Origin of the sequence: Pseudoflavonifractor capillosus (assembly GCF_016902575.1) — a bacterium.
Taxonomy (GTDB): Bacteria; Bacillota; Clostridia; order Oscillospirales; family Oscillospiraceae; genus Enterenecus; species Enterenecus capillosus_A.
In genome coordinates, this window is sequence record NZ_JACSNZ010000007.1 from 1 (window position 1) to 57,671 (window position 57,671).

The window sequence follows — 57,671 nt, forward strand, 5'->3', positions numbered from 1 at the left end:
CCCCACGCCCTCCTGGCAGAGTGGGAGTTCTGCCCAACTGGAAGCTGCTGTTTCCCCTGAGCCGGAACAGACCCCTGCACCGGACATCAGCCCCACGCCTCCAGCCACTTCCCAACCGGAATTGACACCCTCCCCCGCTCCCACTGCCTCCACCCAGCCTTCCATTCCACACCAGCCCACCACACCCTCAAACACCACACAGGTGGTACTGGTGGTGGCAGGCATTTTAGTATGTGCCGGGCTGGGCATCTGGGTCGCTTGGAAACGCTCATAACACTTCAAAATCTATACCGCCCCGGATTTGTCCGGGGCGGTATCTTTTGCTCTTATGGGTGGCAGCTCCCCTGGAATCGGTAGCCCTTACGCCGCACGGTCTGAATGTAGTGCATCCCAGGACACAGCTGCTCCAGCTTTTGACGCACCCGGGCCATACACACCTGTATGTTGTGCAGCCCCTGGTTGATGGGAGTTTTCCACACGCCGTTATATAATTGCTCATAGGAGAACACTTGATTGGGATTTTGGGCCAAAAAGGCCAACAAATCAAACTCCAAGGTGGTCAATGCCGCAGTCTGCGCCCCGTACCGCACCTCCCGCAGATCCAGGTCAATTTCCAGGCGGTCAAAACGGAGAACACGGTTGGGCTGCACCCGGTTATGGCCTTCAATCCGCAAACGCAGACGCAGCTCCAGCTCCACCAGGGAGTAGGGCTTGACCATGTAGTCATCTCCCCCCGCCATCAGCCCCTGTACCCGCTGGTCGGCCTTGTCATAGGCGGAGAGAAAGATGATGGGGACTTGACTGACCTCTCGCAGGCGACGACACACAGCAATGCCGTCCAGCCCCGGCATATCCACATCCAAAACCACCCCGTCCAGGGCCGCCGTGGTGGCTATTGCCAGGGCATCACTGCCATTGTCTGCCCGATACACCTGGTATCCCTTCCGTGTCAAAAATGCCTGGTTTGTGGTTTGGATATGGGGATCATCGTCCACCAGCAGCACCCGATACGGCATACACACCACCTCTTTTGCTCTATCTCTCTTGTATCATATCACAATTCTCGTCTCTCCAAAATCACAATCTTGTCACAATTTTCTAAATCACTGGAGAGCACGGGGTTCCCTGCGCTATGATACAGGTGTCAGGAGCCCTCCCACAGCATTTCAGGTGGGACATATGCTTCAACACACATGTGGTCTGAGGAAGAAAAAGGAGGATTTTTTATGAGACGACACCCCATATCATACCGATGTTTGGCTGTATTTTTGTCTCTGACGCTGGTCCTTGGCTTGCTGCCCACCACTGCCTTTGCCGCAGGACAGCCAGTGGCCAAAATTGGAGATGTCGGATATACAACCTTGGAGGCGGCAGTCAGTGATGCCCAACCTGGAGCATCCATTGTTCTGGTTGCGGATGACGACTCCCAACAGCAGATTACCATTGACAAAAATCTGTCCATTGAGCTGGACGGTCACAATTTGCCCAGTACAGCATTTCAAATCACCGCCGGCACGGTGAACATCGGCGATCAAAAAGGCACCGGCATTATCAATGGCGATCACTATGCCGGCTTTATCGCATCAGAAATCAACCGCTGCTCCAGCAGCATCTATATTACCGGCACCGCACAGGTGACTTTGAACAACCTGCGGGTAGAACAATGCGCAGAGCGTGATCTGGACAAAGCCATTTTTCTTGGGGGTTCAGCCTCCTTGACCATCAACGGCGGCAGCTATACCGGCCCACGGGAAGCGGGAGTAGATGCCATTTTTTATCATAATGACGAGACGACCTCCAGCCTCACCATCAACGACGGTTACTTTGACGCCAACTGCGGCCTCTCTGTCAATCAAACTCCAGGCTCAGGTGGAGGCACCCTGGTGATTCGAAAGGCCACCTTTGTGGGCAATGGAACGGCGTTTTGGATTCAATACGGCGGAGGTGCAGTTTCTGACGAGTCGAAGGCTCAGCAGTTTCTGGCGTCCAGTACTGGCAGTTACATTGTGGGCACATTCAATAAAGCCAACATCGTCATCGGCAGCGACCTGTTCGTCTCTGATGGATTCGACGGTGTAGAGTACGGCAACACAGATCAAAGCGCCCCCGCCCAGCTGACCCCCACTGAGAATGACCCCGTTGCCATGCTGCCCCAGATCCTGGGTGGCGATGATAGCGAATACACCTATGTCTGGAGCAAAGACGGCTCCGTCATCGAGGGCGCCACCGGCCCCAGCTACAACATCGACAACTATGACCCCGCCACTGATGACGGTATCTACTCCGTCACCGTCTCCCAGGGGGACAAAACCATAACTCTTTACTGGCAGGTGGGAACCCCCGCTCCTGAGCCTGTCTCCTATGACCTCTGGGTGGATGGCACCCAGGTCACCAGCGGGAATGCAGGGGATGTACTCAGTGATGGCACGGTGTCCTATGACTCCGCTTCCAACACCCTCACCCTGGACGGCGCAAATTTGACAAGCACCCACACTGGGAACCGTGTCGCCGCCGCCATTTTCGCCAATGACTCCATGGGCACGCTGAACATCCATGTCACTGGTGAGAACACCATCGATGTAACACAATTTGGGACAATAACGGCAGGTGTTTACGGCTTTCAAGATATTGTCTTTGAGGGCGACGGAAGCCTAAATGTAAAGGCAACGAGCCTTGGCAGCGAGGGTAACGCCGTTTATGCCCATACCGGCGATGTCACCATCAACAGCGGAACCTATACCTTTGAAGGAGACGGCACTGGTTGTTATGGCATCTTTGCCGGCTCCAATTCTGGCACCGTTTATGTAAAAGGCGGCGCACTGACCACCAGTGCAGGTGCAACCGGCTCCAATGGCGTTGCCATCGGCGGAACCCTGGATTTCAGCCAACATACGGGCTGTGAGATCAAAGCAAGCCTCAATGCCAGCGGAACGCCGGAGGTCACATATGACCCCACCCAACAAAACACCTACCACCTGTACAAATATATCGCCGTCAAACCCACAGTTGTGGTCACGCCGGAATATGACGAAAACGGCTTTCAGACCAACGGAGACGGCTACCAGCCCGCCCAACTGGTGGACGGCGTATATCAAATTGAAAACGCCGGCCAACTGTTCTGGTTTGCCCAGCAAGTCAAGGCAAGCGGAGAGGGTACGGAAATGAACGCCCAGCTGGTCAATAACATCATCATTCCAGCAGGCAGAACCTGGACCCCTATGTCCGTAGCCAAGGCATCCACTTCCGGCGTGCCGTATACCGGCACCTTTGACGGAGCAAGTCACACCATCAGCGGCCTTCAAACAATCAATCAGCACGGGGGCCTATTCAAGTCGCTGGCAGAAACCAGCGTCGTCAAAGATCTTGGCATCATCAACAGCAGCTTCACCGGCAGCTCTTCAGACTACGTCGGCTCCATCGCTGCAACCAACTACGGAACCATCCAGAACTGCTACAACACCTGTCCTGTTACCGGTCAGCTGATGTTTGTGGGCGGTATCGTGGGTGAAAACAAAGGTACCATCGAAAACTGCTATAACACCGGAGCAATCACCGTCAACGGTCAGGGCGAAGGCGGTGGCGGAATCTGCGGCACGGCCCGGGAAAATGCCGTCATTGAAAACTGCTACAACACCGGCTCCGTCTCCGGCCGTTGGGGCGTGAGCGGCATCTGTGGTTATTTCACGGCCGATACCATTCGGATCACAAATTGTCACAACACCGGAAGCCTTTCCATCATCAACAATGGCTACCCAGAGACCGTCCACGGCATCGCCTATGCCAAACCCAGCACACTGTATCAATCCGCTGTGGAGAACTGCTACTATGTTGCTGATGAGGCAAACGAAAACGGCGGCAAAACCCAGGCGCAATTCGCCTCCGGTGAGGTGACCTGGCTGCTTAACCATGAAACCAGCACAGGCGCATGGGGGCAAACCCTTGGAACAGACCAGATCCCGATTTTAGACGGTGCTGCGGTCTATGCCGGGTACGAGTTCTGCTACTCCGATAGCATCTCTTACAGCAACGATTCCACCACAGTCCACACCGAAAAGCCCGACCATGACTTTACGGTGTTGAAATACGATGCAACTTCCCATTGGTATGCCTGTGCCAACCCAGGATGTACGGAAACCAGTGGGACACAAGCCCATACAGGGGGCACGGCCACCTATTTCAACAAAGCAGTCTGCGATATCTGCCACCAGGCCTATGGCGCACTTTTGACAGATAGCACCCCTCCCACCGGAGAGATCACCATTGGCACAAACAAATTCAATCAATTTCTCAACACCATCACCTTTGGTCTGTTTTTCAACGAGAGCCAAACGGTGGAAATCACAGCTGAGGATGACAGTTACACCCATGCCGGTTACACGCAAGACGATGCGGTGACCGTTGCCTATTACCTACACACCGGCGATCATGCGCTGACTCTCGATGAACTGGAGGACGTTACATTTACCCCCTACTCCGAGACATTTTCCATAAGCCCGGATCAAAGCTATGTGGTATATGCCAAATTCACGGATCACGCCGGAAATGTGACCTACGTCAATTCCAACGGTATCGTTCTGGATGCCACTGCTCCCGCCATCACCGGCGTGACCGACGGCATTTACTACACCACCCAAAGTGCCGCTGTGGCAGATGCCAACCTCAAAGCTGTCACCGTCAACAGTGAAGCTGATGACGAGTCCGTGACCCTGACCGGCAATGTGGACCAGACCTACACCATCATGGCCGCTGACCAGGCCGGCAACACCACCACCGTAACCGTCATCATGAAGCCCATTTCCAGCCTTTCGCAGCCTGTGGAAAACCTCACCACAGAGAACGTGACCTCTTCCAACCAGCCGACGCTGGAAGCGGTGAAGGACTCTGTGGCAGATGTGGATATCAGCCATGCCACCGACGCAGAAAAAGCCGCCTTGGACCAAATTACCCAGCAATGTGATACCCTGCTGGACAAGGTAGACCAGGTGGCACAGGACATGAACAGCGTCACCGATGCCGTCAATGCGCTGGACCCCGACACCATTACCTCCGCTGACAAAGACACCGTGGAGCAGCTGCAATCCCAGCTGGAAAACCTGGTAACCAGCGGCAACCTCACCGAAGAGGAAAAGGGCAAACTGCAAGAGACAGAAGAAATCCTCACTGCTGTGCAAGATCAGCTGGCGCAATCCCAGGAAGCCGCCACCACAGAAAACCTTGAGAAGGCGGAGGGGATTGCCCCTGATGTTGTGACGCTGGAAGACAAAGACGACCTGACCTCCGCCAAAGAGGATTTGGAACACGCCCTGGAGAACTTTGGCGGAAACTACACCCAGGAAGAAACCGACGCATTGAAAGAAAAATTGGATCAGATCAACCAGGCACTGGATCGCATCGAGCAGGTGGAAGCTGTGCAGTCTGCCATTGCCGCCCTGCCGGACAGCGCAGAGCCGGACGACATGGACCTACAAGAAAACATCCAGGCAGCCAAGGACTTGTATGATGCCCTGACAGGCCACCAAAAGTCGTTGGTATCTGAAGGTCTGAAAAGCAAGCTGGAACGGTTGCAGAGCGACGTTCTGGACTATCGGATCATTCAAGGCAATGGCAGCCAGTGGACTCGTGGTACGGATGACACCATCATCATGACTGCCAACGGGCCTGTGGAAAAGTTCATTGGCCTCCAGGTGGACGGGAAAGATGTGGCCTCCCAGTGCTACACAGTAGTTTCGGGCAGCACCATCGTTACCCTCAAGCCCCAGTACCTCAACACCCTGTCCATAGGCAAGCACACCCTTACGGTCAAATATACCGATGGTCAGGCCCAGGGCATGTTCGAGATTTTGGAGCAAACCACTTCCCCGGAGACCGGAGATCACAGCCAAGTGACCCTTTGGGTGGCTTGTTTGCTGGCGGCAGCCTTTGGACTGGCCGGAATCATGGGGTACACCGAAAAGAAAAAGCATATCCAATGATTTGATGCAACGCAGGGCGCATGGTCTTTGTCTGCTGCCCTAACGAGCGTTTCGTCTAGGACGGAGTATTCTGGAATCGGGTATGCACCCAACGGGGGAGACAGATTGTGCTGTCTCCCCCCTTTTTTTTACTGTGTCATCCACGGTTCCCTTTACTTTTTTACTTGTGTACTTTCCCATTACCGTCTATAAGAAAGAAGCATACGTCAAGTCCGCTCATACCGATTTTCCCCGTCTGGCAGGAGCACCACCACCAGGTATATCCAGCATGAAGCTGCCGGGTATTCCAATAAGTCTGTTTGCAATCCGCATTCTTATCGTGCAAATTTAGAAAGACTGGTGTATAATAAGGGAAAACAGGCAGCTTCTGGCAAGGAGGTGCGCAATGAAAGGCTATCTATCCATTCGAGAAACTGCGAAAAAATGGGGCGTGTCGGAGCGCCGCATCCATCAATATTGTGCCCAGGGGCGCATCCCCGGTGCAGAGCGGTTTGGTGGCTCCTGGGCCATCCCGGAACATGCCAAGAAACCCGCAGACCCCAGAAGGGGAAGCAAACAGGTCCCTTCCCCAGAGCCGAAAAAGAACGGATCGCAGCAGTTTCCCGGCCTGATGCCCCTGATGAACACACCGTTTGAGCCAGGACACTGCATGGAGAGCATTCAACGTATGAAAGCCGGCCCTCAAAAGGACATCGCCTGGGCAGAGTATCACTATTTCAGCGGACAGGCGGAAAAGGCCATGCAGGAGACAGAACGGTATCTGGCCACAGAGGATCCGGCCATCCGGCTTTCGGCCTGCTGGATCTTTGCCTATTCCTGCCTGACCATAGGTCGGATCGACCACGCCCGAAACGCTTTGAACGGAATCAAACGAACACTGGCTGGTGGTGGGCAAAGCGCCCCGCCGATGCGTGCCATGGAAGCCTTTGTGGCGTTTGCAGCAGCGGTGCTGCTGCATCTGCCTTTGCCGGAGGAAATGCCGCCTGCGGGGGAATTTTTGCCGCTGCTGCCGTCGGGACTGCGGGCCTTTGCGCTGTATGTGCAGGCCCACTATCTCTACCTGAAAGGGGAATACGGGCAAAGCGCAGGGATGGTGGAGGCCACCCTTGCCATGGGCGCCGAAGCCTACCCCATCCCCGCCATCTACCTCCACCTGGTGGCGGTGATGGACTACATGAGCATGAAACAGACCCAGCAGGCACAAGCCCATCTGCTGACTGCTTGGGAACTGGCCCGTCCCGATGACTTGATTGAAGGATTCGGAGAACACCATGGCCTGTTGGGCGGTATGCTGGAGGCCGTCATCAAGCCCAACTGGCCGGAGGACTTCAAGCGAATCATTGACATCACTTACCGCTTCTCTTCCGGCTGGCGTAGAGTACACAACCCCATCACGGGTCACGATGTGGCAGACGATTTGACCACCACGGAGTTTGCCATCGCTATGCTGGCCGCCCGGGGCTGGACCAACCTGGAAATCTCAAAACACCTGAATATATCCACAAACACGGTAAAAAGTCACCTGTCTGAGGCAATGAAAAAGCTGAGGGTGGAAAACCGACGAGACCTGAAACAGTATATGCTGCACTAGCTGCACCAGAGGGGATGCCCGGGGCTTCGGCCCCGGGCATCCCCCATTTCAGGGGGCAAAACGGGTAATAGGCACAGATATATATATTTGTTACAATAAAGGCGTAACATTCCGGGAAAATCCACAGATTTCCCCACAGACAGTTCCAAAAGGGAGAGACTTTCAGGCCCAATCAGACAGGTCTAGACCATGAAGTAAGGAGGAATCGGTATGAAAAAACGAATCTTAAGTCTGCTGTGTGCATTTGTGCTTCTCATTGGACTTCTGCCCTCGCAGGCGCTGGCCTATGTGGGGGCGATCCGTACCACGGAAGAAGAAAGCGCCGCAGTCACAACCAGCCGGATCACCTACGGCGGTGTGCAGTATCTGGTACTGCAAAACGACTATATCACCTTTGCCGTGCAGACCACCGGCAGCGGCTCTGTGCTGCGCAGTTACACCGTACCCACGGCACAGCTAAACAGCAACAACGACATTTTTCGCTTCCCGGCAGAGACCAACCGGTTCTATCTGGGCAGTCAAGAAGGTTTCCAAAACGCCGGGCAGCTGCAAATCAAGAGCATTTCCGGCCAAGTGGAGAACCTGGAGGGTGAAAATCGGAAAATGCTCTATGTGTCCCTTACCTTCACTGATTCTCGCTTGGACGCCGTCATGAACTTCTGGCTGGACCGAGTGAACAAAGGCACAGACACCGGGACTTCTGACATCCAACCGGCCATTTACAAAGACCTGAGTGAAGCGGGAAATCACTGGTCAGTGGTCTCTTCCACTTCCTTCCGCATGACCAGTATCGATACTTCTGTTCAGGCTGTGGGCTACCCCCATCACGTCAAGGAGTATCCCCTGGCCTCTATGGGACACCGAAATGTGTCGGCAACAGCCCCTCTGATGCTGAGTGTAGCGGAGGAAATGTGGGGGGATGATCCTTGGCTGACTCACCAGCAGACGAATTTTTACCCACAGAATATTACGGCTGGACTGGGATATTCCCCAACATACAACCGGGTGGAGTACGAGGTTCCTGTGGAAGGAGTAACTTGGACGAGGACAAAGGCGATATCTACCTATTACACAGAGGTCTACACGAACAACTATCTGGCAGCAAATCCCTTTGTGGGGCTTTCTTCCTTTAACAATGACGCTCTAGACGCAGCCAACAGCCACGGTGTAGAGGGGCATCACTGGTTTCTGCCGGACTATGTTTCCAGTGATGGGAGAACCGTGACCACCTACTCCCCCGGCGAACGCCTTTGGAATGTGGATTTCCAGCACGTTCAAAACGTGTACTCCCTCTGGGGATTCCGGGACCTCTACGCCAAGGGTGACGCAGAGGCCCCCACCCAGCCGGACAAGGTGGAAGTGGAGCTCAACGCCGACAAGCTGGCCATACTACGTTCCAGTACCGGCGCACTGACGGTTCAACCCTATGACAGCGATCAGGGGTTGTCCGCAGTCAAAGCCTTGTACCCCAACTATACCCACGTTGCCACCCTGCGTGGCAACTATAAAACCACCAGCAAGGTTGATTACAACAGCAATCCCTTTGCAGGGCTATTTAACTGGGGAAACGGTTATACCGGTGGAAACACAACCTATACGTATGAATTTACGGACGGAGCGGCGGCGCTGTCTCCCACCGTGACAGCCACCTGGGGCGACGGCGGCTCCTTCTCCATCACATCCGACGGCAAGATCACCCACAGCGGACTGAGCCTCAGCGCTCCCACCTTCAAGTTCTATGCCCCCAAAAACGGCGGTGGGCTGACGCTGGGCTTCGACGCCAACGGCGTGACCATGGATTTTGAACCGGAGAAAAATGGCGCCATCTTTGCCCTGGACATCCCCCATGCCACCAGCCTGGTGGAAATGGGCTATGCAGACATGGACGGCAACCTGCGCTTCACCGGCACGATGGCCATTTCCACCCTCTTTGACGGCGCCGCCTTTGACATGGAGGAGCTGGGCTATGGGCTGAAAAACGGCAGCTTCACCGTAAACGGTGTGCGGGCCACCGGCAGCTTTGACACCGCCAAGCTGATTGGGCTGGATTTGGCAGAGGTGGAAGGCTCCATCAACACCTTTTCCGGTGAGGAAAGCTACGGATTTGATGTCAGTCTGGACCTGTTCTCCCTGGTGAAGGCCAAGGCAGAACTGGAACTCAAGCGTTTGAAGTCCAACGGCGCACTCATCCCCGACGACCTGTATCTCTATGTGGGCGGCAGCGCATTGCCGGTGCTGACCGTGGTGCCCACCATCCCCGTGGCGCAGATCACCGGCGGCGGCCTGGGATTCTACAATCTGGCAGACACCATCAACGGCAACTACTATGCCATTCCTCCCATCACCCTTCGGGGCACTGTGAAAGGCAAATACGTGCAGCTGTTCACCGGTACCACCGATACGGTGATTGGCCCCGGCGCCTTTGAGTTTACCGCCTCCGACATCAAAATTGCAGGCATGGAAAGTCTGCGCATCATTGAGGAAGCCGGGTTGGGGCTGTACATTGGGGGCCAGCGGGTCAACTATAACGGCACGGAATATTCCGGCATGAGATTCGCCGGTAAAGCGAATCTGGAGGCCGGACTGCCATCGGTGAGCGAGAATTGGCTCAAACTGGATGCTGGCGTGGCCGTGGGCCTGTTCGGCGGCTTAAACAATGCGAATACCCAGCTCTATGTCCAGGCCAGCGGCAACAGCCACATCAACGCAGAGCTTCAATTCCCCGATGATTGGGCCATCATCGGCGGTATGAATTTGCTGGGTGCAGGCGTGGACATCGTGGTGGGCGGCCAGACGGTCATTCCCGTCAGCGGCAGCATTGGCAACGGCTTCAGCGGCGCATTCAACAACATGAAGCTGTATCTGGGCGCCATGGGCCAGGCCTCCCTGCTGGGCTGCAACGCCCGGGTCTGGGTGATCCTGCCCAAGAGCGCAGCGACGGGGGACTGGTGGGACTTCACCTTTAAGGTTTGGAAGTCTCTGCCCGCATGGAGCTGGGATGGCAAGATCCAAGGGCTTCGCACCACATCCCAACGAAGCGCACCTGCATCGCGGTTGCTGTCTGCATCGGCAAGCACCAGCCAGACCGTCAACGTAAATGTGACCAATGAAACGGATAGCGCCTATCTGGTGCTGGCCTTTGACTCCTCGATTACAGAAGCACAGCTGAAGGAACATCTCAGGGTGACCGATCCCAGCGGCAGACAGGTAAACTTGGTATGGCTTGCCACCGATGCGGATGGGAATATCACCAATGCCGACACAGCCAATGTCTCCAGCGGCGTGGTTGCCCGCTCGGACGGAACCGGAAACGACCATGTTGCCCTGATTTATCTGGGGAAGGGAACCAGCTTCAACGGCGATTACACCATTACCACCCTGGACGCCGCCTCTGGGCAATCCTTGTTTGCGGCCAGCGTCAATAAGGTCACCACCCTCAACAGCACGGATCTCTCCTTTACCGCGCAGGCTGCCGCCATCAACGTGGAGCCGGATGAACTTGGCCCGGTCAGCTTCAGCGGCAACACCGTCACCGGCAGCGTTGCCAACCCCGAGGCCGGTGTGACCTATGTGGTGCGCACCTATTTGTCCAGCGACCCAGACAGCGCGGACTATCTGGTGGATGAGCAGGTGCTGGACGACACCACCAGCTTCAGCATTCCCGTTCCCGCCACCGGCACCGCAGCTCCCAGCGGCAGCTACTATGTCACAACCTACCTGATGCGCCAGGAGACGGGGGACTTTGACGGCGACGGCACCGTTGAGGCGGATGAAGTGGCTCTGCTGGGCATCGGCAACGCCAGTTCGGAGAGCCGGATGACCTACACCAACTCCATGCAGCCCGGCCAGGTGCAGACCGTAACCCTCACTGCCACCGGCAACGAGACCATGCAGGCCTCCTGGAGCCAGGTTGACGATGCCGACGGCTACCGGATCACCATTTACCATGCCGATGGTACAGACACCGGCATGGGCTATGAGTACGATGTGTCTCAGTTCTCCGGCCAGAGCCAGATGCCTGGTTTGAACCTGAAAAACGGCACCTTCTCCATTGGCATGGCCATGACTGCCGGCGGAGCCACCGCTCAGGATGGAACTCCCATCACCCTGGATGCCGGGAAAGAGTACATCGTCGGTGTCACCGCCTACCGCAGCGAGACCATCGGAGAGCAGGACACCAAATACTATGGTGCAGAGCAGCAGTCCAGCGCTGCCCTGTTGCCGGAATACACTCCCATGGAGATGACGATTCGACTCAATGGCAAGGACTTAACTGCGGATGAAAACGGCATTTATCACGCCACTTCCGCCGAAACAGGCAACAGCCTGACGGTAGAGGCACCGGAGAGCGGCAACGCCACCTTCACCGTGACTCGGCTGGACACCGGCGCAGAGTTGCAGGAAGTCGCATTCGGGGAATTTTCCATTCCCGATGTGGACGGTACCCTGATGCTGTCGGTTACGGGCAGCGTCACCAACGGCACTGTCACCGACACCACCACCCGCTATGTGCTGGTCTCCCATGACAGCACGGCCCCGGTCATCACCCTGGACGAAGAAGTGTTCTATGCCGATCCCAGCACCCGCACCTATACCATTACCGGTGTCACCGATCCCGGTGCAACGGTACTTATGGCAGGGGACACCGATGAGTGGGGAGAAGCCACTGTCATCACCGCCACAGCGGCGGAGGACGGTACCTTCTCTCTCAGCGGCACCTTGACCTCGGGAGATACCATGTCCCGAATCGTCAGTGTAACTGATCAGGCGGGCAACGAGACAACCACCTCGGCCACGATTACCCTTCTCACAGAGTACACGGTACACTTTGATGCCAACGGCGGCAGCGGAACCATGCCGGATGACACCGCATCCATCGGTACCAGCTACACCCTCCCCGTCTGCACATTTACCCCGCCCCAGGGCAAACAGTTTAAGGCTTGGAGTGCAGACCCTGATTCCACCACGGAATACGCCCCTGGCGATTCCGTCGTACTGGATGGGGACACCACCTTCTACGCCCTCTGGGAGGATGCCCCCCACACCCACAGCGGCGCACTGCACACCGGATATGCTGCCACCTGCGATGCACCTGGCGAAAAGGACTACTATACCTGTTCCTGCAACAAATTCTTTGAAGATGCTGCCTGCACCAAGGAAATCACAGACCTGGAAACTTGGAAGGTCATCCCTGCCACCGGACACAAACTCACCCAGACCGGAGCCATCGCTCCCACCTGTACCCAGGAAGGTTATTCCGGCGACGAAGCGTGTACAGTATGCCATCAAGTGATTACCCCGGGTAAGTCCCTGGAAAAGCTGCCCCACGATTACAAAGGCGGTACATGCACCATGTGCGGCGCTCTCGACTCCGCATTTAAGCCCGTGATTACCGCCGGTGCAAATGGCACTTGGCACAAAGGCAGCAAGGACGGGCTTTCCATCACCTCCAACGCAGCTTTTGACGACTTCATAAAAGTACAGGTGGACGGCAAAGACCTGGATCCCTCCCACTACACTGTCAAGGAAGGAAGCACCATTGTCACCTTGAAGACCTCCTACCTGGACACCCTGTCTCTGGGCACGCACACCCTGTCCATTGTTTCCAAAACCGGCACGGCCACTACGACGTTTACCATCCTGAACCCGGACGGTAACCCCCAGATTCCTCCCACCGGTGACCGAAACCATATCGCTCTATGGATGGGGCTGTTGGCCACTTGCGGAATTCTCCTGACTGCTGGGTTGTGGTACAACAGAAAGCGGAAATCCAACAAGCACCAGTAACGTGTGGGTCAGAGAGTATCAAGAATGTAACTCCATAACGAAAAACGAGAGGTTGTCCCTTTGAAGGGACAACCTCTCATTTTTGAGCCTGTTTTTTGCCAGATTCAGCATTCCAAAGATGTCGGGCGCACTTCTCCCGTTCCACTTTGGACTTTTTATTTGACCTGGAGCATTGTTCCCAGGAACAGGGGCATCTGGTGTTCCAGATCCACCAGCAGATAGACAAAGGGCCGATCCAACGTAATTTCTACGAACTTGTCCATGGCCAGGGCAGACTCTCCATTGACCTCCACCGCCGTGGCAGCTCCTGCCCGTGTGCCCTGTTCGGCCACTGAGATGTAGGTCTTGTGGAGCACCCGGTTAATGAAGATGTTCCCTTGAGCACTGCCCAATCCTGATAAATCCGCCTGAGCCCCGTCAAAGGCTAAGGTCATCCCCATGTTCTCCAGCGCCTGAGTCAGCTTCACATCGGAGCCGGATTCAAATTTGGGCATGGTGGCCATTACGGGCGTGTTCCTTGCCTGCCCCAGCAGCTCACGCAGATGCGCCCCGGTGAGGGTGTTGACATACTCCTCCACCGCCATCCCTTCCTTGGGCAACAGGGCCACAAAGGCATACTTGCCTCCCGCATAGGGCTTGGCAAATCCCGTGGCCCACTGGTCCTGTAACCATATATGCTCCACGCTGTGCATCATGTCCACCGGCTGAGGCTGCCCGGTGTGGGTGGTGAAGGTTCCTTCCCCTACGTCCGCCTGGGTATAGGCACTCTCCCACTGAGCCTCAAAGGCCAGGGCATTGACCAGGTACATCACAGCATCCTCTGGAATTTCATCCAGAATTTCCTCAATCATGCCGTGGGTTTCCTCCTTCACCCAGCGGTTGATGTCCTTGACCGTGGATTGGTCAAAGGGAGCCTCATACACCCCAACTCCATAGTAATTGGCGTTGGTCTGGAGAAAATCCCGGTTGACGGTAAAGGAATCCTGCTGGGTAAACCAGATGGAGTTGGCCAAATGCAGCGCATCATCTTCCCCGCTCATCCATGTGTGCACGGCCTGGTTGAGCCGCTGCACCGGCGCTCCCAAGGTGTTCTCCATCTGCGTCAGTGTCTCCCCTTTGGCTCCATTGGCGGTCATGGATAGGGCACACAGCACCGATAAGGGGGAAATCAATGTGTTTTCTCCCTCTTCCATGGTATTTTGCATAAGTCTCACCCCGAAGTCTGCCAAATGGCTCCACTCGTCTTCCGTCGTTACCGTGGTTGTCAGTGGCTGGGGCTTCACCCTCTCCATCTGATCGGTGATCTTTGGAGCAGAACAGCCACTCATGACCAGACAGCAGGCAGCCAACACACTGGCTGCCACACGGTTCTTCCGTTTCATATGGTCCTCCTCCTCCCTGTCATTTCTTCCACTGGGCAATGGACGTCCAGTCCAGCTGCCAACACACCTGCTCCAGCCCAGCTACCTTCACATAGCCTCCATGGTAGAGCATCAGGTGCACCACCACGCCGTCTTCCTTTTTCAAGTAGAGATGACCTCGGGCATCCGCCCACGTCACATTTGCCTCATCTGCGGACACAGCAGGGGTGTGACACATCTCCCCCACCCAGGCATTGAGTTCATCCAGATGGGCGATGGAAGTTCCGCCCTGCATGGTGGTCCCTTGTATCGTTGCTCCGGTCACTTGGTTTGGCAGGTGAAACACCGTCTCCAGCACATCACTTCCCGTGTTCACCGTGATGTCATTGCAGTTCCAATACAGGGTGACGGCGCCGTCCTCCCCCGTCATACACAGCAGATGGGCTGGGTCATAGCCGTTGACGGCGTAAAAATCGCCCCATGCGCTGCCGCTGCCCTCCACATAGCCGCTCCCAGGTGTCCACTCGTCGATGCGGCCGTCCGAGCTTCCCAATTTCTCCCCCACCAAGTGGGAGCCATTTTGGATCCAGCTGCACTCCACGTAGCTGCGGCCCCGGTAGATGAAAAAGCCCACCATATCCGCCTCCACAGCTGCATCTGCCCCAACGTCCACCTCCAGCGGCGGCACATACACCCCCGCACTTCCGTTTTCCATTTCGATTTGGTTGGACTCCTCTTGGTTGGACAATCCTTTGGACGGAGTCAGACTGCGCCAGGGCTGTGCCACCACAGTCCCTGCCATCACCAGACACAGACAGGCTGCCAAAGGTACCAGCACCCGCCAACGCTTATTTCTCCGCTGGCGCACACACTGTGTCTCGTACAGCAGCTCCTCGTCCACCTGTTCCAGGGCATCTAAGATCTGTTCCCCTCTCATAGGTCAAATCCCTCCTGTCTCAAATAGTCCCGCAGGTTCAGTCTGACACGGTATAGGGTGCTCTTACACTTGCTTTCACTGACCCCGCAATACCGTGCTACCTCTTTGAGGGAGTCAAAATAATAGTACCGACCCAGAAACATGGTCCGGGCCTGGGGTTTCAACGTGCGGAGAAACCCACTGATGGCCTGAGCCAGCAACTGACTGTCCAGCACATGCTGTGGATCCTGCTGGGTTCCACAGCACTCTTCCAGTTCCTCCAGGCACAGAGCATAGGCGTCCCCCTGCCGCTTCTGGCTGGCATGGTGACGGTATCGGTCTATGGCCCCGTGGCGGGTGAGCCGTCCCAGATAGATGGATAGCTTGCTGGGTCGCTGGGGCGGCATGGACTGCCACGCCTTGAAATAGGTGTCGTTGACCACCTCCTGGCTATCCTCCACATCATGCAAAATATTATAGGCAATTTTGCTCAGATAGGGGTGGTATTTTCGCTGACTCTGGGCAATGGCCTCCTGATCCCGCCGCCAAAACAACTCTACAATTTGTCCGTCTTCCATGGGGTGCACCTCCCTTTGACTCCCTCACCCTATATCCCGAAAAAATATGCCGTTGGTCGCACAAAGAATCCGCCCGAAGTAAAAAATAGCAGCTGTCTCGGTGATACGAAACAGCTGCTATTGAGTCGATCAGATTACTTGCTTTGGATGTACTGGTGAATGGCAGCGGCGGCCTGCTTGCCGGCACCCATAGCCAGGATAACGGTGGCCGCTCCGGTGACGGCGTCGCCGCCTGCATACACCCCTTCCCGGCTGGTCAGGCCGTCATCCCCGTTGGTGACGATGCAGCCGTGGCGGTTGGTCTCCAGGCCAGGGGTGGTGGAACGGATCAGAGGGTTGGGGCTGGTACCGATGGACATGATCATAGTGTCCACCTCCAGGGTGAACTGGCTGTCCGGCTTCTCAACGGGACGGCGGCGTCCGGAGGCATCGGGCTCGCCCAACTCCATCTGCATGCAAGTCATGCCCCGCACACGGCCATCCTCATCCCCCAACACCTCCACGGGGTTGGTGAGGGTCTTGAAGATGATGCCTTCCTCCTGGGCGTGCTCCACCTCTTCCTTACGGGCGGGAAGCTCTTCCATGCCACGACGGTATACAATGTACACCTCTTCTGCCCCCATGCGCTTGGCACAGCGGGCGGCATCCATAGCCACGTTTCCGCCGCCCACCACCGCCACCTTGTGGCTGTGCATGATGGGAGTCTTGCTGCCGGGCTGATAGGCCTTCATGAGGTTAATTCGGGTGAGATACTCGTTGGCGGAGTACACACCCTTGAGGCTCTCACCGGGAATACCCATAAACCGGGGCAGTCCGGCACCGCTGGCGATGTACACCGCCTCAAAGCCATACTCCTCCATCAGCTCGTCAATGGTAAGCACCTTTCCGATGACCATATTGGTCTCGATGGTGACACCCATAGCTTTCAGACCGTCGATCTCCTGCTGCACAATGGCCTTGGGCAGACGGAACTCAGGGATGCCGTATACCAGCACGCCTCCAGCCAGGTGGAGAGCCTCATAAATGGTCACCTCATAGCCCAGCTTGGCCAGGTCGCCTGCGGCGGTGAGGCCGGAGGGGCCAGCGCCGATGATGGCCACCTTGTGGCCGTTGGGCTGAGGCCGGACGGGAGCGTCCTTCACATGCTCCCGGTGCCAGTCTGCCACAAACCGCTCCAGGCGGCCAATGCCCACGCTCTCACCCTTGATGCCACGGACGCACTTGCCCTCACACTGGTTCTCCTGGGGGCAGACACGGCCACACACGGCAGGCAAGGCACTGGAGGCAGCAAGCACCTGATAGGCCCCCTCAAAGTCCTCTTCCGCCACTTTCCCAATGAATGCGGGGATATCAATGCCCACAGGGCAACCACTCTGGCAGGGCTTGTTCTTGCAGTTCAAACACCGCTTGGCCTCGCTGACCGCCATCTCTGGGGTGTAACCCAGAGCCACTTCGTCAAAGTTATGGTTTCTCACCTGGGGCTCCTGGCTGGGCATGGGACACTTGCAGGGGTCCATATTGATCTGGTGCGCCATCTCACTGCACCTCCTTGTTGAGCAGATTGCAAGAGGCCTCCCGGGCATGGGTCTCAAATTCCTTATACATGGTGCCCCGGTGCATGGCCTCGTCAAAATCCACCTGGTGGCCGTCAAAGTCGGGGCCGTCCACACAGGCAAACTTGGTCTCTCCACCCACGGTGAGACGGCATCCGCCGCACATTCCCGTGCCGTCAATCATAATGGGGTTCATGGACACGGTGGTCTTGATGCCATACTTCTCAGTGAGCTTACACACAAACTTCATCATGATGAGGGGGCCAATGGCGATGACCTCGTCGTACTGGTTGCCCGCCTGGATGAGGGCCTCCAGGGCGTTGGTCACCAAGCCCTTCTCCCCCCAGCTGCCATCATCGCTCATCTTGGCCATGTGATCGGACACAGCCTCAAACTCCTGCTCCAAAATCACCAAGTCCTTGGAGCGGAAACCCACGATGCTGTGCACCTGGGCGCCCAGCTCGTGAAGCCGCTTGGCGGTGGGATAGGCAATGGCACAGCCCACACCGCCGCCCACCACGGCCACTTTCTTCAGGCCCTCCAACTCACTGGCCCGGCCCAAGGGGCCCACAAAGTCGTGGACAGACTCCCCGGCCTCCAGCTGGTTGAGCTCCATGGTGGTGCCGCCCACAATCTGGAAGATGATTGTGACGGTCCCGGCCTCCCGATCATAGTCGGCAATGGTCAGAGGAATACGCTCGGAGTCCTCAAAGGGTCGTACAATAATAAACTGCCCAGGCTGTGCCTTCTTCGCCACCAGAGGTGCCTCAATGACCATCTTGGTGACCGTAGGGTTCAGCGGGGTCTTTTCCGCAATCTTAAACATAACGATCTCCTTCCCTGAAGGTTCGAACAAAATAAGGGGAGGGTCTTTCCCCTCCCCTTATTTTACACGTTAAAGAATTAAAAGTCAACGTCAAGGTCACAACAGCAGCCACGCAACAGCTTTTCCATGTCCGCCTGGTCAGGCTGACGGAGATCAAGGCTGATGCGGAGTTTCCTCCTGCTCTCAAGAGAAAATCTTTTTCAGCGGCTTGATGTTCAGGGTCACCACCGTACACACCAGGCAGAAAATGATACGAACCACAATGAGGGCCAGTGTCACGATTTTTCCCTGCTCAATTCCCAAGCCCAACAGAATACGGCTCACCCATCCCCAATGCAGGAGATTGATCTCCACAGCATGGTAGCACAGAATGATCAATGAGTTTGTGCCGCAAAAGGCCAGAAAACTTCTCAGTATGCGGGTTTTCTCCCCAAGTACCTGGGAAAATTTCAACACAATATAGCTGGTTGCGAACGCCACAGGCCACATCAATAGACAAGTCCCGCTTCTTTTCCGACACTTTTCCACTCACTCCACTCACATTTTTCTCTCCATGCTTATTCCCCGGGCATGGCAATGGACTGCTGATAGGCATCCAGAACCGTCTCCGTATCTCCTATCATTCGCACTCTGCCCTGATCCAGCCAGATCACCCGCTGACACAGCTCCTGCAATGTACTGGTGGAGTGGGACACAATGAGTACCGTCTTGCTTTCATCGTGGATGAGCTCTTTCATTTTTCTGGAGCTTTTCTTTTTGAATCTGGTATCTCCCACACTGAGGGTCTCGTCCACCAGCATAATATCCGCTTCCATCACCGCGGTGATGGAAAATGCCAGTTTGGAGTGCATACCACTGGAGTAGCTGCGCACCGGTTCGTCAATAAAGTCGCCAATTTCTGCAAAGTTGATGATTTCATCAATTTTCTCATCAATTTGCTGTTTGGTATATCCCATCAACATGGCAGAAAGATAGATGTTGTCTCTGCCCGACAGCTCATTGACGAATCCCACACCAATGGCCATCAGCGCCACGCTCTGTCCATAGCAATCAATGGTGCCGCTGTCCGGCTTGTAGATGTTGGCAACCGATCGCAGCAACGTACTTTTTCCGCTGCCGTTTTTCCCGATCAGGCCCACGATCTCACCTTTGTAGACGTCAAAGCTGACGTCTTTCACCGCCTGAAAGTCCTTCTTTTTCTTTTTGGCCGCACCCTTTCTGAAGCAATCCAAAAATGCCAGTGGACGTACTGTGCGATAGGTAATGCTCACATTTTTGACCGAGAGCGCCACCTCACGGTTTTCCTGTTCCATGCTTACGTTCATATCCATATTCAATCGCCTTTCAACATCTAGGGGCCGTCTCCACCCTGAAGTGCCACTCAGCCCAAATCAGAAAATCGCAATGCGGGGATACCTTCTCTTGACCATTGTCCATACCCAGGCAATCAGGCAACATGCAAGTACAATAAATAAGCTTTGAACATACCAGATCACCTTGACCTGCGGCAGGAAATGCTGCCAAACCATGTTGACACCATCCCCAAGTGCGTAATTAAACGCCATAAATATCATGGTGTTTCTGCCCATAAATTCCAGTCCAGGCACATGTCTGTAATGTTTCGAAAATACAGAAAGCAGTGCCACGGAGACGGATACGGCCCCGATAAATGCCATTACAAGGTCAGCATCATAAGTTCCAGCTATATTCCACCATCCGTTTATATAAGCAACCCCCAGCCCCACACATAGCAAAGCCATATTCATCTGCCATAGGATTTCAGAAAGAATCCCATTTTTGAGTTTATACCCCAAATACATAAAAGCTGCGCCAAACACAGCCACATCAAAGTGCCAGGGCATATAACGGTTAAATTTATAGTGGATATACACTGCCCCAGCCAGGCCACAGATGGCCAAGGCATATTTGACTTTTTTCTTCGAGCAGGTCATAAACACATAGAGGTAAACCGTAGCCAAAAAAATACAGGGCAGAAACCACAGCGGCGAAGAATTAGGTGTCTTTGAGGCGCTGTTGCACGCAAATAGAATCCAGAAAATGTGTTTCCCAGTAGATACCGCAAAGTCTCTCAACCCCATGACCTGGTACTCAAAATACCCGTTGAGCACCAGATTTATTCCAGAGAGCACAAAATAGGGAATGACATACCTGCGAAATTTATCCCGGATCAGCTCATTGAGGTTCTCATATTTTTCCGGTCGGAACAGATAACCCGCCAACACAAAAAACAAAGGCATATGGAAGCCATAAATCATATGCTTTAGATCTGTCGGAAGATAATTGGCATGTCCCACAATCATCAGAACGATGCCAAACCCCCTCAGGGCATCCACCCAGCCCACTCGTTTTCTCTGGTTGATCGTTACCATATTTTCCAAGATATACAACTCCTCGCTCAAATGGCCTTCACGTAGTTTTGCTCATACTTGTGGATCAAAGATACCCCAAATGCAGATACGAGAATACCAATGAGCAGCCACACACCCAGCAAAGCAAAGTTGGGCGCTTTTGCGTAGATCATCACGTTGCGCAGCTCATTGATGAGCATGGCAGCAGGGTTTACCGAGGCCAGAATATTGCCATAGGGCTGGGGGATCCGGGTAGGAATGCTGTAAAACACACCGGATAGATAAAACACCAGCTTCAACAGCACCGTGATGATGTTACTAAAGTCCCGGGCATACACGCCGCAGTGCATGACGATACAGGAGGCGCCAAACACCAAAACCAGGGCAATGAGCAAAATCAATGGGGTATACAGGATGTACCAGGAGAATTGCACCTTATCCACCACCGATACGATGAGGGCCAGCCCCAACGTAATCAGCATTTGGATGCCATGCTTGAACAGGATGGAAGAGGTGAGGATATATTTGGGCAAGTACACCCGGGAGAGGATCCCCTTCTTCCCTCGCACCAACAAGACGCTCTTGTTGATGCTGCGGTTGATAAAATTCCACATGCCCAAACCCACAAATACCATGGGAACAAAGTGTGGCTCGCTCTTTCCAAACACGATCACAGAGATGAAGGTGTATACCAACATGAAAAGAAACGGATCCAAAATCCACCACAACCATGTGAAATAAGACCCACTTACATCGGTGCGCAGGGATGCCACCGCTGAATACATGGCATAGGTCTTGTATTTTTTCAAATTGGAAAAGAATTGTTTCATCGTACGCCCTACCGTCCTATTTTCGTTGCTGTCCCCTTACGGCGACAGGGGGCTGTCATCTTCACATCTGCCCCAAAATCCACTCTGCTGCATCCCGAATGGCCCCCTCGCCCCCTTTGGAGGGAAGGCTCATATCCGCAGCCAATTTCACCTGAGGTACCGCATCCGCAGGACACATACTCACCCCTGCCACTTCCATAGCAGGCAGGTCGCCCAAGTCGTCCCCAATGTAGGCACACTCCTGGGGGAGAATATGGTACTGGCGGCACAAGTCTTCAAGAACCGCTGCCTTGTCACCAACACCCTGGCACACGGCATCTATGCCCAATTCCTCCGCCCGGCGCTCCACAATCTCGGAGCGGCGGGCGGTGATAATGGCGGTTTTGACCCCGTTTTTGCGCAACAGACTGAGCCCCTGACCATCCTTGACGTGGAAGGCCTTCATAATCTCACCGTTTTGTCCGATGTAGATTTTGCCGTCTGTCATCGTTCCGTCCACGTCCATGGCAAACAACTTAATGGCCAATGTCCTCAACTCCCTGTCTTCTCAGATTACCAAGCCAGCGTTCATCAGCATCAGCAGAGTGATGGAGCCCACCAGATGCTCATTCTCGTCCAGCACGGGCAGGCAGGAAATCTGCTTCTCCTTCATCAGTTGAAGCGCTTCCACAGCCATGGCATCCTCGTGGATATAATACGGTTTCTTGGTCATGATGTCCTTGGTCTCCAGGTTGTAAATATCCACCTTTTTATGCAGAGCCCGACGTAAATCTCCATCCGTAATCAGGCCGGCCAGATGCTGGTGCTCGTCCTGAATGCACACCATCCCCAACTGTTTGCAGCCCAGCTCGTTGATGGCTGACTCCAGAGAGGCATCCTGGCTCACGACACTGTTCTTTTCCCCGGTGGCCATCAGGCTTTTGACCGTGAGGACCAGCTTCTTGCCCAGAGCGCCTGCGGGATGGAACAGCGCAAAGTTCTTCTCTGTAAAGCCGTACCGATTGGCAGCCACCACGGCCAGTGCATCGCCGTAAACCAGCTCCACGGTGGTGCTGGAGGTGGGGGCCAATTTCATATAGCAGGCCTCCTCAAAGGGCGGGAGCAGCTGCAGCACATCACAGTTTTTGGCCAGTGTGGACTGGGCATTGGCGGTAATGGCCACGATCTTTGCCCCAATCAAACGAATATTGGGGAGCAGACGGATGACCTCCTCGCTCTCACCGCTGTAACTGATGGCAATTACCACATCGTCCACACCGATCATGCCAAGGTCGCCATGCTGGGCCTCGGCGGGATGCAGGAAAAAGCTAGGCGTTCCCAAGCTGGCAAACGTTGCAGCCATCTTGCGGCAGATGTGGCCAGGCTTACCCATACCAGTCAGAACCACCTTACCCTTGCAGTTGGTGATCAGATCCAAGACCTGGCCAAACACCTCATCCAGGTTGTCACGCATGGCACACAGAGCGTCAATCTCCGTGTCAAACACCCGTTTTGCCATATTCAGAGAATCCATGATTAACCCTCCTGTACGGCCTGGCGAACCCGCAGCACACGGTTGAGAACCGCCTCAAAATCACTCAGCTTCAGCATGTTGGGGCCATCAGACAGAGCGTGGTCGGGGTCGGGATGAACCTCGAAGAACAGGCCGTCTGCACCCACTGCCATGGCGGCCTTGGCCAGGGGCTCCACATACTCCCGGTTTCCGCCGGTGCTGGTGCCCTGTCCGCCGGGCTTCTGCACACTATGAGTGGCATCAAAAATCACGGGGTAGCCAAAGCGCTTCATCTCAATGATACCGGTCATATCCACCACCAGACGGTTGTAGCCAAAGGTGGTGCCTCGCTCGCAGAGCATGATGTTGCGGTTTCCCGCTGCCTCCATCTTCTCCACCACATTCTTCATATCCCAGGGAGCCAGGAACTGGGCCTTTTTAATGTTGATGATGCGCCCAGTTTTGGCAGCTGCCACCAACAGGTCGGTCTGACGGCACAAAAATGCGGGAATTTGCAGAATATCGCACACTTCAGCCACAGGAGCAGCCTGATAGGACTCATGGATGTCGGTGACAACCTTGATGCCGTGCTTTTCCTTCACCTTGGCCATCCACTCCATGCCCTTCTCCAGGCCGGGACCACGGGCGGACTTGGCGCTGGTACGGTTGGCCTTGTCAAAGGATGCCTTGAAGCAAAGCTCCACGCCCGCACGCTCACAAATCTTTACCAGTTCATCGGCCACAGTCATAACCAGTTCTTCTGATTCCATCATACAAGGGCCAGCAATTACTCTCATCATTTGTTCATCACTCCATCTGCAATTTTTACTGCAAACTCATAGTCTGCAGGCTCGTCAATGTCCACAGATTCAATGTCATCTGTCTCACAAATATAGGGGCGGAAGCCAATGCGACGGCCGTGCTTGTCCAGCACGTCCTTTTCAAAGATGAAGAAAGCACTGGTCTCCACAAATACCGGCTCAATGTCCTGGGTGCGGGGTACATCATTCAAATCATAGTTAATGGGCTTTCCCTGATACCAGGCAAAGGTCTGCTGCCGCTGGGCAGAGAACGCAGAATCATACTCACCCTGCTGCACCGCTTTCAGACCCTTGGCGATGGTCTCAGGTTTAATGAAGGGAGAGGTGGCATGGCACAGCACATAGACGTCTGCGTCCACATCCTGAATAAACCGGTGGTAAATGTCCAGGCCCTTGACCAGCTGGCCGTCCAGCACAGGGTCACGCTTGAGGAAGGTGACCTCCTCGGGAATGTACTGCTTCACCGCCTCATCACTGCAATAGCAGTACACCTCATCAATCTCCTCCACCTGCAGCAGGGCATGGAAAATATGCCAGCACAGAGGATGGCCTGCAATGGGAAGAATGTTCTTGTTCTTCACCCGCTGGCTGTTGAGTTTAATGGGAACAAATGCAACTGTTTTCATTGAATTTCACCCTTTGTATGTTTTTACTTCTCCTGTTTATTTTGCAGAACTTCGTCCAGATCCGCCCGCTGGAACACTTCCAGCATGCCGCCTCGGGTGGCATTGTAGATCTCTCCGCCATGGGCCTCGATATATGCCCGGGCTTGAGCATATCCTCTGGTAGACTTGTCCAGATCGCCCACATTCATTTTTTCCCCGGGGCGCATGTAGTTCTTGGCACAGTAATCGTTGTTGACACTGGCATCTACGGCAAAGGACTGGGTAGGATCCTTTCTGTTTTGGAAAGCTCCATAGCTATGGTCACAGCCAATGAGGTAAATCTTGCGGAATCCCATCATCCAGGCCCATTCCAGCATGGTGAAGGTTACGGTACCGCCACTCTCCACAATGGCCGCCTGGGGGAAAAATTGCTCCCGCTCCTGTCGGAATGTATATGTGGTATAGTATATCTGTTCCAACTGGGTGTCGAACAACTGCTGATATCGTTGGACATATTTCTCCAACTCACTGTGGAGCAAAATCGGACACTGTATTTTACCCAGAATGTCCGCTATATTCTGCTTAAATACCAAAGCATCCGTGCAGGCATAGTAGTCCGGCCGCCAGGTTGTATCACCATACAGCTTGTAGATCTTGTTGGAGGCAAAGCAGGGATATCCCAGGCTTTGAATGCGTTCCAAATCCTCCACCCTCAGGCTGGGTCCGTTTCCAATGATAAAACAGGTCTGGCCTGGGTAGCGGTTTTTCATCTCCAGAATCTGTCGCTCGTGGGTGTTGAACAGGTGCAGCTTCCGCCGAAGCCCACGATAAGCCAGTTTCATCCGCTTGCGCTGCTGAGGTATAGCTCGCTTTTTAATGATGGCCTTTAGCTTTTTAATGATGGCCTTTAGCTTTTTAATGATGGCCTTTAGCTTCTTTAATGCTGTTCGAGCTAATTTCCTGTTCAGGGTGAGATTTTTTTTCTTGGGCGCAACACTTGTGTCTTGTCCGGTACTCATCGGCTGTTCTGCAAGTGCCCTCGACAGCCATTGTGCTATGGATGCGTCCACCCCAGCTACACACAGCATTTCCTCTCCCTTACGCCACTGCGGTGGATAGTCCTTCAAAACCTCCAACCCTTGCTGCAAATAATCAAGTAGCCTGACATTTTTTTCTCGTCTCAGGCAGTCAAGCAGACAAACGTACGCTTCTAATCTATAGGAAGTATGATCTGTAATGTATTTGGTGTACATTCGGCTTGTTGTTGCGTCTGCATAAGCCATTAAGTGCTCCATAGCCATGCCGTACTGCTCCAATCCGTAGTGGATCAGCCCAGCATAGCAGTGCAGGGTCTCGTGTGGGCGTGTCTCCTGTTCCACTGCTTTCAACAGTTCATAGTATCGTTTTCTCTGATACATAGCCTCATAGACATAGGATCTGTCCACATCATTCTTCATTTCTGCCTCATGGGCTATGATATAGTCGGCTTTGGCTTCCGTTATTTTCGTGCGCAGCTGCTTATAGGCCTTCCCAGTCTGATCACAAGCCAAACACATTTTCATGCGCATTTGTTCAAATTCCATCCAATCGATGTTAGCGGATATACTGGCGTTTTGCGCCAAGCAATTTCCCGTTGCGCAAAAAAAGCGGTTGGCCATAATCGTGTTCCTATCCACGCCCGGCCTATTTTCCAACTGTTCCCGGTATCCCTCGTAACTATACGTTTGGGGATGCGGATAGGTTCCGTGCACAAGGTAATGCTCATGCACATATTCCATCACTTCCACAGCTCGCTGTGATGCGCCCGTGGTGTGGGAAAATACGTGCTCCAACACGTTCTTGTCACAGATTCTTCCCTCTGGAAGCACAGACAGGATGTCTTTATAATCCACCACACATCCGGTTTTCTCCGCTTCCTGGTACACTGCATCAAAATATGTGCTTCGTACCTGGTACATATCTTCGTTGTCCAAGCCCTTGACAATCACCAGAGGCTTGTTGCGCAAAGCCACATCCAAATAGGCAGTGCTGCACATGGTGATCACGCAGTCGCTGTCATCCACCAACTGCTGCAAATTGCGGTGCTCCTGGAGCAACACCAAATTCTCAGGCAATCCCCCCGGACAACACTGGTGCAGCACATCATATAAGTGAAGGGCATTGGGATGGGTCATGCTGGAAAGTTTCTCGCCGGGCATCCAGCGGGGCTTAACCCAAAGCTGGGTGTCTGGATAGGCCCGACACACCTTCAAAAGCATCTCCGCCAGCTGACGTTTTCCCGTTTCACCAAAGGGAAAATGTCCGCTGTCCACAAATAAGAACCGCTTCTCCTTACCTCTTTCCACACTTTCCTGAGGCGGAACATCATTTTTCGGCATTCCAATGGGCATGGATGCAAAATATGGGATTTGCTGCTCCCGGGGTGCATTCAGTGTAAACACAAAATCAACGCCCCGCACCACATCAAACAGCGGGTTCATGTTGCAGAAAGAGAAAATGTACTTGTCCCAGTGCAACACTTTGGCAATGGATTGAACCGGGCAGAACACACAGTCCGCCCACTGACGATCCTCCTCTGAACACGCACTCCACGGTTGAATCTCGGTCTTCAGATCGGAAAACATCCGTAAGCTATTCTCGTCGAAGAAGCCAGCAAAAATTCTCAGAGAGTGGCGTTGCTCCAGTTCTCTTACAATATTCTCTAAAAAAAGATTTGGTCCATCCTTGTCCAGCACAACTAACACATTCATGCAACTAGCTCCTCAATTTTTTCTCTGAATCCTCTTCCGCAGTTCATGAAGAAACTCCTCTCGATGTTCAGGAATATGCAGACGCTCGGTCTGCGCAGAAAGATCCTCGAGATACTTCAAGTACGCTGCATCCAGCATCGGCGGTATGCCATTTACACAGCGAAACAGCAGATATGCCTCCACAGGCTGAGAAAAGTATAACGTTCCAGCCAAGACACTTCCAGAGGTAATTGTAAGCAGTTTTTTCCCCGTGAGATCCTGATTCATCATCACCAGCTCCCAGGGCACGGAGCTGGCTTTGCTGATGGAAAGTCCACTGGCCATGAAGGCTTCCCCTGTACTGCGAGGATGCAGCTTAACCATGAGGTTCTCACGTCCCACCACGTCAGCCACCGCCTGGGCCAGCTCCACATCATCCATCACCACACCAGAAGCACTGAAGGACTCCTCCATGAAAATATACTCCTGGCTCAGATCCACACCGTGTGACGGATATTCGAACGCATCATTCAGCACCCGGCGCAGTTGATCGATATCCCGGCACATTGGCTCCATCTTCAAAATCGGATAGTCCACCTTCTGCCGGAACAGCTCCGGGTGAAACAAATACAGCCCCTGGATAGCCCGCTCAATGTCGCCAAATGCCCCTCGAATCATCCATCGCCTGGCGGGGGACTTTTCCAGCACCGGCCGTGTATAGGTACTAAACCCCTCTTCAAATCGGTAGCATTTGATATGCCTGCCCAAGGTGCGCCAAAGCAAGTGGGTAAGCAAGCTGGCGTTGTTAAACAGGAACATATCGTAGTCCCCATTCAGCTCCACCATCTGATGCAATACATGCCTGGGTGCCACTCTGGTTCTGACATACCGCATGACCTTTTCCCACACATGCTTCTCGTCCCGACCGTCTCGATCAGGCACATAGAAGACAGACCGGAATATCCCAGTCTGTCTCAAGCGCTCTGCCACACCCTCACACCCCGTTGAGTGCTGGGTGATAATTACGTCTACATCGTCCTGTCCAAACTGAGTCAATTTCAGGTGTACCGCAACAATCAGTTGAAAATAGGTACTAGTCGTTATCAGTATTCTTTTTTTCATCATCTTGTCTGTCCCCGAATCGCCTGCAGTCTGGCCACCAACGACTGGGGAATCATCCCCACTGCCAAAGGCTTTATCACATAGGGCCACGCCTTGGTCAATACATGGAGTTGGCGGAATCGGTAAAACCGGGTCACCGCCTCGTTCCAGCGGTGCTTCATTTTTCGGCCCGATTTCCCAGCCTCCGCTACCGTGTAATCCAGCAGTACCTCCTGCAAATTTCCACCCACATATCCCTGGGCATATAACCGCAACAGAAGGTCGTAGTCCTCGCACAACACGCAGTGCTTTTCCTGGCTGTATCCCCCTACCTCTCGCAGTACATCACCACGGAATACCAGTGTAGGGTGAATATAGGGCTGAACAAAATAAAAATCCTCCACAGAGGGCCGTTCTGGCAGTTGACGCACTCCCACCCTGTGCAAGTCCCGAACCAATCCCACGTTACAACCCACGAAGGCCAACTCAGGATTTTGTTTTAATACCTCAAGCTGTTGTTCCAGGCGCTGGGGAAAGGAATAATCATCATCGTCCATGCGGGCAATGTATACACCTTTGGCTAACTTCAAACAAGCATTGAGTTTTTCCGGCAGCGTATACAAATGCCCCTGTCGAATGAGTCGAATCCGAGGATCTTCACGGGCAACTTCGTCTAAATAGGCCATTGCCTCCTGAGATGAGCCGTCATCACAAATTAAAAATTCAAAATCTGTTACGGTCTGTTCCCGCATAGATGATATACTTCGATGCAGGAATGTCAAATCCCGCCTTTTGTAATAGACTCCCATGAGAATGGAAACCAAGGGCTTGTCCATATTCGCAGCCATCCCCTTCCGGTGTGGGCAAGGCATACCGTATTTACTGCCTTGCATTCTGCTACTTCCCACCTCTTGTCTCAGTGTCATCTAAGTATATTATCAAATATTTTCCCTTCGTTCAACCCATTTCACACCCACGAGTACTCCAGAAAAAGAAAAATCTATTTTCCTTTCACAGGCATCCCTTGGTTGTTATGCCGAATTTGCTTTCAACTCAGCCTCTGATGCGCTTTTTCAGAAGCCCCAGGATCTGACCCCATAGTTCTGTCGTCAGTGGCTCCTTCTGTACCAGCATCAGAATACCATACACACCCCAAAACAGAACCGCAGAAACAGCCAACATCCAGAATGAATGCCAGGATGTGTGCAAGACCCAGGCGCTTACCAATCCGCCTGCCACTACGCCAATGATTACTTTCCCATAGGAGAGCTTGCGGAAAGCTCCCAGTATGATCTTACGCAGTCCATACAACTGCACAATAAACACTGCAATTTCCGCCATCACTGTGCCAATCGCAGCCCCAGCTGCACCCATGCCAGGAATCAACAGACTGTTGGCTGCTATGTTCACCGCTGCCCCAATGATTTCCGAAATGAGCACTTGCTTTTCTCTTCCCATGGGTACCAAGATCTGAATGCCCATAATGTTGGTCAGTCCAATGAACACCAGTGTTGGCATAATCAGCTGCATTGGGAGAATGGATGCCTCAAAGGCTGTCCCTGATAGCAAATAAATGGAGGGACGGGCAAAGAGCATAAAGTACACACACAAAGGGAGGGAGAGCAAGAACACAAAGCGCAGTGCACGCTCCGTCACCTTGGCAAACGCCTCCCGCTCCCCCCGCTCCACATAGTAGGACATCCGGGGCAGCAGCACCGTTCCCAGGGAGGCCACCACCCCCACCAGGATGTTCTTGATCTTCACTGCCGCATCATAGTAGCCATTTTCCGTGGTTCCACGGATGAAACCCAGCATCACATTGTCCATGTTGGTGTACACCGTAGTGGCTATGGACATGGCAAAAAACACGAAAATGGGGCGGAGGTGTCGGCGGAAGTTATAACCTCCCACCGGCTTCAAATCCACCAGCCACTTCATGTTGATGAGATTGAGCACATTGGAGCCAACTGAGGCAAAGATGGTAATACCACCGTAGATCACATAATCTCCATCTTCCCGAATGAGCAGGAACATCCCCACCAGAGCGATAAATTTGAACAGCACCGAACGCAGGGTGATATATCGGTACTGCTCCATGGCTTTGTACAGCCACTCCGCTCCAAAACAGTTGAAGAGGATCATGGAGCTCATCACCACGTACAGTGTCTTTTCCTCCCGCAGCTGAGGTACCATCTGTACGCTCAGGAAAAACAGCAGATAAGAGATTACACAGGTGATGAGGTTGATGGATAAGATCTCATGGGTCACCCGGGACAGCTCCTGCCGATCGTCCCGTACCTTGGCACAAGCTCGTATCCCGTAGGTGGGAATGCCCAGCTGGGCAAACATGGAAAAGTAGGTGACCACGGAGTTGGCAAAGGACACGGTGCCGATCCCCTGGGGCCCCAAGATCTTGCTCACATAGGGGTATGTAATCACGGGGAAAATCATGGCAGACATCGTGAGGATGCTGTTCATGATAAAGTTGAATTTGATGGATTTCAAATGGTTCACTCTCCCCATCTTCTCAGTGACGAGCGAATCCTGCTCCATCCCCCCACAAACTCTTCCGTCAAGGTTTGCACTGTGTCTTTTACCTTCCAAATTTTAATCTCTTTGGCCTGTTCATCATAAAACAGTCTGCCCAAGAGGAGCAAAAAGGGATTGTACCAAGGCATATACAACTGCGGATCCGTGATGCTGTGCAAGGCCAAAAACACACACGCCAACACCAGCATGCCATCCATGCTTCGGACGGCCTTTCTGGTCAGCCAGGTGAATCCTGCGCATACCAATACCAGCACAACCACCCCATAGTTCATGGCAATGTTCAGATAGGCACAGTCCACCCACATAAAGGGCTGCTTGCCATCATACTGGGAGTACCAGGGAATCGCATCTCCAAACAGGGACAAGCCGAAGGTTTTGACGGCTTGATGTCCATACATTAAGCGTCCTGAAAGCAGCTTATCCAGGCGCATTACCAGGGTGTTCCCCGACCCGTAGCACGCAATCAAAATCAGAGCAATCACCGCACAAAACACAAACACGTTTCCAACCGTGAGACGAAACCAGGGTTTCTCGCTGGGAATAGACACTCGTTCCAAACAAAAAGCTCCAACCAAGACCAAGAAAACAAGTGCAAAAACAGCACGGGTGTCCGTAAGCAAATAAATGGCCACGTTGAGCAAAATAATGATGCCATATCCCCAAAGGCGAAGTTTTTCCTTCTTGACATAGAGAAACATCAGGAGAATGTGAAAAAAGTAGTTGGCCAGCAAAGATGTATAACTAAATCCCAGATAATATCGAACCGACCCGTCCTCCCGCAGAATGGTCTCCCGAGGCAGAATCCCCACGGCTGCACTGAGCAGGATCACGATCACACACCCGCACGCCACAAACATAGACACCCGAATCAAGCGTTTCCAGTCCACGTCGCAGGCCGCCAGGACAAAAAGGAAGGTAATCAAAATTCTCATCAGCCCTGAGTGATACGCAGAACACAGGAAAACCAAGGCCACGACTGCAATGGGTAACACTCTGTTTGCAGACCATCTCTTTGTAACCAGGTGGCCCAGCAAAATCAACAGGCAGATCCAGTTGCCCACAGAAAATACGGCATCAAACCACGGCTGACGCTCGTAGGCAGAATCTACAAAAATATTCATCCCAATCCATACAGCATAGGCCACCCAAAACAGCCAACTATTGACTCGTTCCAGGGTAGATGCAGTATCTGCTTTCTTTTTCATTCCACACAGTCTCCTTATCCATGTACACCCGTTGCACCGGGCACATTTAGACGTTCTCTCCATTCCTCGCCTTATTCTTCCAGCGATACACCCCTCGATTTTTCCATCTGCGCAGGAAGATCCACATCCGCTGCCCCCTGGACAGTTCGGTATTCACCGTGCGATATTCCTTCACACGCAGCTGATGGTGCAGCACCCAAATATTCAGAAGACGTTCTGACATAAACCCATAGATTCGCTGCTGATATGGGGTGTAATCCGACAGATCTACTTCCTGTTCCAAGGCAAAGAGAATGTCAAACAGCCACTGGCAGTAGGCATCAAACACCTCTTTTTTACAGATCATCATGTTGAACAGGTGAGAACGATTCCCCTGAAAATACTGGTGGAATGCAGGCAGATACTCCGGGCACTGGCGCTGAATGATCTGCTCCACCCGGTGCAAATCCTGCTCCTTCCCGCACAGCATATGGTACTCGTCCCAAGCATTTTGCTTGAGCCACTCCCGTTTGGGCAGAATGATATCGTAGTTTTCCAGCGTCTTTGCTATTTCACTGCTGCTCAAAAACCCCTTCTGGGAGCTGGAAAATTGGCTTGTGGTAAAATAGCGGCGATAGTGGACAAGTCCCTTGATATCGCTGTCTGTATCGTTTTTCCACACCCAGTACAAGCCGGTCAACTCACAGTAGTTGGGGTTTTTTTCGGAAATCTCTTCCCCCACGTCATCGGTATGGAACCCCAGGTGAGGGTGCAGCGCTGCTCCCACCTGAAGGGGGATGTATCCCTCGTCCAAGTGTGGAGGCGTAAAGGATTTGTGTGTGGCAATGTAAACAGACATAACGTACCCTCACTTTTGATTCGCTGATCTGGATGGATGATAGAGATTTTCCAACGCCCGAATGCTGCTGAAGTTATCGTAGCCCTTCTCTTTGAGCACGGCGCTGGTATCCTCTCTGGGCTGGTCCAGCAGCTCTCGTGCATAATCCACCCAGGGCTGAGTGCTGCCGTCTATGGGCGCAAAGCGTACATGCTCCGTCAGCTTCGCCTCAGGGGTGATCTGATTGGAAAAAATCACAGGCAGGCCCGCCGCCTGGGCCTCTACCCCGGAAATAGGCAACCCTTCAAAATGGGAGGGCAGCAAAAAGAGGTCCATGGCCTGGAGCAGCTTCCACACTTCATTGGTGGTCCCCCAGAACACCACCCGTTCTTCCAATCCCATGCGTTTTACTTTTTCTTGAATTTCTCCTTGGCCTCCGCCTTCTCCAATCAGCAGCAGCTTGGCGTTGGGGATCTCTGCTGCCAACGCAGCAAACACATCAATGAGAAAATCATGGTTCTTCTGGTAATCAAAACGGCCAACATGTCCAAATACCACAGAGTCCTCCCAGTGATTTTCCGCTCGTACTTGCTGGCGGACCTGGGGATTCCATGTGAATTTGTCCACATCAATGCCGTTGTTGAGAATGGTGATCGGCTGCTGCCGGCGCAGCTGATCCGGATACATCCATTTTGCCGCATACGTGGAACAGGCCACATATCGATCCGCTTTTCCATTCAGGCGACCCCGACTCAGCCGGTGGAGCATTGCCTTTATGGCACGATGTCCGTGATCCACCCCGGAAGAATGGGAATGTACAATGACATATGGTACCCCGGCACGCCGACATGCAACGGCATAAGCCAGCAGCTTATCGGCTACGTCTGCGTGGATGTGAACCACATCGTAGCTTCTTTCCCGAAGCAGCTTCTCCAGATTGTCTGCACAGGCCCGCTGCTTGAACACCTTGGGGCCTTGATAGATGAGTTGGAATACTTCTCCTCCGTACTGCTCCACCTCACGGATATGCTCGGCTTGCTCGAAGGCTTCAAAGGAACATACATCCACCAACATCCCTTGATCCTGCCGATTCCGAATCAGGTTCATGACAAAGGAGAATACGCCCCCTCTGCCAATGTCATCCACATTCACTTCCAAAACTCTCACAGTGCTTCATCACTCCATCTGATTTCCTGCCTATTTCCCCCTGGATCTTCCGTACATCAGCTGGAACATCCGGTAGTACGGCAGGTTGATTTTGAACAGTCGTCTGAGAAAAGCCACTCTCCAGGCAGAGGTGGCAAAATCGTACTTAAACTCTCCCAAATGGAACATGTAGTGCCCCAGGGATTTGGGCTTTGCCACCGGCTGTACCGTGGTGTCATGGTAGGGGAAATCCCCAAACAGCTGCGCATCTCTCAGCTTGGCTTGCCCACCAAACCGCAGAAGATTTTGGTACAGCACCCTGGGTGAATACTCCTTTTGGCCCAGAAAACTGCTTCCAAACTCCTCAACAAAACGCAATGCACCATTTCGAAGTTTGACCATGATTTCCGAGGCCTTTCGCTCCTGCTCCACTTCGTCCCGGTATTCATAGGGCTGGAAAGCAATTTCGGGCTTACCGCTTTCCTTGTCCCACATATACCGGGTAACTGAGCCGTGGGGCGCAGAGAAAAACATTTCAATGAGCGCATTGTACGCTGCAAAACTCTCCAGCATTTCCTGGTCCTGGGTGAAGTTCACAAGATATCCCTTTGCATGTTCCGGTGACACCACCGCATCATGGCGAATGGCCAGATACAATTCGTAAACCTGGTACGGCTGGGTGAGCTGGCTCTGATCCAACTCCTCCAACGCCTTTTGGATGGAGCCACGCCAGCCAATGTCCACCAAAGTCACCGGGCCACTGAAATTCTCCTGCTGGAAGTAATGATCCATGGCCTGGTATTCCTCTTTGGCTGCCTGTTTCAACACCGGGGAAAAGTACTCAAACAGCCGCAAAACATCAGGATGGGTCTTAAACTCACCTCTGGAGTAGGTCTGTTCCGGGTCGATGCCCAGAGACTGCGCAGCAGCACGGAATTCCTCCGGCGAGATGCCGAATCGTTCAAATACCACATCCGCCTTGGTGGTCTGGTGTACGGAAATATAGTGGGTGGCACGCTCCCAAGTACACGCCCCATACAGCGCCGGCAAATATAAGCTCCGGCGAGAGCAGTAGAGATAATGGTCTTCCGTCTCCCAACCACGCAGCTGCTTGAGCCGCTCATAGGCCTGTTTGACGATATACCCATCTCGGGAGACAAAATAGAGCTTGGAGCCCTTGCCAGCCTGGCGCCCAATCCAGTCCGCAAAGCCGTAGAGCAGCGGCCCGAATACTTCAAAGCCCAGCCGTTCATAGGGGTCTTCCACCCGCTCCAAACGGTTGTCAAGAAATGCTGCCACGTCTTTGTAGTCCCGGCATTGCTCCTGGTTCAGGCCATTGTCCCCGTAATATTCCATTCGCACCAATCTGCGTGGAATTTTACAGGCTCGCAATCCATTTTTCTTGGCTTGAAGCACATCCGCCTTCAAGTCATCCCCAATGTGAATGACCTGGTTGGGCCGGAGTTGTTCTCTGTCCAAAAAGGTGCGGTACAGTCCCCCATCTCGTTTAGAGACTCCTTCCTGGCAAGACACATACAACCTTTGATACCCACGGTACCCACACTTCTCCAGCATTTTTTCCAGTACACTGGGAGCCAGATACATATCTGAAATGACATAGATCTTCACACCAGAGGCCAGGCAGGCGTCATACACCTTTTTTATCATGGGATTGGGAGTACACAGAGCGATCTCCATGTTCTCCTCCAGTTCCACCAGTGCATCCACGCTCCAGGTTGGCGGCAACGCCATCTGCTCATAAATTTGCCGGAGGGTGACTTCTCCTCCGGTCATCTCTCGAGCCTTTTCCTCCGCCTTGATTCGGGCCTGAACGAAGGAGTTGGTATTGCCGCTATCTCCTTGCAGCTGTCTCTCCATCTCCCGAAATACATGGGTTGGAGAGGAAACATCTCGCTTCAAAAGGGTGTCGAAAATGTCAAAGGAGACCGCAGCATACCCGTTGATTTCATCCAGAAGCTGCTGTGATTCTTTACATCCCATTTCATCCACACGCAGCAGTTGTTTTAGCTTATGCTTCATTCCCATGAAGTTCTTCCCCTCACATCAAAAACTGCCTTGATATTTCCGTTTGCAAAACTTCGCCCGTAAGAAGGAAGTTCCCTTACGCCACCAGTTCACAGGCTCCGGAGAGACCAGGGGCAGCTCCTGATAGCTGTACCCTTGGGTCTCCAGCCACACATCCAGCAGCAGTTCACTGACTCGACCAAAAAGTCGAGCCTGGAAGGGATCCAGACTCTTGTAATCCACCCGATCCTCCAACTGTTCCAAAATGGGGAATAGCCAGGCGCAGTAGGCATCGGATTTCTCAGCGGACATGATGAACATATTGAACATATGGCCCCACGTGCGCTTCATCACTCGGTCAAACGCATCCAGATACTGAGGGCACTGCTCCCCGATGATAGCTCGGGTCAGATCCAGGTGCTCCCGGTAATGGGTGTTGGAATAATGGGAATAGAGGGTCTCAATATAATAGCGCCGCTTCCGAGGCAGTAGAATGTCACTCGTGGTGAGCAAACGCTCCAGCTGCGTCTGATTTAGAATCCGCTCCCAAGGATCTTTGCTTTTTACCCCCGAACCAAAATGGCGGCGGTAGTGAACCAGTCCCTTATAATCAGACTGATTGTTTTTCCACAGCCAGTACAGGCCGGTCAACTCACAGTAATACGGGTTTTTCGTGGAAATATTCTCCCCCGTATCATCTCCGGCAAAGCCCAGATCCTGCTTCCCCGCTTTTCCCACATGGAGGGGAAGATAACAGGGGTCTTGAGGCATTTGATAGGGCTTATGGGTGGCCACTATAATGGTGTACGTCATTTTTCCATCCGCTCCCACAAATTCATGGCAGACTCAATCACCTTGTCCATGTCGTAGTACTTGTATTCACCCAAGCGCCCTCCGAAAATGACGTGGCTTTCCTGCGCCGCTTTTTGGGCATACTGCTGGTAGAGGGCCTGGTTCTTCTCATCGTTGACAGGATAGTAAGGCTCCATGCCCTCCTGCCAGTCGGTGGAATACTCCTTGGAGATGACGGTCTTGGGCTGGGTGCCAAACTCAAAATGCTTGTGCTCGATGACCCGGGTGTAGGGGGTCTCCCGGTCGGTGTAATTCACCACAGCCACACCCTGGTAGTTATCCGTGTCCAGCACCTCCGTCTCGAAGCGCACGGTGCGGTACTCCAGCTTGCCAAAGCAGTAATCGTAGTAGGCATCAATGGCGCCGGTGTAAATGATGGTCGCCCCCATAGCCTCATACTTCTCCCGGTGCTGGAGGAAGTCCACCCCCAGCTCCACATCAGCCCCCTCAAACAGCTTGTCCACCAGAACATTGTAGCCTCCCATGGGGATGCCCTGGTAGGCATCGTTGAAATAGTTGTTGTCGTAGGTGAAGCGAACAGGCAGACGCTTGATGATGAAGCTGGGCAGTTCCTTGCAGTCCCGGCCCCACTGCTTCTCTGTGTAGCCCTTCACCAGCTTCTGGTAGATATCAGTGCCCACCAGGCTGATGGCCTGCTCCTCCAGGTTGCGAGGCTCGCCCTGAATGACGGCACGCTGCTCATCAATCTTAGCCTTGGCCTCCTGGGGCGTGCGCACCCCCCACATCTTGCTGAAGGTGTTCATGTTGAAGGGCATGTTGTAGATCTCACCCTTGTAGTTGGCAATGGGAGAGTTGGTGTAGCGGTTGAACTCCACCAGAGAGTTGACAAAATTCCACACCTTCTTGTTGCTGGTGTGGAAAATGTGGGCGCCGTACTTGTGGACGTGGATCCCCTCCACATCCTCGCAGTACACGTTGCCGCCCATGTGATCCCGGCGCTCCAGCACCAGGCACTTTTTGCCCTGCTGACGGGCCATATAATTGATGACGCCAGAGAAGAGCCCTGCGCCCACCAAAATGTAATCATAGTGCTTCATCTTCACTCACTCCTAGTCTTCTTCACGTTCTCCACTGGGGCACACCTGTTACCTGGCCCCCACCTTTTTGAAAATCACAACCACTGTCTTGAGCAGGATCTTGGCATCCAGCTGCAAGTTCCAGTTGTCGATATACTCCACATCCAGACGCACCACTTCCTCGAAGTCCTCGATGTCGCTGCGTCCGCTCACCTGCCACAGGCCGGTAAGGCCGGGCTTCATGCTCAGTCTGCGCTTGTGCCGAGGCTCGTAGTGCTTGAACTCCTCCACCGTGGGAGGACGGGTGCCCACCAGGCTCATCTCACCCTTCAGGATGTTCCAGAACTGGGGCAGCTCGTCAATGCTGGTGGAGCGGATGAACTTGCCCACACGGGTCACCCGGGGGTCATCCGTCATTTTGAACATCTGACCCTTCATCTCGTTTTTCTCCATCAGCTCTGCCTTGCGCTGCTCGGCATCCTGATACATGGAGCGGAACTTATAGATGTAGAAGTACCGTCCGTTCTTTCCCACTCGCTTTTGGCGGAACACGGCCGGGCCGGGGGATTCCAGCTTGATGGCGGGAATCACAACAATGGACACCACGGCAGTGATGACAAGCCCCACCACTGCACCAATGACATCAACGATTCGTTTCATCAGCAATTTATTGTAGTCAAAAAAACGGGGCGCAAATTTGACCACCGGCAGATTTCCAACCATATCAATGCAACGGCTGTACCCCTCTTTCCCCTCCAACATATTGATGTTGAGCTGAACAGGGATGCCCATCTCCTCAAAGCCGTCAATATAATCTGCCAAGGATTTGCCGGTATCGTAGGGCACGTTGATATAGGCCACATCCACCACTTCATGCTGGGGGTCCTCCATCAGATCCTCCAGGGTGGCCACCACTGGATATCCGCTGATTTTTGTGCCCCGCAGGTCCTGGTCCACAATGGCAATGCGCAGGTTGTAGCTTTCCAGCTCCTCCCCACTTTTCAGTTGGGCGAGAACATAGTTCACCCGATCCAGGGTGGTTACCAGATACATATGCTGCTTTTCTCCCATTTCCCGACGTTTTTTGATAATTTTCTTCACCAGGAAATGGCCCAGACACATAAAAACCAGATTGCTCAGCACCGTCACTGCCCACACGGTACGGGTCAGGAATTGCAGCTTGTGGGCAGCAAAAAACACCAGTGCAATGACTCCCGCCACAAATGCACTGACCTTTACAATATAGACAAATTCTTCATATCCGTCTCGGCGCCCAAAGTCCTGGTTTGCGTTGAAAAACACATACACACAGAAATAGGTCACCAACACCAACCACAGGTTGGCAATCACCTCGTTCATCGTGGGGTTCATCATGTCCGGACGGAACTCCAGACGCACCACACTGGCAAATAAAAAAGCCGCTACCAAGCATATCGCATCCACTATAATCAGCAGTGAATTTTGCAGCTTCTGCTTTTGCTGAAACACCGCAGAATCTCCTCCTGTCACAAATCATCGATGTATGGGCTACCATCATAACACATTTCGATCCATTCTACAACCAGAGAATACATTTATACGAAAAATCTTAAGATTCTCTTGAGATATCCCTTTTCACTCTTTCTTTCTCTTCCCACCCATGATATAATACATGACATGTTTTTCCCCCACCGCACCGTGATTTTTGATACTTTTTCCCCTAAGGAGGGGTACTTATGGGTCGCATTTTGTTTGTTGCGTCCACATTTTCCCACATCTGGAACTTTCACCGTCCATACCTCCGGGCCTTTGCCAGACAAGGTTGGCAGGCGGACGTAGCCTGCGGCGGAACCTCCATGGAGATACCAGAGGCCCATCACACATACACCATTCCCCTGGAAAAAAGCATGGCATCTCCCCGCAACTTCACTGCGACTGGGAATCTGCGCGCCCTCATTGGGAAAAACCACTACGATATCATCAGCTGCCACACCGCCTTGGCCTCCTTTTTTGTTCGTCTGGCAGTCATGGGTATGAGGCACCGCCCCCTGGTGGCGTGCACCTGCCATGGATATCTCTTTGACCAAGACACCCCCGCCCTCAAGCGCCTGGTACTCAGCGCAGCAGAACGGCTCACTGCACCTGTCACCGATCTTCTCATGACTATGAACCAGTGGGATACCCAGTACGCCCAAGCCCACAAGCTGGGCCGCCGTGTGGTGCACATTCCCGGCATGGGCATCGACCCCCAAAAACTACCCGCAGTCTCTCCAGATCAGGTGCAGCAGCTGCGGGAGCAGCTTGAGCTGCCTCAGGATGCCTTTGTGCTCCTCTTTGCCGGAGAATTTTCCCACCGTAAGAGCCAGCACATCCTGCTGAAGGCCTTGGCCCAGCTTCCCCAGCAGGTATACCTGCTCCTTCCCGGCCAAGGAAGCGAGCTGGAAGCCTGTCAGCAGCTGAGTCGAGATCTCGGGGTATCCCAGCGGGTGCGGTTTCCCGGTCAGGTGGCAGATATGCCCATATGGTATTCTGCCTGTGATGCCGTGGTATCCGCCAGCCGCATTGAGGGACTGCCCTTCAATCTCATGGAGGCTATGTACTACGCTCGTCCCATTGTGGCCAGTGATGTGAAAGGACACCACGACCTTTTGGCTCCCCGGCAAGTGGGACTACTTTACCCCTACGGTGACGCAGACCTCTGCGCCCGTCACATCGCCACACTGATGGCCCATCCCCACGAGACCCGAGCCATGGGTTTGAGGGCACAGCAGGCTGTATCCGGCTATCTGCTGCACCAGGTGGAGGGGCAAATCATGGATTGCTATCAGGCACTACTCAGCCAGGAAGGATCTTCAACGTCATGATAAAGGAAAATCAACGCACCCTGAATTATATCAACGTCGCACTGGATGCTCTACTCATCATTCTGTGTATGCCCGTGGCCTATGTTATCCGTGTTCATTTCTTTCCCTTCGATCCCCGTGGCATCACTCTGCCCTACTACCTCATTCTAACTCTGTGCATATTGCCTGTCTTTTTGGTGACTTTGGGCGCCATGAGTCTCTACGAGTCGCTGCGTACCCGACGGCTCCATTGGGAAATAGGGCGGCTGTTCTGGGCCTGCGCCATCAACTTTGTGGTGCTGCAAACCATGCTTTTCCTCATCAAGCAGTTCTATTTTTCTCGCCTCACTTTTGTGCTCTACTTTATCCTTGTGTTCTTTTCCCTGAGCTGCAAGAGGCTGGTTGTGCGTCTGTCGCTGCATCGGTTCCGCAAGATGGGATACAACCAAAAGCACGTGCTGCTGCTGGGTAACGGCCCCATGGCAAAGCGATATATCCAAGCCATCGCCTCAGATTCCAACTTAGGTTTTCTCATTGACGGATACCTGGCCCAGGAGGACACGCTGAAAGATCTGGGTTATCTGGGTGTACTGGATGATCTGGCCTATGTACTCAGTCGCTACCAACCCGAAGAGGTGGTGGCAGCTCTGGCCCCAGAGGAATTTTCCTACACCCCCATCATCATCGAGTGTTGCGAAAAAGAAGGTGTCAAACTGTCCATCGTCCCCTTCTATGCACAATACATGCCCTCAAATCCCCAGTTTGACTCCATCAACGGGGTGCCCATCATGAATATCCGCCGCATCCCGCTGGACAACATGGTCTACGCTGCGGCCAAACGCTTTTTAGACATCGTGGGTTCCCTGGTGCTCATTGTCCTCACTTCCCCCTTTATGCTCTTTGCTGCGGTGGGGGTGCGTTTGTCCTCCCCCGGCCCCATCATTTTCCGCCAAGAGCGGGTAGGTCTGCACAACAAGCCCTTCTATATGTACAAATTCCGTTCCATGCGGGTCAATGCCGCTCAGGACACCGGCTGGAGCCGCAACCGTGACCCTCGAAAGACCAAGTTTGGCGCTCTCATCCGCAAACTCTCCATTGATGAGCTGCCTCAGCTGTTCAACGTGCTCAAGGGCGACATGAGTTTGGTGGGGCCTCGGCCGGAGATCCCACACTTTGTGGAGCAGTTCAAGGACGAGATTCCCCTCTACATGGTCAAGCATCAGGTGCGTCCCGGCATCACCGGTTGGGCACAGATCAACGGTCTGCGGGGGGACACTTCCATTGTGGAGCGCATTCGCCACGATATCTATTATATCGAAAACTGGAGTATTTTCCTGGACTTCAAGATCCTCCTCATGACCCCCTTTAAAGGTATCGTCAACCAGGAAAAGCTGAGATGAGCCCACGTTCCCGCTCTTGCCCCACCGGAGAATTTATGCTATAATGGCACAAATTCCGTTGCCGCCGGGAAAACGGCGTGAAAGGGCGGTGAATCCATTTGGAAATCCATGAATCTGCGGAAAATTACCTGGAAGCCATTTTGGCCCTGAGCGAAAAGGGCCCAGTACGTTCCATCGACGTGGCCCAACACCTGGGTTTCTCCAAACCCAGCGTCAGCCGTGCCATGAGCCTGTTGCGGGATAACGGCTATGTGGTCATGGACGAGAACAGCTTCTTGATTCTCACGCCCGCCGGCCGTGAGATCGCTGAGACCATCTACGAGCGGCACCGCCTGCTCACCCAGTGGCTAACTTGGCTGGGGGTCCCCTCAGACATCGCCGCTGAAGATGCCTGCAAAATCGAGCACGATCTCAGCCCCCAGTCCTTCCAGGCTCTGAAGGACCATATTGCCAAACATAGCTAAAAAATGTGTCGCAGAAGGGTTTCTGCGACACATTTTTTATGCCTTCATTGATTTTTCCCAATGATCTCGATCCGACTGCGTGATCTCCCTCAGCACACGGGCAGGATTGCCCACAGCGATGGTGTTGGGCGGAATGTCCCGGGTTACTACGCTGCCCGCTCCCACCACAGCCCCATCTCCGATGGTGACCCCGGCCAAAATGGAGCAGCTGCCCCCGATCCAGACGTCCTTCCCGATGTGCACCTCTGCCCCATACTCCCAGCCAGTGGCCCGGTCGCCTGGGTCAATGGGATGCCCGGCGGCATAAATGGACACATTGGGGCCGATGAGCGTCCGGTCTCCGATGGTCACCTGGCACACATCCAGAACGGTGAGGTTATAATTGATAAACACATCTTTTCCCACAAAGATCTGCTTGCCGTAGTCGCAGCGCACAGGAGGAAGCATGGTGGTGTTCTCCCCCACCTCCCCTAACAGTTGCTCCAGCAGTGCCCGCTGTTCCCCCCACCGCTGGGGCGGCAGCTGGTTATACCGATACAGCAATTCCTGGGCCTTCATTCGCTCCTCCTGCAACCCATCCTGGTTGGCCAGATACGGCAGCCCAGCCAACATGCGCTCTTTGTGGTTCATACTCTCATCCTTCCTTTCGTTCCCCTGACAAGCTGTGGGCGAAAAACTCCCGCACCTGTTCCGGATCCTCCGTCTGGCCTAAGGCCCACATCAGCTTGGTGACTGCCGCCTCGGTGGTCATGTCGTATCCCTGGATGACCCCCTCAGCCAGGGCCTTCTGCCCAGCCTGATAGAGGGCAAAATTGCTGCTCTCATACAGGCACTGGCTGCACACCACCACGGACATACCAGCCTGAGCCGCCTTTTGCAGCTTCTCAATGAGGTTGCGGCGGATGAAGTGGAGACCACCGGCCCCAAAGGCCTCGATGACCACGCCCCGATAGTGCATGTCCAGCAGCATATCGAAAATCTCCGGGTTGAGCCCCGGGGTGAGCTTGATGAGAAACACTTCCCGGCACAGCTGGTCCCGCAGCCGACAAGGCCCCTTCACCGCCGGAATGGCTTTTTCGTTGATGGTAAGTCCCGAGCCGCTCACCTGCCCCACCAAGGGCCAGTTGACGCTCTCAAAGGCCCCGAAGTCGGTGGTGTGGGTCTTCACCGCCCGGCACCCCAGAATGACCTTCCGGTCAAAGGCCACAAACACCCCTGGCATTCCCGAAGCCGCCATGGCCAGGGCGGTGCGCAGGTTGTCCAGCCCATCGGTGAGGGGGTGCTCAATGGGCAGCTGGGCACCGGTGAGCACCACGGGAATGGGAATGTTGCGCACCATGTAGGACAGCACCGAGGCGGTGTAGGCCATGGTGTCGGTGCCGTGGGAAATGACCACTCCGTCGTACTCCTCCCGGGCCTTGTAGACATGGGAGGCAATGAGCTTCCACTCCTCGGGCTGAATGTTGGAGGAGTCCAGATGGAGAATATCCTTCACCGTCAGCTCATAACTGTTGGCTAAGCCGCCAATGTAGTGGGCCAGCGCATCCCCATCCATCCCGGGAGCCAGCCCCTCCTCCGTCATCCGGGAGGCAATGGTGCCCCCTGTGGTCAAAAGCAATATACGTTTCATATCTATCCCCCTGGGAATCTCTTTTCGCAGGTTTCAGTATATCCAATTTATTTCTTCTTTTCAAGGGCATCCTACCCGTTGCCGGATGGCCATTTTCTTGGTATACTGTGAAAAAAATCAAAGGAGGACGATCCTATGTCATATGATCTTCTGGTGGTGGGGGCCGGCCCCGCTGGTCTGTCTGCCGCCATCTACGCCCGGGCTCGCAACAAATCCGTGCTGGTGGTATCCAACGAACCCACCGCCAGCCCCCTGTGCAAGGCCCACCAAATCGACAACTACCCCGGCATCCCCCACATCACCGGCAAGCAGCTGGTGGAGGACATGCTCTCCCAGGCCCAGGAGATGGGCGCTGAGTTTCGTCAGGGGCGGGTGCTGTCCCTGATGCCCTTGGGTGACTCCGTCATGGCCTCCATTGGCGACCAGGTGGAGCAAGCCACCGCCGTGGTGCTGGCCCCCGGCGTGGCCCGGGCTGCCGCCCTGCCCGGAGAGGAGAAGCTGCTGGGCCGGGGCGTGAGCTACTGCGCCACCTGCGACGGTATGTTCTACCGGGGCAAGCAGGTGGTGGTGGCGGGAGACGCCCCCGACCTGGAGGAAGAGACCGAGTACCTGCGCTCCATCGGCTGTGAGGTCACCTCCGTGCGTCTGCCCGGGCTCCACATCCTGGGTGAGGACCAGGTGTGCGGGGTGCGCACCCCTCAGGAGGAAGAAATTCCCTGTCAGGGCGTGTTCCTGCTCCGGGCCTCCATCGCTCCCACCCAGATGGTTCCGGGCCTGGAATTGGATGGCAATTATGTAAAGGTAAATGCCTTTATGGCTACCAATCTCCCAGGGGTTTACGCCGCCGGAGACTGCACAGGCCAGCCCCTCCAACTGGCCAAGGCCGTGGGCCAGGGGCAAATTGCCGCCCACCATGCCCTGGGGCTGTGAACTTTCCTTTGTTAAATTTTTTGGAAAATTTGCACGAGGTTCTTGAAATTATGCTCCAATGATGGTAACATGGTGTACAAGAAAAGGGGACTCCCCCTTGAAACCAATAAGGAGTGATTGTTATGGTCAAAGTAATTATGGGCCCCAAGGGTACCGGTAAGACCAAGCAGATGATCGATTTGATCAACACAGCAGTGGAAACCGAGCACGGCAACGTGGTTGCCATCGCCCACGATTCCAAGCTGACTTTTGATATTAACTACAAGATCCGACTGGTTGAGACCTCCGACTACAACATCCCCAATTATGACACTTTGAAGGGATTCCTGTATGGCCTGTACGCCAGCAACTACGACATCACCCACGTGTTCATCGACAGCTTGAACAAGCTGGTCTCCACCGAGAACAAGGCCGATGTCGAAGCCTTCCTGGATTGGCTGGAGGCGTTCTCCCAGAAGTGCGGCATCAAGTACACCGTCTCCATCAGCGAGGACGAGTCCTCTGCCACCGAGGGTGTGCGCAAGTATTTCTAATATATTTTACATCAAATTTTTTGGGCCGGGTGCACATGCACCCGGCCCATTTTTTATTCGCCTCTCATTCCGCTGACGATACGGAAATAAGATCGGGACGTAAGCCGATAGATAAGCACATAGAACAGAGCAAATGCCAGGAAGCTGATGACTGTCACAGTGGCAAACAGCCACACATTGGTCAGGCCAAGCAGCAGCAACAGCTTTCGGATGAGGGGGAAGGCGAAGGCCAAGTGGACCCCCGCCATGACCAGAGGCAGGAAGAACACGGTGAGCACCTGAGAGTTGATGCTCTTTCGAATCTCCACCTTGGTCATGCCAACCTTTTGCATGATGTCGAACCGGGACTGATCCTCATACCCCTCGCAGATTTGCTTGTAGTAGATGATGAGCACCGCTGCCAGGATAAACACCACACCCAGCAGGATCCCCAGGAAGAACAGGCCGCCGTATATACCATAGGTGTCCGCCCGCTCCTGAGCTGCCGCCTCCAGCAAGACGTGGAAAAACTCCTCATCTTCCGCAGCAATCTCCATGTCTCGCAGTCCAGTTTGCAAATCCTTGGCAATGCTTTTCTGGGTTTCGTCGTCACAGTTGAGGTCAAAGCCGTAGAACCAGTGTGGGCTGATGAACTGGTCACTCCCCTCCGACATCTCTCCCAGTCGATCCATGACACTGGAGAAATCCGGGACGAAGAGATAGATGGAGGGGACGATCTGCATGGCATCCACCCCGTTATCCGCAAAGGAGTCCACCTGGCCTGCCACGGACAAGATCATGCCATTCCCCAATGTCAAGGTGTCATAGTCGTAGCTGTCCTCTTTAGTTGTGAACACCAGGGTCTCCCCAGGTACCAGCTCCTCATGCTTGCCCATGAGCTTGTTGTAGTCCTCCAGGGGCGCCACAAATACCTGCCAGGTGTTGGCCATGTCCTCCACATTGTAGGAGTTTTGGAAGGTGTTCTCCAGGACAATGTGGTCCTCCCGCTGGATGCCCACAAAGCCCGCCACCCGGTAGTCCAAGACGTTGCTCATGGTGGCATCATAGCGCTCCACCGTCTCCTCCGCCAGCGCTCGCACCTGGTCCAGGCGCTCATCGGTGAGGGTGTCCACCGTGTCCACCATACCGTCCAGATTGATGTGACGGGGATATCGATTGCGGATGCTGTCCTCAATGCCGATGTACAGGCAGGAGGTGGAGGAGATCATCACCAGCACCATGGTGCACAGAATGCAGATGGAGGCCAGACCCGCTCCGTTTCGCTTCATGCGATAGACCATGGATGACACCGAGACAAAGTGATTGGTCTTGTAGTAATACTTCTTATTCCGCTGCAGAAGGCGGCACAAGGCCACAGAACCTGCCACAAAGAGCAAGTAGGTTGCCACCACCACCATGGCTACGGCAATGAAAAAGCCCAGCATGGCAGTGATGGGGTCTTCCACGGTAATGGCCCAGTAATAGGCTCCTGCCAGCACCACCAGACCCAGCAGGGCGATGATCCAGTTGGCGCGTGGGGGCTTCTCCCCGGCGTTTTCACTGCGCAGCAGTGCGATGGGGCTGGTCAAGTGGACCTGACGCAGGGTGTTGAGGTAAATGAGGCCAAAAATCACCACAAACAGGATCACGGTCTGAATGATGGATCCCATCTCCACCGTCAAAGTGTATATGACACCGCCACCCAAGATGCGGGTGAGAGCCAACTCAGCCACCTTGGAAAAAAGCACACCAAAGAACAGGCCGCCCACCAAGGTAATGGCTGCGATCATCACCGTTTCCCACAGCAACACCAGAGCCAGATTGCGTTTGCCCATACCCAGGATGTTGTACAGACCGAACTCCTTCTTTCTTCTCCGAATGAGGAAGGAGTTGGTGTAGAACAGGAAAATGAGGGAGAACACACACATGACCCCGAAGCCCATGTCCAAAAAGCTCTGGGCCGTGCGGCCACCGGCCATACCGGCCAGGATGGAAGACTGGCCCAGGAAGGAGACGATGTAGCACACCATCACCACACCGATGCAGGCCAGTATATAGGGCAGGTACAGTTTTTTATTCTGACGGATGCCCGTCCACGCCAGTCGGCGGTAAAAGCCCATTCTCATGCCCGCTCACCACCTGTGGTCAACAGCGTCAGAGCATCGGAAATCTTCTGGTAGAACTGGTTTTCCGTGTTCTGGCCCCGGTAAATCTGGTGGGACAGCTGACCATCCTTGATAAACAGCACTCGTCCGGCGTGGCTGGCCGCTTTCACCGAGTGGGTGACCATCAAAATGGTCTGGCCCTGGGCGTTGATGTCCCCGAACAGCCGCAGCAGCTCATCGGTGGCCTTGGAGTCCAACGCTCCCGTGGGCTCGTCAGCCAAAATGAGTCGGGGGTTTGTAATCAGCGCCCGAGCCACAGCTGCCCGCTGTTTCTGGCCGCCGGACACCTCGTAGGGATACTTCTTCAACAGGTTGGCAATGCCCAGCTGGCCAGCCAGGGGGATGAGCCGCTGCTTCATCTCGCTGGGCTGTTTGCCGGAGAGCACCAGAGGCAGGTAAATGTTGTCCTCCAGGGAGAAGGTGTCCAGCAGGTTGAAGTCTTGGAACACAAAGCCCAGGTGATCCCGGCGGAAAGCAGCCACCTCAGACTCCCGGATCTTGCCCAGCTCCTGCCCGTCCAGCTTCACGCTGCCCCCGGTGGGCTTATCCAACGCTGCCAGGATGTTGAGCAGCGTGGTCTTGCCCGAGCCAGACTCACCCATGATGGCCACATACTCCCCTTCCTCCACCTGGAAGGTCACATTCTTCAGGGCCTGCACCTGGGTGCCGCCAAATCGGGTGGTATAGATTTTTTGCAAGCTCTGTACTTCTAAGATACTCATAGAGCGGTTCCTCCTTTGCTGTTTACATGCTTATTATACCTGGGAGAAACCCCGCCCTCCATTTCTTCTCCTTACAGTTTCTCGTCCACTTCTAACAGTTTTGTCACAAATCACTCCACCCATCGCTCTTCCCGATCCAGGCAAATGCGGATGGTGGTACCCTGTCCCAGGGTTGACTGGGCAGAGATGCGGTGGCCCAGGTTGGAGCAGATACGCTGACACAGGTACAGTCCCAGGCCGATGGCCTTTTTATCCACACGCCCGTTGTACCCGGTATATCCCTTTTGGAAGATGCGGGGCAGATCCTCCGGGGCAATGCCGATGCCGTTGTCCCGGATGCACAGGGTGGCGGGCGCATCCAACTCCACCCATACCGCTCCCCCATCCGGGGTATACTTCAGGGCGTTGGATAGCACCTGCTCTACCACAAAGGCCAGCCATTTCTCGTCGGTGAGCACTCGCAGCCCTGACGGCTCATAGTGCAGGGTGATGCGGCGGCGGATGAACTGGGTGGAGAACTTCCGTACCGCTCCCCGGACAATGTTGTCCAGGTCATATTCCCGGAACAGATAGTCCGTGGACTGGGAGTCCAGACGGAGGAAGGCCAGCACCATCTCCACATACTGCTCAATGCGCATCAGTTCCTCCAACAGCTGCCGGGCCGCAGGAGAGTCCTGGCTCTGGAGGGTCAGGCGCATGGAGGCAATGGGGGTTTTGATCTGATGGGCCCACACAGTGTAGTAGTCCACCATGTCCTCATAGCGTCCCTGCATCTCCCCTTCCCGCCGGGCCTGCTCCTGGCGCAGCAGATGGATGATATGCTGATAGTCCCGGTCATCCTGGCAACATGGCGTTGGAAAGTCCCCCATCACCGCCCCGGACAGCCGTGAGAGCTGTTCCAGACGTCGGTGTCTCTCCCGGGCCCGGCGCACATCCAGCCCCAGAAACACACACCCCAGCACACCGCACAGTCCCACCGGGTAGAGCACTGCGCCCAGGGGCAGCTGATACAGGGCAAACACGCCAAAAAAGATCAGGGAGAACAGCACAAAGACGCCCACCGCCTTCCACCGATCCCGAAGATAGGTTTTGAAGTACGTCATACTCTTCCCCCTTATGAAATGAGATATCCCACTCCAAACTTGGTGGTGATAAAGGCCGTCAGACCTGCTCTGTCCAGTTTCTTCCTCAAGCGGTTGACGTTCACCGTCAGGGTGTTCTCGTCCACAAAGCTGTCCCCCTCCCACAAAAGCTCCATCAGACGCTCCCGGCTGACCACACTGCCTTTGTTTTTCATGAGCGCCAGAAGAATGCGGTACTCGTTTTTGGTCAGGTCGATATTCTCCCCCTGGTAGGTCAAGGTGCCATCCCCGGTGTTGAGCATGGCTCCCCGGTGCTCCAGCACCGGGACCGACTCCCCGTAGTCGTAGGCCCGGCGGAGCATGGCCTGCACCTTGGCGATGAGTACACTCTGGTCAAAGGGCTTGGCAATAAAATCATCCGCCCCCATATTCATTGCCATCACCAGATTCATGTTGTCCGAAGCGGAGGAGAGAAAGACAATGGGCACCTGAGACACCGTCCGAATTTGACTGCACCAGTGAAACCCATTGAAAAAAGGCAGGCCAATGTCCATGAGCACCAGATGGGGCTGGTATCGGGCAAACTCTCCCAGCACATCCCGGAAATCGGTGACACACGCCGCCTCCAGCCCCCAGGCCTCCAGCTGCTGCTGCACCGCCCCGGCAATCCCCCGGTCATCCTCCACAATCAAGATCCGGTACATCTTCCTCTCCCCTTTATTCGAAATTTTATCCAGTATACCACAGTCTCAAGACACAAAAAAGCCCCTGCCTGGAATAGGCAGGGGCTTGACGCTGCAAATTAGTCGGTGACGTAGGGCAGCAGAGCCACGTGACGGGCACGCTTGATGGCCTCGGTCAGCTGACGCTGATGCATGGCGCAGGTGCCGGTGGTGCGGCGGGGCAGGATCTTGGAGCGCTCGGACAGGAAACGCTTGAGCTTAGCAGCGTCCTTGTAGTCGATGTGCTCCACCTTGTCCACGCAGAAGGCGCAGACCTTGCGGCGCTTGCGGTTGCCGCGGGGCTTCACATTATCCATAGCCATAATGGCAGACCTCCTTACGATATGATAGCCCTTATTTAGAAGGGCAGATCGCCGTCGTCATCGGCCAGCTCAGCGAACTGGTCGGCGCCGGCAGGAATCCCGTAATCCACGGGAGCGGGGGCGGCGGGACGGCTGAAGCTGCCGCCGCTCTCGCCGTCCCGCTTGGAGTCACCGAAATACACGTTCTCGGCAACCACCTCAGCAGAGCGGCGCTTGCCGCCGTCCCGATCCGTCCAATCACGAATCTGAAGGCGGCCCTCCACCACAGCCATGCGGCCCTTGGTGAAGTACTTGGATACGAACTCAGCCGTGTTGCGCCAAGCCACGATATCGATGAAATCGGTGGACTTCTCGCCACTGTCACGGCTCTTGAAATCCCGGTCCACAGCCAGAGAGAAGGACGCCACGGCGGTGCCGCTCTGGGTGTGTCTCAGCTCGGGGTCACGGGTCAGACGACCCATGAGGATGATTCGGTTGAGCATGCGCTACCTCCTCAGGCTTCCTTGCTGACGATGATGGAACGCATGATGCCGGTGTTGATGCGCATCAGACGGTCCAGCTCAGCGGGGAAAGCGGGATCAGCGGTGAAGCTCATCAGCACGTAGTAACCCTCGGTCAGGTCGTTGATGGGATAAGCCAGCTTGCGCTTGCCCCACTCGTCCACCTCGGTCACAGTACCACGGCTCTCGGCCAGGGTCTTGAACTTCTCCACCAGAGCGGCAGTCTCCTCCTCGCCCAGAGTGGGGTTGACGATGTAGAGCACCTCGTAGTTTCCGGTCAGTTTTGCCATAATCTTTGCACCTCCTTACGGACATATGGCCCCCGGTCTCGCCGGAGGCAAGGATGTGTCCACCCACTGGGGCAGACCCACTAATTATATCGAAAAGTACCGTTTTGTCAAGTCTTTTTTTCATATTTTGCGGTGCAGTGCCGATTTTCCCCAGACGCTTTATGTCCTTTGGCAAAATAAAGAAACTTTTTTCTATGTAAATACGCTTGTCCGTTTTTGTTTTGTTCAGTCGAAAAAATAGATGAACATTTTATCTCGTCCCTCAGACTCGTTGTGCCACAAGGATTTGCGACATCAGTTCAGGTGAACGCATTTTGTTCACCTGTTATTGTTCACTTTTGATAATTTGAACTTTTCAATCTTGTGTAGTATTTTTATCCAGATTTCTTTGACCTTTTGTTGGTCTTGTAGTAAACTTTACCCGTTCCCGGAAAAATCTGCGCCAATGAGAATGCGGTTGCCCTGGGTTGGGTCATAATCCAGTGTGAGCAAATCTGAGGCCGCATCAGCCGCCGCCCTTGCTTTCAGAGTATTGGGTGTGGGCAACAGGGTCACTTGGGGTGGAAACAACCCCGGGTCATCCAGGGAACAGATCACTGCCACATCCTCAGCGGGCAGGTGCTGACACACCTCTACCCCCAGCAGATCTCCCACCACGATCCCCTTTCGGCCCTGGTGGACATGGAGAAATTCATGCAGAGACTGCTGGCCGTTGTGGAAGTACACGTCCTGGGGCGAAAAGTCCTGGGTCAGCAGGGTCATAAGCTGACCGCTGCGTACCGGCTCAGCCATCAGGAACAGATCCTCCCGTCCCAGCTTCTGCCGGGCTTGGCTGAACAGGGACGGATAGTCAGGCAGGATCTTATAATAGAGAGGGTCGTTGTTGTCGCAGTCCACAAAGATCATGGGTGTGACGCAGGGCGGGTTCACATGAGCCACCGCCTGGCATCCCCCATCCAGCACAAAGATCACGCTGGGAGACACCGCCAAAATCTTGCGCCAGTCCTCCACCAGATCCCGCAGACGCAGGATCACCGAGGGGATGCCCAGTGCCAGCAGCTCGTTTTCCAGCCGCATGGCCAGGTCCGTGAGTTGGAGACGCCGCCCCACCGATTCCCCATCCACCGTGGTAACCAAAATAGCCGCCCGGTTCTTCTTGGCCCGGATGGTGCGGGTGGTGGGATAGTTCAGCCGCTTGGCCGTGTCAATGACCCGCAGCCGGGTGGCACTGCTGATCTTTCCCTGCCCTGTATGGTTAAGGGCGTAGGACACGGTGGCCAACGAGCAGCCGCAGACCTTTGCAATTTGACGCATGGTCACCTTTTTCTCTCCCATAACAACTTCCCCCTCCGGTCGTACTTTGACCATCATATCAGAAAATCTGGAGGTTGAAAAGAACCTCACAACCCAAAAGGAGCGAATCTCACCATGGAATTTCAAGCAAGACTCAACGAGATCATCAAGGAGCGCTACAACTGCCCTCTGAAAAAGTGTACCAAGGGACAGGTCTATCACGCCCTGCTACAGCTCACCCAGGAGCTGTCCGCCCAGCGTCCCGCCCCCAACACCGGACGCAAGCTGTACTACTTCTCTGCTGAGTTCCTCGTTGGCAAGCTGCTGAGCAACAACCTGCTGGCTCTGGGCATTTTCGATCAGGTGTCCACCCTTCTGGAGAAAAACGGGTTCACCCTGTCTGAGATCGAAGAGCAGGAGCCGGAGCCCTCTCTGGGCAACGGTGGTCTGGGCCGTCTGGCAGCCTGCTTCCTGGATTCCCTGGCCGCTCTGGGCCTGCCCGGCGACGGTGTGGGTCTGAACTACCACTACGGCCTGTTCCACCAGTATCTGCGGGAGAACAAGCAGCAGGAGCAGGCTGATCCCTGGATCGAGGAAGAGGGTTGGCTCATCCCCACCGGCGTGACCTTCCCGGTGCGCTTCGGCAACCAGACCCTCAACGCCGTGATGTGGGACATCGCTGTGCCCGGCGCCAACACCGACATCGCCAATCGTCTGCACCTGTTTGACGTGGAGCAGCCCGCCGCTGCCCCCACCCACGGCATTGACTTTGATAAGGGTGACATCACCCACCACCTCACCTCCTTCCTCTACCCCGATGACAGCGACGAGGCTGGGCGGCTGCTGCGTGTCTATCAGCAGTACTTCATGGTCTCCGCCGGTGCTCAGCTGATCCTCAAAGAGCTGGACGAGCGGGGCATCTCCCCCTGGCAGCTGTGCGAGCACGTGGCCATCCAGATCAACGACACCCATCCCTCTATGGTGCTGCCTGAGCTGACCCGCCTGCTGCTGGAGCGTGGCCTGTCCATGAACGACGCCCTCCACCAGGTGGCCCACGCCTGCGCCTACACCAACCACACCATTCTGGCCGAGGCCCTGGAGAAGTGGCCCATGAGCTACATTGAGCGGGTGGCCCCCCAGCTGGTGCCCATCATCCGGGAGATGGACCGCCGGGCCAAGTTCGTGTTCCCCGACCCCCGTATGGCCATCATCGACAACAAAGATGTGGTGCACATGGCCCACATGGACATTCACTACACCTACTCCACCAACGGCGTGGCCGCCCTGCACACTGAGATTCTGAAAAACTCTGAGCTCAAGCACTTCGCCGACGTGTACAGCTACAAGTTCAACAACAAGACCAACGGTGTCACCTTCCGCCGCTGGCTGGAGGTGTGCAACCCCAAGCTGGCCGCCCTCATCGACCAGTGCATCGGCTCCGACTGGCGGAAGGATGCCAGCCTGCTGGAAAACCTCTTGCCCATGGCCGACGACCCCAAGGTGCTCCAGGCCATGCTGGACATCAAGGACCAGAACAAGCAGCATCTGGCCCAGGTCCTCAAGCAGCGCCAGGACGTGGAGGTGGACCCCCAGTCCATCTTTGACATCCAGATCAAGCGCCTCCACGAGTACAAGCGGCAGCAGATGAACGCCCTGTACGTCATCCGCAAGTATCTGGACATCAAAAACGGCCAGCTCCCCACCCGGCCCATCACCGTCATCTTCGGCGCCAAGGCCGCTCCCGCCTATATCATGGCAAAGCACATCATACACCTCATCCTCTGCCTGCGTCAGCTCATTGAGTCCGATCCCCAGGTTCGTCCCTGGCTGCGTGTGGTGATGGTGGAGAACTATAACGTGAGCTGGGCGGAAAAGCTCATCCCCGCCTGCGATATCTCCGAGCAGATCTCTCTGGCCTCCAAGGAGGCCTCCGGCACCGGCAACATGAAGTTCATGGCCAACGGCGCCATCACCCTGGGCACCATGGACGGGGCCAACGTGGAGATCGCCCACCTGGTGGGCAGCGAGAACATCTACACCTTCGGCGCCTCCAGCGACCGGGTCATTCAGATGTACGCCAACCGCAGCTATCATCCCCAGGAGTTCTATCACCGCCCCTGGGTCAAGGAAGTGGTGGACTTCATCGTCTCCCCCACCATGCTGTCCATCGGCGACGAGAGCTGCCTGCGTGCCCTCCACAACGACATTCAGAACAAGGACTGGTTCATGGCTCTGCTGGACGTGGAGGAGTATAACGCTATACGCAACCGCATGGTCAACGACTATGAAGATCGCATGAACTGGGCCCGCAAGATGCTGGTGAACACCGCCAAGAGCGGCTTCTTCTCCAGCGACCGCACCATCGCCCAATACAACCACGATATCTGGCACCTGAACTGAGCTGACGCTCGGTAAAGACATCCATTTTCAGCGTGTAAAAAATCCCGCTCCTACTCAGGAGCGGGATTTTTCATTTTGGAATGCAATCAGCCCTTGAGGCCCTCGGCCCAGGCGGCGTAACGCTCCACCTTGGCAGAGCAGTCGGCCTGGCTCTCGCCACGGGCCAGGATGTACACCTTCACCTTGGGCTCGGTGCCGGAGGGGCGGACGATGACGGAGGTGCCGTCGGCCAGCTCGTAACGCAGCACATTGGAGCCGGACAGTTCCATGGTGGTGCGCTCCCCGGTGGCGGTATCCACCACGCTGCCGTCCTGGTAGTCCTTCCACTGGGCCACTGTGGTGCCGCCAATCTCACGGGGGGGATTGGCCCGCAGGTCAGCCATGAGCTGAGCCATCTTCTTCAGTCCGTCCAGGCCGGGCATCACCAGGTTCAGGGTGCGCTCACCGAAGTGGCCGTACTTCTCGTAAAGCCCCTGGAGGGCATCGTACAGGGTCATACCCTGTCCTGCATACCAGGCAGCCATCTCCGTGAGGGCCACAGAGGCGGTGACGGCATCCTTGTCCCGGACAAAGCTGCCCAGCATATAGCCAAAGGACTCCTCATAGGACATGATGACATTGCCCTCGCCGGTGCTCTCCAGCTTATCCTTCTTCTCGGCCAGGAACTTAAAGCCAGTGAAGGTGTCGTAGCATTTCAGGCCGTTGTCCTCCGCCACCTTGCGAGCCATCTCGGTGGTCACCAGACTCTTGAGAGCCACGGGATTGGCGGGCATCTTTCCGGTGCGGGTCTTGGCACCAATGAGGTAGTCCAGCAGCAGCACGCCGGTCTGGTTGCCGCTGATGACCACAAAGTCGTCGTCCTTAGTACGCACCATGATGCCCACACGGTCTGCATCAGGGTCAGAACCCAGAATAAAGTCGGCGCCCTCCCGCTTGGCAATCTCCACAGCCAGGGCAAAGCCCTCAGGATTCTCAGGGTTGGGGGAGGCCACAGTGGGGAAGTCCCCGTCAATGATCATCTGCTGAGGCACGCAGATCACGTGCTTCATACCCAGGCGGCGCAGGGCCTCGGGGATCAGCTTGTAGCCGGTGCCGTGGAAGGGGGTATACACCATCTTGAAGGTATCAGACACGGCATCCACTGCCGCCTGATCGTTGACCTGCTCCATGACGTTGGCCAGGAACTTCTCGTCGGTCTCCGTCCCCATCAGGGTGATGCGGCCCTCTTCCGCAGCCTTGTGGTAGTCCATGGTCTTCACGCAGTCGAACACGTCCAGCTCCTGCATCTTGGCAGCCACCTTGTCGGCGGGGCCGGGAGGCAGCTGAGCACCATCAGACCAGTACACCTTGTAGCCGTTGTACTCCTTGGGGTTGTGGCTGGCCGTGATGTTAATGCCTGCAATGCAGCCGTACTCCCGAATGGCAAAGGACAGCTCAGGAGTGGGCCGCAAGGACTCAAACAGGCGCACGGGGATGCCGTTGGCAGCCATGACACAGGCAGCCTCCCGGGCAAAAATGTCGGAGTTGTTGCGGCAGTCAAAGCAGATTGCAATGCCCTTGGCCACGGCCTCAGGGCCCTCCTCCAGGATCACCTGGGCAAAGGCCTGGGTGGCATGGCGCACCACATGCACGTTCATGCGGTACAGGCCCACGCCCATGGTACCCCGGAGACCGGCGGTACCAAAGCTGAGCTGAGAGAAAAAGCGGGACTCAATTTCCTTCTCGTCCCCGGCAATGGCGGTCAGCTCCGCCTTCTCCTCCTGGGACAGGGCCGAGCTTTCCAGCCAACGCTGATACTGTGCTTTGTAATCCATCATAATTCCTCCTCAAAATTCAGAGTATGTCTATTAAAATGCAAAGTTGCCGTCCACAAACACGGGGATCTCCCGTCCATCCTGCGTGGTACCCACAATGGACAGATCCTTGGTGCCCACCATAAAGTCCACATGGGTCATGGACTGGTTGAGCCCCAGAGCCTTCTGCCCCGCCTCGTCCAGCTCCTCGCCACCTTTGACGCAGTTGGGGTAGGCAGAGCCATAGGCCAGGTGGCAAGAGGCGTTTTCATCAAACAGGGTGTTGTAGAACAAGATGCCGCTGTTGCGGATGGGGGAGTCATAGGGCACCAGGGCCACCTCGCCCAGATAGGCCGCCCCCTCATCGGTTTCCACGGACTGGCGGAGGTACTCCTCCCCTTCCCCAGCGTGGACACCCACGATCTTACCATTTGCAAAGTCCATATAGAAATCCTTCACC

At 54.6% G+C, this 57,671-nt stretch carries 47 protein-coding genes (1 of these 47 running past the window's edge); 9 read left to right on the plus strand and 38 right to left on the minus strand.

The genetic code is table 11. From position 1 onward, the window contains the following. A partial coding sequence (locus H9X86_RS04205) for a hypothetical protein (protein WP_204900330.1) occupies positions 1-282 on the minus strand: 282 nt, incomplete at its 3' end. A gap of 44 nt (positions 283-326) precedes the next feature. Then, the gene (locus tag H9X86_RS04210) at positions 327-1,016 is read right to left on the minus strand and encodes a response regulator transcription factor (RefSeq protein WP_204900331.1); all 690 of its coding nucleotides are present in this window, start codon (positions 1,014-1,016) and stop codon (positions 327-329) included. A gap of 210 nt (positions 1,017-1,226) precedes the next feature. On the opposite strand from H9X86_RS04210, the gene H9X86_RS04215 reads away from it, so the two are divergent. From H9X86_RS04215 to H9X86_RS04225, 3 genes are all read left to right on the plus strand, one after another. After that, positions 1,227-5,972: an apolipoprotein A1/A4/E family protein gene (locus H9X86_RS04215; RefSeq protein ID WP_204900332.1), complete on the plus strand. Its 4,746-nt coding sequence runs from the start codon at positions 1,227-1,229 to the stop codon at positions 5,970-5,972. Between the two features lie 385 nt (positions 5,973-6,357). After that, positions 6,358-7,563 (plus strand): LuxR C-terminal-related transcriptional regulator, encoded by a 1,206-nt coding sequence (locus tag H9X86_RS12865; RefSeq protein ID WP_204900333.1) that lies wholly within the window; start codon positions 6,358-6,360, stop codon positions 7,561-7,563. Positions 7,564-7,773: 210 nt separating this feature from the next. Further along, a complete protein-coding gene (locus tag H9X86_RS04225) occupies positions 7,774-13,350 on the plus strand; it encodes an InlB B-repeat-containing protein (protein ID WP_204900334.1) in 5,577 nt (1,858 codons plus the stop codon). A 155-nt stretch (positions 13,351-13,505) separates the two neighbouring features. Here H9X86_RS04225 and H9X86_RS04230 read toward each other — a convergent pair whose 3' ends face one another. From H9X86_RS04230 to H9X86_RS04345, 24 genes are all read right to left on the minus strand, one after another. Then, positions 13,506-14,732: a serpin family protein gene (locus tag H9X86_RS04230; RefSeq protein WP_204900335.1), complete on the minus strand. Its 1,227-nt coding sequence runs from the start codon at positions 14,730-14,732 to the stop codon at positions 13,506-13,508. A 19-nt stretch (positions 14,733-14,751) separates the two neighbouring features. Further along, positions 14,752-15,648 carry a hypothetical protein gene (locus H9X86_RS04235; RefSeq protein ID WP_204900336.1) on the minus strand — a complete coding sequence of 299 codons (897 nt, stop codon included), beginning with the start codon at positions 15,646-15,648 and terminating at the stop codon, positions 14,752-14,754. Beyond that, positions 15,645-16,205 carry an RNA polymerase sigma factor gene (locus H9X86_RS04240; RefSeq protein WP_204900337.1) on the minus strand — a complete coding sequence of 187 codons (561 nt, stop codon included), beginning with the start codon at positions 16,203-16,205 and terminating at the stop codon, positions 15,645-15,647. Before H9X86_RS04240 ends, H9X86_RS04235 begins: the two co-directional genes overlap by 4 nt. A 134-nt stretch (positions 16,206-16,339) precedes the next feature. Continuing rightward, positions 16,340-17,740 (minus strand): NADPH-dependent glutamate synthase, encoded by a 1,401-nt coding sequence (gene gltA / locus H9X86_RS04245; protein ID WP_204900338.1) that lies wholly within the window; start codon positions 17,738-17,740, stop codon positions 16,340-16,342. A gap of 1 nt (position 17,741) precedes the next feature. Then, positions 17,742-18,584 (minus strand): sulfide/dihydroorotate dehydrogenase-like FAD/NAD-binding protein, encoded by an 843-nt coding sequence (locus H9X86_RS04250; protein WP_204900339.1) that lies wholly within the window; start codon positions 18,582-18,584, stop codon positions 17,742-17,744. A 183-nt stretch (positions 18,585-18,767) separates the two neighbouring features. Beyond that, positions 18,768-18,908, minus strand: coding sequence for a hypothetical protein (locus H9X86_RS04255; RefSeq protein WP_204900340.1), 141 nt, complete (start codon positions 18,906-18,908; stop codon positions 18,768-18,770). Positions 18,909-19,141: 233 nt separating this feature from the next. Beyond that, a complete protein-coding gene (locus H9X86_RS04260; RefSeq protein WP_243416825.1) occupies positions 19,142-19,915 on the minus strand; it encodes an ABC transporter ATP-binding protein in 774 nt (257 codons plus the stop codon). Between the two features lie 60 nt (positions 19,916-19,975). Continuing rightward, on the minus strand, positions 19,976-20,974 hold the full coding sequence (locus H9X86_RS04265) for an acyltransferase family protein (RefSeq protein ID WP_243416828.1): 999 nt from the start codon (positions 20,972-20,974) through the stop codon (positions 19,976-19,978). Between the two features lie 26 nt (positions 20,975-21,000). Further along, on the minus strand, positions 21,001-21,783 hold the full coding sequence (locus tag H9X86_RS04270; protein WP_204900342.1) for an ABC transporter permease: 783 nt from the start codon (positions 21,781-21,783) through the stop codon (positions 21,001-21,003). Between the two features lie 61 nt (positions 21,784-21,844). Then, entirely contained in the window at positions 21,845-22,309 is a 465-nt protein-coding gene (locus H9X86_RS04275; protein ID WP_243416826.1) for a KdsC family phosphatase, read from the minus strand. 21 nt (positions 22,310-22,330) lie between these two features. After that, positions 22,331-23,296 carry a KpsF/GutQ family sugar-phosphate isomerase gene (locus tag H9X86_RS04280; RefSeq protein ID WP_204900343.1) on the minus strand — a complete coding sequence of 322 codons (966 nt, stop codon included), beginning with the start codon at positions 23,294-23,296 and terminating at the stop codon, positions 22,331-22,333. Between the two features lie 2 nt (positions 23,297-23,298). Next, positions 23,299-24,075 carry a 3-deoxy-8-phosphooctulonate synthase gene (gene kdsA / locus H9X86_RS04285; protein ID WP_204900344.1) on the minus strand — a complete coding sequence of 259 codons (777 nt, stop codon included), beginning with the start codon at positions 24,073-24,075 and terminating at the stop codon, positions 23,299-23,301. After that, a complete protein-coding gene (locus H9X86_RS04290; RefSeq protein ID WP_204900345.1) occupies positions 24,072-24,722 on the minus strand; it encodes an acylneuraminate cytidylyltransferase family protein in 651 nt (216 codons plus the stop codon). The genes kdsA and H9X86_RS04290 overlap by 4 nt, the downstream gene beginning before the upstream one ends. A gap of 23 nt (positions 24,723-24,745) precedes the next feature. Then, the gene (locus H9X86_RS04295) at positions 24,746-27,451 is read right to left on the minus strand and encodes a 6-hydroxymethylpterin diphosphokinase MptE-like protein (protein WP_204900346.1); all 2,706 of its coding nucleotides are present in this window, start codon (positions 27,449-27,451) and stop codon (positions 24,746-24,748) included. Between the two features lie 12 nt (positions 27,452-27,463). Next, the gene (locus H9X86_RS04300) at positions 27,464-28,420 is read right to left on the minus strand and encodes a polysialyltransferase family glycosyltransferase (protein ID WP_204900347.1); all 957 of its coding nucleotides are present in this window, start codon (positions 28,418-28,420) and stop codon (positions 27,464-27,466) included. 131 nt (positions 28,421-28,551) lie between these two features. Beyond that, positions 28,552-29,367, minus strand: coding sequence for a glycosyltransferase (locus H9X86_RS04305; RefSeq protein WP_204900348.1), 816 nt, complete (start codon positions 29,365-29,367; stop codon positions 28,552-28,554). A gap of 217 nt (positions 29,368-29,584) precedes the next feature. After that, entirely contained in the window at positions 29,585-31,036 is a 1,452-nt protein-coding gene (locus tag H9X86_RS04310; RefSeq protein WP_430736088.1) for a flippase, read from the minus strand. Between the two features lie 5 nt (positions 31,037-31,041). Then, complete coding sequence (locus tag H9X86_RS04315) at positions 31,042-32,286, minus strand: O-antigen ligase family protein (RefSeq protein ID WP_204900349.1); 1,245 nt, start codon at positions 32,284-32,286, stop codon at positions 31,042-31,044. A gap of 46 nt (positions 32,287-32,332) precedes the next feature. Beyond that, positions 32,333-33,124: a DUF4422 domain-containing protein gene (locus H9X86_RS04320; RefSeq protein ID WP_204900350.1), complete on the minus strand. Its 792-nt coding sequence runs from the start codon at positions 33,122-33,124 to the stop codon at positions 32,333-32,335. A 9-nt stretch (positions 33,125-33,133) separates the two neighbouring features. Continuing rightward, positions 33,134-34,270 carry a glycosyltransferase gene (locus H9X86_RS04325; protein WP_204900351.1) on the minus strand — a complete coding sequence of 379 codons (1,137 nt, stop codon included), beginning with the start codon at positions 34,268-34,270 and terminating at the stop codon, positions 33,134-33,136. Between the two features lie 30 nt (positions 34,271-34,300). Continuing rightward, positions 34,301-36,295, minus strand: a complete 1,995-nt coding sequence (locus tag H9X86_RS04330) for an HAD family hydrolase (RefSeq protein ID WP_204900352.1) — start codon at positions 36,293-36,295, stop codon at positions 34,301-34,303. Between the two features lie 18 nt (positions 36,296-36,313). Beyond that, on the minus strand, positions 36,314-37,087 hold the full coding sequence (locus tag H9X86_RS04335; RefSeq protein ID WP_204900353.1) for a DUF4422 domain-containing protein: 774 nt from the start codon (positions 37,085-37,087) through the stop codon (positions 36,314-36,316). Beyond that, positions 37,084-38,184: a UDP-galactopyranose mutase gene (glf, locus tag H9X86_RS04340; protein WP_204900354.1), complete on the minus strand. Its 1,101-nt coding sequence runs from the start codon at positions 38,182-38,184 to the stop codon at positions 37,084-37,086. Before glf ends, H9X86_RS04335 begins: the two co-directional genes overlap by 4 nt. Positions 38,185-38,232: 48 nt before the next feature. Then, complete coding sequence (locus tag H9X86_RS04345; protein WP_204900355.1) at positions 38,233-39,651, minus strand: exopolysaccharide biosynthesis polyprenyl glycosylphosphotransferase; 1,419 nt, start codon at positions 39,649-39,651, stop codon at positions 38,233-38,235. 227 nt (positions 39,652-39,878) lie between these two features. On the opposite strand from H9X86_RS04345, the gene H9X86_RS04350 reads away from it, so the two are divergent. The 3 genes from H9X86_RS04350 to H9X86_RS04360 all read left to right on the plus strand — a co-directional run bounded on the left by H9X86_RS04350 (position 39,879) and on the right by H9X86_RS04360 (position 42,849). Further along, entirely contained in the window at positions 39,879-41,006 is a 1,128-nt protein-coding gene (locus H9X86_RS04350; RefSeq protein WP_204900356.1) for a glycosyltransferase, read from the plus strand. Then, positions 41,003-42,385, plus strand: coding sequence for an undecaprenyl-phosphate glucose phosphotransferase (locus H9X86_RS04355; protein ID WP_204900357.1), 1,383 nt, complete (start codon positions 41,003-41,005; stop codon positions 42,383-42,385). The genes H9X86_RS04350 and H9X86_RS04355 overlap by 4 nt, the downstream gene beginning before the upstream one ends. A gap of 98 nt (positions 42,386-42,483) precedes the next feature. Continuing rightward, positions 42,484-42,849, plus strand: a complete 366-nt coding sequence (locus H9X86_RS04360) for a metal-dependent transcriptional regulator (RefSeq protein ID WP_204900358.1) — start codon at positions 42,484-42,486, stop codon at positions 42,847-42,849. Between the two features lie 36 nt (positions 42,850-42,885). Here the strand turns inward: H9X86_RS04360 and H9X86_RS04365 are convergent, their stop codons facing one another. Both H9X86_RS04365 and H9X86_RS04370 read right to left on the minus strand, forming a co-directional pair. Further along, complete coding sequence (locus H9X86_RS04365; RefSeq protein WP_204900359.1) at positions 42,886-43,479, minus strand: sugar O-acetyltransferase; 594 nt, start codon at positions 43,477-43,479, stop codon at positions 42,886-42,888. Positions 43,480-43,483: 4 nt separating this feature from the next. Further along, positions 43,484-44,479, minus strand: coding sequence for an asparaginase (locus tag H9X86_RS04370; RefSeq protein ID WP_204900360.1), 996 nt, complete (start codon positions 44,477-44,479; stop codon positions 43,484-43,486). A gap of 135 nt (positions 44,480-44,614) precedes the next feature. Between H9X86_RS04370 and H9X86_RS04375 the strand changes: the two genes are divergently transcribed. Beyond that, positions 44,615-45,409, plus strand: a complete 795-nt coding sequence (locus H9X86_RS04375; protein WP_204900361.1) for an NAD(P)/FAD-dependent oxidoreductase — start codon at positions 44,615-44,617, stop codon at positions 45,407-45,409. Positions 45,410-45,531: 122 nt separating this feature from the next. Next, positions 45,532-45,942 carry a hypothetical protein gene (locus tag H9X86_RS04380; RefSeq protein WP_204900362.1) on the plus strand — a complete coding sequence of 137 codons (411 nt, stop codon included), beginning with the start codon at positions 45,532-45,534 and terminating at the stop codon, positions 45,940-45,942. A gap of 53 nt (positions 45,943-45,995) precedes the next feature. Here H9X86_RS04380 and H9X86_RS04385 read toward each other — a convergent pair whose 3' ends face one another. The 8 genes from H9X86_RS04385 to H9X86_RS04420 all read right to left on the minus strand — a co-directional run bounded on the left by H9X86_RS04385 (position 45,996) and on the right by H9X86_RS04420 (position 53,060). Then, positions 45,996-48,047 (minus strand): ABC transporter permease, encoded by a 2,052-nt coding sequence (locus tag H9X86_RS04385; RefSeq protein ID WP_204900363.1) that lies wholly within the window; start codon positions 48,045-48,047, stop codon positions 45,996-45,998. Continuing rightward, entirely contained in the window at positions 48,044-48,808 is a 765-nt protein-coding gene (locus H9X86_RS04390; RefSeq protein ID WP_204900364.1) for an ABC transporter ATP-binding protein, read from the minus strand. Before H9X86_RS04390 ends, H9X86_RS04385 begins: the two co-directional genes overlap by 4 nt. 110 nt (positions 48,809-48,918) lie before the next feature. After that, a complete protein-coding gene (locus H9X86_RS04395) occupies positions 48,919-49,911 on the minus strand; it encodes a sensor histidine kinase (protein WP_204900365.1) in 993 nt (330 codons plus the stop codon). 11 nt (positions 49,912-49,922) lie between these two features. Next, complete coding sequence (locus H9X86_RS04400) at positions 49,923-50,594, minus strand: response regulator transcription factor (protein WP_204900366.1); 672 nt, start codon at positions 50,592-50,594, stop codon at positions 49,923-49,925. 98 nt (positions 50,595-50,692) lie between these two features. Next, positions 50,693-50,935 (minus strand): 30S ribosomal protein S18, encoded by a 243-nt coding sequence (gene rpsR / locus H9X86_RS04405; protein WP_087231883.1) that lies wholly within the window; start codon positions 50,933-50,935, stop codon positions 50,693-50,695. Between the two features lie 35 nt (positions 50,936-50,970). After that, a complete protein-coding gene (locus H9X86_RS04410) occupies positions 50,971-51,417 on the minus strand; it encodes a single-stranded DNA-binding protein (RefSeq protein WP_204900367.1) in 447 nt (148 codons plus the stop codon). 11 nt (positions 51,418-51,428) lie between these two features. Then, entirely contained in the window at positions 51,429-51,725 is a 297-nt protein-coding gene (gene rpsF, locus H9X86_RS04415) for a 30S ribosomal protein S6 (RefSeq protein ID WP_204900368.1), read from the minus strand. A 417-nt stretch (positions 51,726-52,142) separates the two neighbouring features. Further along, positions 52,143-53,060, minus strand: a complete 918-nt coding sequence (locus H9X86_RS04420; protein ID WP_204900369.1) for a LacI family DNA-binding transcriptional regulator — start codon at positions 53,058-53,060, stop codon at positions 52,143-52,145. 93 nt (positions 53,061-53,153) lie between these two features. Between H9X86_RS04420 and H9X86_RS04425 the strand changes: the two genes are divergently transcribed. Beyond that, the gene (locus H9X86_RS04425) at positions 53,154-55,418 is read left to right on the plus strand and encodes a glycogen/starch/alpha-glucan phosphorylase (protein ID WP_204900370.1); all 2,265 of its coding nucleotides are present in this window, start codon (positions 53,154-53,156) and stop codon (positions 55,416-55,418) included. An 86-nt stretch (positions 55,419-55,504) separates the two neighbouring features. On the opposite strand, the gene H9X86_RS04430 is transcribed toward H9X86_RS04425, so the two are convergent. After that, positions 55,505-57,232 carry a phospho-sugar mutase gene (locus H9X86_RS04430; protein ID WP_204900371.1) on the minus strand — a complete coding sequence of 576 codons (1,728 nt, stop codon included), beginning with the start codon at positions 57,230-57,232 and terminating at the stop codon, positions 55,505-55,507. 33 nt (positions 57,233-57,265) lie between these two features. Next, positions 57,266-57,671, minus strand: the 3' portion of a protein-coding gene (locus H9X86_RS04435; RefSeq protein ID WP_204900372.1) for an aminopeptidase. It continues 836 nt past the right edge of the window; only the last 406 of its 1,242 coding nucleotides appear in the window; the start codon falls outside the window, past its right edge — the gene reads right to left on this strand; its stop codon occupies positions 57,266-57,268.

Excerpts from the sequence above, each read along its gene's own strand:
- H9X86_RS04210 (WP_204900331.1), bottom strand. The coding sequence starts at position 1,016 with ATGCCGTATCGGGTGCTGCTGGTGGACGATGATCCCCATATCCAAACC.
- H9X86_RS04215 (WP_204900332.1), top strand. The coding sequence starts at position 1,227 with ATGAGACGACACCCCATATCATACCGATGTTTGGCTGTATTTTTGTCT.
- H9X86_RS12865 (WP_204900333.1), top strand. The coding sequence starts at position 6,358 with ATGAAAGGCTATCTATCCATTCGAGAAACTGCGAAAAAATGGGGCGTG.
- H9X86_RS04225 (WP_204900334.1), top strand. The coding sequence starts at position 7,774 with ATGAAAAAACGAATCTTAAGTCTGCTGTGTGCATTTGTGCTTCTCATT.
- H9X86_RS04230 (WP_204900335.1), bottom strand. The coding sequence starts at position 14,732 with ATGAAACGGAAGAACCGTGTGGCAGCCAGTGTGTTGGCTGCCTGCTGT.
- H9X86_RS04235 (WP_204900336.1), bottom strand. The coding sequence starts at position 15,648 with ATGAGAGGGGAACAGATCTTAGATGCCCTGGAACAGGTGGACGAGGAG.
- H9X86_RS04240 (WP_204900337.1), bottom strand. The coding sequence starts at position 16,205 with ATGGAAGACGGACAAATTGTAGAGTTGTTTTGGCGGCGGGATCAGGAG.
- gltA (WP_204900338.1), bottom strand. The coding sequence starts at position 17,740 with ATGGCGCACCAGATCAATATGGACCCCTGCAAGTGTCCCATGCCCAGC.
- H9X86_RS04250 (WP_204900339.1), bottom strand. The coding sequence starts at position 18,584 with ATGTTTAAGATTGCGGAAAAGACCCCGCTGAACCCTACGGTCACCAAG.
- H9X86_RS04260 (WP_243416825.1), bottom strand. The coding sequence starts at position 19,915 with ATGGATATGAACGTAAGCATGGAACAGGAAAACCGTGAGGTGGCGCTC.
- H9X86_RS04265 (WP_243416828.1), bottom strand. The coding sequence starts at position 20,974 with ATGGTAACGATCAACCAGAGAAAACGAGTGGGCTGGGTGGATGCCCTG.
- H9X86_RS04270 (WP_204900342.1), bottom strand. The coding sequence starts at position 21,783 with ATGAAACAATTCTTTTCCAATTTGAAAAAATACAAGACCTATGCCATG.
- H9X86_RS04280 (WP_204900343.1), bottom strand. The coding sequence starts at position 23,296 with ATGGATTCTCTGAATATGGCAAAACGGGTGTTTGACACGGAGATTGAC.
- kdsA (WP_204900344.1), bottom strand. The coding sequence starts at position 24,075 with ATGATGAGAGTAATTGCTGGCCCTTGTATGATGGAATCAGAAGAACTG.
- H9X86_RS04290 (WP_204900345.1), bottom strand. The coding sequence starts at position 24,722 with ATGAAAACAGTTGCATTTGTTCCCATTAAACTCAACAGCCAGCGGGTG.
- H9X86_RS04295 (WP_204900346.1), bottom strand. The coding sequence starts at position 27,451 with ATGAATGTGTTAGTTGTGCTGGACAAGGATGGACCAAATCTTTTTTTA.
- H9X86_RS04305 (WP_204900348.1), bottom strand. The coding sequence starts at position 29,367 with ATGGACAAGCCCTTGGTTTCCATTCTCATGGGAGTCTATTACAAAAGG.
- H9X86_RS04315 (WP_204900349.1), bottom strand. The coding sequence starts at position 32,286 with ATGAAAAAGAAAGCAGATACTGCATCTACCCTGGAACGAGTCAATAGT.
- H9X86_RS04320 (WP_204900350.1), bottom strand. The coding sequence starts at position 33,124 with ATGTCTGTTTACATTGCCACACACAAATCCTTTACGCCTCCACACTTG.
- H9X86_RS04330 (WP_204900352.1), bottom strand. The coding sequence starts at position 36,295 with ATGGGAATGAAGCATAAGCTAAAACAACTGCTGCGTGTGGATGAAATG.
- H9X86_RS04335 (WP_204900353.1), bottom strand. The coding sequence starts at position 37,087 with ATGACGTACACCATTATAGTGGCCACCCATAAGCCCTATCAAATGCCT.
- glf (WP_204900354.1), bottom strand. The coding sequence starts at position 38,184 with ATGAAGCACTATGATTACATTTTGGTGGGCGCAGGGCTCTTCTCTGGC.
- H9X86_RS04350 (WP_204900356.1), top strand. The coding sequence starts at position 39,879 with ATGGGTCGCATTTTGTTTGTTGCGTCCACATTTTCCCACATCTGGAAC.
- H9X86_RS04355 (WP_204900357.1), top strand. The coding sequence starts at position 41,003 with ATGATAAAGGAAAATCAACGCACCCTGAATTATATCAACGTCGCACTG.
- H9X86_RS04365 (WP_204900359.1), bottom strand. The coding sequence starts at position 43,479 with ATGAACCACAAAGAGCGCATGTTGGCTGGGCTGCCGTATCTGGCCAAC.
- H9X86_RS04370 (WP_204900360.1), bottom strand. The coding sequence starts at position 44,479 with ATGAAACGTATATTGCTTTTGACCACAGGGGGCACCATTGCCTCCCGG.
- H9X86_RS04375 (WP_204900361.1), top strand. The coding sequence starts at position 44,615 with ATGTCATATGATCTTCTGGTGGTGGGGGCCGGCCCCGCTGGTCTGTCT.
- H9X86_RS04380 (WP_204900362.1), top strand. The coding sequence starts at position 45,532 with ATGGTCAAAGTAATTATGGGCCCCAAGGGTACCGGTAAGACCAAGCAG.
- H9X86_RS04385 (WP_204900363.1), bottom strand. The coding sequence starts at position 48,047 with ATGAGAATGGGCTTTTACCGCCGACTGGCGTGGACGGGCATCCGTCAG.
- H9X86_RS04390 (WP_204900364.1), bottom strand. The coding sequence starts at position 48,808 with ATGAGTATCTTAGAAGTACAGAGCTTGCAAAAAATCTATACCACCCGA.
- H9X86_RS04395 (WP_204900365.1), bottom strand. The coding sequence starts at position 49,911 with ATGACGTACTTCAAAACCTATCTTCGGGATCGGTGGAAGGCGGTGGGC.
- H9X86_RS04400 (WP_204900366.1), bottom strand. The coding sequence starts at position 50,594 with ATGTACCGGATCTTGATTGTGGAGGATGACCGGGGGATTGCCGGGGCG.
- rpsR (WP_087231883.1), bottom strand. The coding sequence starts at position 50,935 with ATGGCTATGGATAATGTGAAGCCCCGCGGCAACCGCAAGCGCCGCAAG.
- H9X86_RS04410 (WP_204900367.1), bottom strand. The coding sequence starts at position 51,417 with ATGCTCAACCGAATCATCCTCATGGGTCGTCTGACCCGTGACCCCGAG.
- rpsF (WP_204900368.1), bottom strand. The coding sequence starts at position 51,725 with ATGGCAAAACTGACCGGAAACTACGAGGTGCTCTACATCGTCAACCCC.
- H9X86_RS04420 (WP_204900369.1), bottom strand. The coding sequence starts at position 53,060 with ATGGGAGAGAAAAAGGTGACCATGCGTCAAATTGCAAAGGTCTGCGGC.
- H9X86_RS04425 (WP_204900370.1), top strand. The coding sequence starts at position 53,154 with ATGGAATTTCAAGCAAGACTCAACGAGATCATCAAGGAGCGCTACAAC.
- H9X86_RS04430 (WP_204900371.1), bottom strand. The coding sequence starts at position 57,232 with ATGGATTACAAAGCACAGTATCAGCGTTGGCTGGAAAGCTCGGCCCTG.